Here is a 57,671-nt window from a genome sequence, read left to right on the forward strand (position 1 = left end):
GATCGTGATGGAGTCGATGCTGATGAGGTAACAGAGCCCGCGCGCCAGGAACATGCCCGCCAGCGTGACGATGAAGGGCTGCACCTTGAAGTACTGGATGACGAGCCCCATCACGAGGCCGATGCCCGAGCCCATGGCCAGCACCAGCGGGATGACCACGGCAGGGCTCAAGCCGTGCTTCTCGACGAGCGACGCCGAGACCATCGTTGTCAGCGCGATGACCGAGCCGACCGAGAGGTCGATCCCGCCGGAGAGGATGACGAAGGTCATCCCGATGGCGGTGATCAAGAGGAACGCATTGTCGATGAAGAAGTTGAGGAACACCTGCAGCGAGAAGAACCCGTCGAACAGGTACGACCCGGCCGCGAACATGAGCACGAACAGGCTGCTGGTGACCGCGAGCGGCAGGTGCCTCGGGTCGATCCGGACGGAGCGCCCGGTCGCGGCGGTGGTGCCGCTCCGTCCGGTCGCGGCGATGGTGCCGCTCCGTCCGGTCACGGCGGCGGTGTCGATCATGGTGTGACCACCCTCCTCGTCCGTTGCTTTGCGATGAGATCCCTGACCTTCTGCGATTGCACGATGGTGATCAGGAAGACGACGAGCGCCTTCACCACCAGGTTGACCTCCGGGGGCACGCCGACCGAGTAGATGGTGGTGGTGAGCGTCTGGATGATCAGGGCGCCGATGACGCTCCCCGCCAGCGTGAACTTGCCCCCGGAGAGCGATGTCCCGCCCAGGACCACGGCCAGGATGGCGTCGAGCTCGAAGAGGAGGCCCGCGTTGTTCCCGTCGGCGCTCTTGACGTTCGAGCTCACGATGAGCCCGGCGATGCCGGCGCACAGGCCGCACACGGCGTAACAGGCGAAGGTGATCGTGCGCGCGCGGATCCCGGCCAGCCGCGAGGCGACCGGGTTCACGCCGATCGCCTCGATGAACATGCCGAGCGCGGTCTTGCGGGTCAAGAGCCAGACGACGGCGCTCACGCCCGCCACGATGAACAGCGAGACCGGGATCCCCAGGAGGAAGCCGTTCCCGATGACGTGATACGGGCTGTAGTAGATGGTGATGATCTGGCCGCCCGTGATGAGCTGGGCGATGCCTCGCCCCGTGACGAGCAGGATCAGGGTCGCGATGATCGGCTGCATGCCGAAGATCGACACCAGCGTGCCGTTCCACATGCCGAGCGCCAGCGCCACGCCCAGCGCGCTCCAGACGACGATCGGCAGCGGGACACGCGTCGCGTCCGCCATGCCGGTCCCGCCGCTCGGCGAGAGCTCGCCGCCGATCAGCACCGCCGCGACCGCGCCAGAGATGGCCACGACCGCGCCGACGGAGATGTCGATGCCGCGGGTGGCGATCACCAGGGTGAGCCCCATGGCGATGATCATGAGCGGCGATGCGCGGTTCAGGATGTCGATGACGCTGCCGTAGAGGTGGCCGTCCTTGACCGTGATCGCGAAGAACTGCGGATTGCTGACGAGGTTGAACAGAAGGAGGAAGCCGAGCATCGCCAGCGGCCAGAACGTGCTCCGGCCGGCGAGCCGGCGCAGGGAGGCGGCGGGCGCGCTCACGGCTGACCTCCCGCGATGATCTGGTAGACCGCCTGCTCGTCGGTCTTGTCCGTGGCGAGCTCCGCCACCTTGCGCCGGTCGCGCAGGACGACGACCTGGTCCGAGTAGCGCAGCGCCTCGGCCATCTCCGAGGAGACGAGCACCACCGCCATGCCTCGATCGCAGAGCTCCATGACCTTGCCCATGATCTCGCCCTTGGCCGCCACGTCGATGCCGCGGGTCGGCTCGTCGAGGATGAGCATGCGCGGATCGGTCGCCAGCCAGCGAGCCAGGAGCGCCTTCTGCTGGTTGCCGCCGCTCAGCTTGGAGATGGGCACCTCCGCGTCGGCGGCCACGATGCCGAGCCGCTGGATGTAGCGGCCGGCGATGTCGTCCTGCTCGTCCCGGGACAGGTTGCGGAAGATGCCGCGCTTGGCCTGGAGGGCGACGACGATGTTCTCGCGCAGCGAGAGGTCTCCGAGGATCCCCTCGACCTTCCGGTCCTCGGGGCAGAAGCCGAGGCCGCGCGCGATCGCGTCGAGCGGCGAGCCGATGCGCGCCGGCTCCCCGTCGATCTCGATGGATCCCTGGTCCGCCCCGTCGAGCCCGAACAGGAGCCGCACCGTCTCCGTCTTTCCGGCGCCCAGGAGGCCGGCGAGGCCGAGCGCTTCGCCGCGCTGCACGTCGAGATCGACATCGCTGACCGAGCCCTTCTTGCCGAGCCCTCGCGCCCGCAACAGGGGCGCCTGCCCGCCCGCCGGCATCGTCGCCCGCGCGCGCTCGGCCCGGGCCGGGCCGTCCTCCGCGACCTCGCGCCCGACCATCCGCGTGACGAGCTCCATGCGCGACAGCTCGGCGGCCGGCGTCTCGCTGACCAGCTGACCGTTCCTCAGCACCGTGATCCGGTCGGAGATCTCGAACACCTGGTCGAGGAAGTGCGAGATGAACAGGATCGCCATCCCCTGCGCCTTGAGCCGCTGGATGACCGAGAAGAGCGTCTTCACCTCGTCCTCGGCCAGGCTCGAGGTCGGCTCGTCGAGGACGAGGATCTTCGCCTTGGCGCAGAGCGCGCGGGCGATCGCGACGAGCTGCTGCACGGCGATCGAGAAGGTCGAGAGCGGCGCGGTGACGTCGACGTGGATGTTGAGGTCCGCGAGCAGGGCGCTCGCCTTCCGGCGCATCTCCCCCCACCGGATCGCGAAGACGCCGGCGTCCTCGCGCCCGAGGAAGATGTTCTCGGCCACGGAGAGGTTGGGGCAGAGGTTCACCTCCTGGAACACGGCGCTGATGCCGAGCGCCTGCGCGTCCTGCGGGCTCGAGGGCCTGATCTCCCGGCCCTCGAGCAGGATCTGCCCGTCATCCGGGGGGTGGACGCCGGTCAGGACCTTGACCAGCGTCGATTTGCCCGCGCCGTTCTGCCCCATGAGGGTGTGCACCTCCCCGGGCAGCATGCGAAAATCGACGGAAGAGAGCGCCTGTACGCCAGGAAATCCCTTGGAGATCCGCTTCATCTCGAGCACGGGCACGGCTCCGCTCTGCATCGTTCACGTCCTCCCCGGCGGGCTCCGCGGCGCCACCGTTACGCGCGCTCTCAGTACTTGCGCTTCGGGAACTCCTGGGCGGCCGTCTCCATCGGGAAGACGCCCTCCTCGGTGACGATGCGCTTCGGCAGCTGCTTGCCCGCCATCAGGTCCTTCACGGCGCTCATCAGCTGCGGCCCGAGGAGGGGGCTGCACTCGACCGTCACGTTGAGCTTGCCGGCCATCATCGCCTCGAACGCGCCCTTCACCGCGTCGATCGAGATGATGAGGATGTCCTTGCCGGGTTTGAGCCCCGCCTCCTCGATGGCCTGGATCGCGCCGATCGCCATGTCGTCGTTGTGGGCGTAGAGGACGTTGATGTTCTTGCCCTCCGCCTTGAGGAACGCCTCCATGACCTCCTTGCCCTTGGCGCGCGTGAAGTCGCCCGTCTGCGAGCGGATGATCTTGAACTGGGGCTTGTCCTTGATGATCTCCTCGAACCCCTTCTTGCGATCGATCGCGGGGGCCGAGCCGACGGTGCCCTGCAGCTCGACGATGTTGATCGGGTCCTTCTGGTCCTTCGTCTTCTCGACCAGCCACTTCGCCGCGCGGCGGCCCTCCTCGACGAAGTCCGACCCCATGAAGCTGACCCAGAGGGTGTCGTCCTTCGTGTCCACCGCGCGATCGGTCAGGATGACGGGGATCTTGGCCTCCTTGGCCTCGCGCAGGACGGGCTCCCAGCCGGTCTCGACCACGGGCGAGAACGCGATGACGTCGACCTTCTGGGCGATGAACGACCGGATGGCCTTGATCTGGTTCTCCTGCTTCTGCTGCGCGTCGGAGAGCTTGAGATCGATCCCGGCCGCCTTGGCGGACTCCTCGATCGACTTCGTGTTCGCGGTCCGCCACTCGCTCTCCGCGCCGATCTGGGAGAACCCGAGCGTGATCTGCTTATTTTCCTTCTGACAGCCCTGCCCGACCAGGATCAGCGCCAGCCCTGCCAGCGCCACCATCCCCGTGGTGACAAAGTTTCTCCTCTTCATGGCGCAGCTCGTCTCCTCTCGTCCATCGCCTCGTTCCATGAGGCACCTCGGTCATCCTCGCCGTCGTCCCCCGACGTCCGGCGTCACTTCTGCCCGTAATACGCCCTCTTCCCGTGCTTCCGGTCGAAGTGCTTGCGCACGAGCGCGTCGGGCAGGCGCGCGGCGCCCGGGTGGATCGTGCGGGTGATGAACGCCATCCTCGCGATCTCCTCGAGCACCGCCGCATTGTACACCGCCTTCTCGGCGTCCTCTCCCCACGCGAAGGGGCCGTGTCCCGCCACCAGCACCATGGGTGTGTGAAGCGGGTTACGATCCCTGAAGCACTCGATGATCTGCTTCCCCGTCTCCGTCTCGTAGTCGCCCTCCACGGCGTCCGGCCGCATCACCTCGGTGCAGGGTACGTCCTCGGCCAGGTGATCCGCGTGCGTCGTACCGTAGATCGGGATCGGCGTGCCTGTCTGCGCCCAACCAGTCGCGTAGGTCGAGTGCGTGTGCACCACGCCACCCAACCCGCGGAAGCTCGCGTAGAGAACGATATGCGTCCTGGTGTCCGAGGAGGGGCGGAGGTGTCCCTCCACCACCTTCCCCTCCAGATCGACCACGACCATGTCGTCGGCCGACAGCCGATCGTAAGGGACGCCACTCGGCTTGATCGCCAGGACGCCCCTGTCGCGATCGAACGCCGAGACGTTGCCGAACGTGTAGATCGCGAGCCCCATGCGCGGGATCTCCATGTTCGCCGTGAAGGCGCGCTCGCGCAGCTCTCGATAGGTCGCGCTCACGTCGTGGCCCTCAGTGCGCCAGCCGATAGGCGAGATCGTTCCAGCGGAGCTCGTTCTTGAGCGCGCGGATGTCGGTCCCTTCGCCGATGCGGACCAGCTCGACGCCGGCGATGGAGGCGAAGTCCTCCACGTGCGCCATGGTCACGGCGCGGCTGTGGGCGCAGTGATGGGCGCCTCCAGCCAGGATCCACGCCTCGCAGGCGAGCCTGAAATCGGGCTTCGGGATCCACACAGCGCGCGCCACGGGCAACTTCGGCATCGCCCTGTCGGGCGCCACCGACTCGAGCTCGTTGGCGACGATCCGCATGCGGCCGCCCATGTCGATCATGGCAACGTTCACAGCGGGCCCGACCCCGGCGTCGAAGACGAGCCGGCACGGGTCCCCCTTGCCGCCGATCGAGAGCGGGTGGATCTCCAGCGACGGCCTCCCGGCGGCGATCGACGGACAGATCTCCAGCATGTGGGCGCCGAGGACGCGCTCTCGCCCCGGGACCAGGTGATACGTGTAGTCCTCCATGAAGGAGACGCCCCCGCGCATGCCTGTCGCCATGATCTTCAGGGCGCGGACCAGGCCGCAGGACTTCCAGTCGCCCTCCGCCCCGAAGCCGTAGCCGTCGTCCATGAGCCGCTGCACCGCGAGGCCGGGGAGCTGCTTGAGCCCGTGCAGATCCTCGAAGGTCGTGGTGAAGCCGCCGAAGCCGCCCTCCTTCAGGAAGGAGCGCATCGCCGCCTCCTGCCTCGCCGCGTACCGCAGGTCGCCGTGGCGATCTCCGCCCCTCCTCAGGGCGGGGGCGATGGTGTACGCCTCGTCGTACTCGGCCACCAGGCGATCGACCTCGCGCTCGTCGACCTCGGCGATGCGCCCCACGAGATCGCCCACGCCATAACCGTTCACCGACCAGCCGAACCTGACCTGCGCCTCGACGCGGTCGCCTCCGGTGACGGCCACCTCTCTCATGTTCATGCCGCCGAAGCGCGCGATCTTGAGCCGCCGCCCGTCGAGGATGGCGCAGGCGGCGCGCGCCCAGATGTCGAGCTTGGCGAGGACGTCGCCGTCCGTCCAGTGGCCGACGATGACCCTCCGGTCGATGCGCAGGCGAGCGCCGATGTACCCGAACTCGCGGTCCCCATGGGCCGACTGGTTCAGGTTCATGAAGTCCATATCGATGCTGTCCCAGGGCAGCTCGCGGCCGTACTGCGTGTGCAGGTGCGCGATCGGCTTCTCCAGGCGCTTGAGCCCCGCGATCCACATCTTCGCGGGAGAGAACGTGTGCATCCACGTGATCACGCCGGCGCACCGCGGCGAAGCGTTGGCCTCGCGACAGACGGCGAGGATCGACTCGGAGCTCTTGAGCGTCGGCTTCCAGACGACCCTGACCGGGAGCTTGCCCGAGGCGTCGAGGGACGCGGCAATCTCCCGCGCGTGTTCGGCGACCTGCTTCAGCGCCTCCTCACCGTAGAGGTCCTGACTGCCGGTCAAGAACCACACCTCGAAGCCTTCTCGAAGATCCTGCATGCCGATCCCGCTCATTGCGTCAACTCCCTCTCCACAAACGATCCCAGCGCGACATAATCCCGGTACAGCGCGTCATAGAGCCTGGCGCGCGTGGGATCCGGCAGATACCGGGCCTCGGTTCCAGACGACATCGCGCGCTGCGCGTCCTCGACGGTGGCGTGAAGGCCGGCGGCGGTCGCGGCGAACATCGCCGCGCCCAGCGCGACCGGCTGCTCGCCGGCGCGGACCTCGACCGTCATGTCGAGCACGTCCGAGAGGACCTGCATGGTGAGGGGGCTCTTGCGCGCGACGCCGCCGACACCGATGATGCCGTCGATGCGGAGCCCCTCGGATCGGAAGCGCTCGACGATGGCGCGCGATCCGAAGGCGATCCCCTCCACGAGCGCGCGGTAGATCCGCGGCGCGTCCGTGCCCAGATCGAGGCCGACGATGGCGCCTCTGAGCCGCTGGTCCGCGTCCGGGGTCCTTCGCCCGTTCAGCCAGTCGAGCGCCAGCACGGAGCTCCGCGCCGGCGGGATCTCCGCCGCCGCCCGCTCCAGCTCGGGAATGATCCGCTCGATCGCCGCATCGGCCAGCGTCACGTCGGCCAGCGTCTTCCGGTCCGAGTGGCCGGCGCCGGGCAGGGCAGGGAGGATGGCGAGGAGCGGCCAGCTAAGGAGCTGCTTGAACCAGGCAAAGACGTCACCGAAGGCGGACTGCCCCGCTTCGTAGCCGATTGCGCCCGGGAGGATCGAGCCGTCGACCTGGCCGCAGATCCCGGCGACGAGGACCTCCGGCGCGCCGGTCTTCGGGACGACGAGCATATCGCACGTGCTCGTGCCCATGACCTTGAGCAGGCGGTTCGGCTGGATGTTGCCGCCGACCGCGCCCACGTGCGCGTCGAAGGCGCCGACGGCGACGACGACGTCGTCCGGGACACCGAGCGTCACGGCCCACCCGGGCGAGATCGTCCCGAAGGGCACGTCGGCGGTCCAGGTCTGCGAGCCGAGGGTGGCCTTGAGCGCGGGCAGGCGCGGATGGAGCCTCGCCAGGAACTCATTCGAGGGATAGCCGTCGAACTCCGGGTGCCACATCGCCTTGTGCCCGGCGGCGCAGCGGCTCCGCCTGATCTGCCGGAGGTCGTCGGTGCCGGTCAGGACGGCGGGGATCCAGTCGCAGTGCTCCAGGACGGTGACCGCCGCGCGCGCGACCGCCGGATTGGTCTCGAGGACGTGGAGCACCTTGGCCCAGAACCACTCGGACGAGTACACCCCGCCCTCGTACTTCGTGTAGTCCACGCCGCCCCAGGTCCGGGCGACGCTGTTGATCCGCGCCGCCTCGGCCACCGCGGTGTGGTCCTTCCAGAGGATGAACATCGCGTCCGGGTCCTCCTCGAAGCGTGGGCTGAGCGAGAGAGGCCTGCCCTTCGCGTCGGCCAGGACCGGCGTGGATCCGGTCGTATCGACCGCGATCCCGCGCACGTGCGCGGCGACGTCGCTGCCCGCCTGGTCCAGGGCCGCGCGGATGGACGCCTCCATGGCATGCAGGTAGTCGAGCGGATGCTGGCGGAACCGGTGCGCGCGCGCGTCGCAATAGAGGCCCTGCGCCCAGCGCGGGTAGGGCGCGACCGAGGCCCCCGCGAGCTCGCCGTTCCGCGCGTCCGCGACGACCGCCCGAACGGAGTCGGTGCCGAAATCGATCCCGATGACGAATGTTCCCTTGCGCATGACGACCCGTTGGCCGGGCTAAGCCAGTAAGGATGTGCCCCGAGTTCAATGTGAACGTTCACAATGTGACTGTCAATCACAATCTGCCGGATCGCGACGCTTCTCCCGTCCCGGAGGATGAACCAGGCTGCAACTCTACTCTCGTGCGGTCAGGCCGGGAGGGGGCGATGGTCCGCCGGCTCACGCGACGACCACGACCACGACCACGTGAACGTGAACGTTCACGTTGGTGACCGATGGTGGTGGAGGGGGCTTCGTGCCCTGAGCGTGACCGAACGAGCTTGGCGAACGCCTGTGGGGACGCGGCTCAGCCGCCTTCGAGGCAGATCCTGCGCACGAAGCGCCTCACGGTCGAGGCGCGATGCTCGGCGTAGTAGCCCTCCGCCGCCGCTCTCGACGCCTCGCCCGGCGCGTCGAGGCAGTCCGCGATGATCTCGTAGCCGTCCTGGAGATGGTTCGGGTCGCCGGGGTGCGTGCGACGATATTCGTGCACGAGCTCCCGCATGCGCGCGCCGTTCCGCGCGCTCATCGCGTCGTTGAGCAGCCCGATCAGGCCGTTCTCATGCTGGATCTCGACGTGGCGCTGCGTGATGGGGTGGGGGTGGGCGGGGCCGTCGTGGCGGTCGTCGGGGCTCGGCCCGATGACGGGCAGGTCGTCGATCGCCGCGGCGAGCACGGTGCTCCCGGCCGACGCCGGTGGCTCGTTCGACCGACGGCGCGACGTTGCCTCGCGCGGCGCCTCCTCTCGCGACGTCTCCTGCCGAGAGGAAGGCAGGAGAGGCGCGTCGGGCTCTCGAGAGCGATGCACGAGGTAAAGCGCTGCGCCGAGGAGCAGCAGCGCGGCGACGGACCAGCGCCTGCGCGCCGACCTCATGGAATCGTCACGGTCCACGTCACCGTCTCTTGCGAGCGGGGCCAGTTGTCGCGACCCCAGCAGGGATCGATGTAGCGGGGATTGGTCGAGGGAGGAGGGTCGAGGCACTCGCCGCTGCGGTAGCGCACCAGCTCTTCGCCGGCGTTGTCGTAGGCCTTGGCGACGATGGTGTGGGTGCCCGAAGCGAGGCCCGCCGCGGCGACGTTGTAGACGGGGCCGCCGTCCGTCGCGATCACCTCGCCGTCGAGCATCCAATCCACGCTGATGACGTCGGGATCGATCACCTTGACCGCGAGCGTCGCCGGCTCCGTGACGGCCCCAGCAGGCGGATCGGCCGAGTCGATCGGCTTGATGCGCATCCAGATGTCCATGATCATCTTCTCGCGCGAGACCGGGTTGAAGCTCGTGTTCTTGTTGTCTCCGAACAGGCTGTTCATCATCGAGTTCGAGGACGGGCGGTACTGTCCGCTATCCACGTAGCGGCTGCCGATGAACGTGCCCTGGACGCCCGTGGCGTCGGCGGCGTCGTACTCCAGCCACTTGTCCCATTTGCCCGCCGTCGTCGTGCAGTTGCCCGTGGTGTTCACCTCGACGTACTCCGTGCCGCTGCCGCTGCACGTGTTCGCGCCGCAGGCAGAGCCCGTCGCCTTGGCGCAATACTCGTCGGCGAGCTGATGGAAGCCGTGGCCACCTTCGTGCAGGGCTGCTCCGGCGGCGTCCCCATGCCCGCCGGACCAGAGCATCCAGGCCGAGCCCGTGTTCCACCACCGATCGTTGTTCAACACGATGGCGTGCCAGTCGACCTCGAAGTCCTCGGGGAGGTTCGCCTTGAGCGCCTGATCCGCCGCGCGGGTGTCGCACTCTGCGAGGCGGCTCTCGTCGTCGCCCGTGCAGCCGAGCGCTCCAGGGATGCCGTTCGAGCGGCTGACCAGCTTGACGGCGCAGATGTTGACGAACTTGCGATATCTGCCGTACGGCTCGCCGATCGGGCTGCTGAAGCGCTTGCCCATCGCCTCCTCGATGTGCTCGAGGTACGTGGTGTTCACGGTCGTGGCGTCGTAGCCGTCGCCCACGATGACGTAGTTGATGCGGTTCTCTGGTGGGCCCGCGCTCTCGATGGCCACGCCGTTCGCGCCGCAATCGAGGACGTAAGCGGAGTCGCCTCCTCCTGTGCCGCCGGGCACGAAGCTCCCCCCTGCGCCCGTGCCGGTAGAGCCGCTCTGGGCCGCGCCGCCTGCGCCGCCTGCGCCCGGAGTTCCGCTACCTGTTGCTCCGCTGCTGGCAGAGCCGCCGGACGCGGAGGTGCTGCCCTCCGACGTGCCGCCGCCCTCGGTCGTCGCCGCGGGGCTGTCCGGTGCCTCGCCGCAGGCGCAGAGCGCCATGACGCTCAAGAGGTGCAGGTGGAAGCTCGACTTCATCATGTTCACCTCACGACCTTTCGCAGGCGACGTCCACGCCGAGCTCCACCGTATCCCATCCCCGAGGATCCATAGGCGCCAACCAAGCTCGTTCGGTCACGCAGGGCACGAAACCCGCCCCCTTCACCCACCATCGTTCACCAACGTGAACGTTTACGTTTACGTGGTCGTGGTCGTTTACGTGGTCGTGGTCGTTCACGGCTGACCGTCGACGACCACGACCACGTGAACGTTCACGTAAACGTTCGGATGTGGGAGGACGCGGCGCGAGGCTTGGTTGACGGCTACGGCCGGCCCACGTTCAGCCGAACAGCCCCTCGATCGGCGTGGTGTGCTGGTCGTTGTCCCCCATCACGAGATCCGGGACCCCGAAGGAGCCCGCGATCGCCATCCACAGATCGTTGGTGGAGCGGCCGCCGCGGTTGCCGTTGGTCCACACCTGCCCGCCGCGCAGCGTGGTGCCCTCGCCGCCGAACAGAACCCACGCCATCTTGTCCCAGTTGTGGTGCCGCGTGCCGACCTCCGTGATGTACGGGACCAGCGTGGTGTCGAGCAGCGTCCCGCCAGCCACATCCTTCGTCTCCGCGAGCTCCTTCAGGAAGCCGGCGACGTAGCCGGCGTAGAACTCTTCCACCCGCGTGAGGAACTCGAGCGTGTCCGGCGTATCGGGATCGTGGCTCGTGGTGTGGTGCACCTTGAAGATGGCGGAGTTGGGCGGCCACAGCTCGCCGAAGCTCACGTGGTTCGTGCCAGGGGACCACTGGAACGTGACCACGCGCGTCAGGTCGCAGCGGAACGCGGCCTTGATCACGGCGAAGTGCAGGGCGCCGATGCGCGCGTGCTTCACGTCGTCGCGCTCGTTCACGACGTGCGAGCTGCCATAGGGATCGATGTGCCCGCTCACCTCGATCGTCTCGGGCTCCTGCGGCACACCGCAGGACGCGGGATCCCTCGGGTCGGCGTCGAACTCCTTCTCCACCTCGCGGATGGCGGCGGCGTGCCCCTCCAGCGCCTCTCGCTGCGAGCTCGGCGCGAGGCCCTGAAGGCGCCTCAGGTCCTTGAGCGCGAAGTCGAGCACGCTCTTCTTCTCCAGGCGCGCCCGCGCCAGGGCGTCCAGGTTGCCGTCCGTCGGGCCGCCCGGCATGAGCGTGCCGAACACGCGCCTGTACACCTCGAGCGGCTGGTAGTAGGGCTTCATCGGCGCGCGCGCGCCCGAATAGGACATGTGGCGGGTCGACACCTCGGGCGTGTCGGCGCGGTTGTCGCAGGAGACCTGGAGCGACGCGATGGGCGTGCCCTGGAGCTCGGCCGCCTGCTTCACGAGCAGCTGGTCGATGCTCGGCGCCTCGGCCATCGGATCGTCGCCGCCGTTGCCCGGGTACAGCTGCTTGGTCCGCGTCCCCGTGCACATCAGCACCGTCCCGCGCTCGTGGCCGCCGCCGACAGACCCCTCGTGCGGCAGCTTCAGGTCGCGCATCACGATCATCCGATCCTTCATGGCCTCGAACGGGGTCAGGATGCGGGAGAGCGTGAAGTTGGTCCCGTTCCCTTGCGGCCAGTAGTTCTCGTACACGGTGCCCACGGGGCGCTGCACGATCAACAGGCGCCTCGGGGGCGCCGCGCCCTCGGCGGCCGACTCGAGGGCCTTGAGCACCGTGACGAGACCCGCGGCGGCGCCGATGCCTTGCAGGAAGCGGCGGCGAGACCATCCATAAGAAAGGTTGTAGCCCACGGTCATTCCTCCTTGGCGCGCTCGGTCAGCGCGGGCGACGTCACGATGGCTTTCACGACGTTGGTCAGCGTCCGCTGGCCCTCTGGCAGCGCCTCGATCACGCGCTCGACCTGACAGTCGCGGGCCCCGAGCGTCTCATCGTCCGTGCCGTAGGTCAGCAGGTGCCGCGTGATGCAGGCGGCGAACCCGTCGTTCTGCGCGACGGCCTCGGCGAACTCGACGGCGCTCGCGTAGCTCCCCGCGACCTCGGCGATGTTGCCCACGTTGACGCGCGCGTCGATCGGCTCCCCATCGAGGGTGTCGCGGTACCGGCCGACCGGATCGTAGTTCTCGAGCAGCAGGCCGAACGCGTCGAACTGGGCGTGACATGCGGCGCAGGTGGAGTTCGCGGCGCGCGCGTCGGCGCGCTCGCGCTCGGTCATGTCGGCCTCGAGCAGCTCCTTGATCGCGTCCGAGAGCGACTCCGGGGGCGACGGGATCTTCCCGAGGCAGAGCAGCGCGCCGCGCACGAAGAGCCCTCGCGCCACCACGCTCGTGTTGTCGGTCCGGGCCAGCGCCGCGAGCAGGCCGGGCTGCGTGAGGATCCCGGCGCGCTCGTCGGCCGGCAGCTCGACCTTGGTGAACTCCTCCGGGCTCGATCCCGTGTGCTCCACGCCGTAGACCTTCGCGAGCACGCCGTTCACGAACGTCTCCCGGGTGGTGAGCAGCTCCGACACGTCCGCTCCGCGGTTCCACAGGAGGTCGTCCACGAGCAGCTCGGTCTCGTGGAACATGCTCGCCTGGAGCGCGGGGGTGTACTCGGGGAAGAGCCCTGGATCCTTCACCGTGCCGAAGAGGTTGCTGAGCCCCCACGCCGCGATCAGCGTGGTGTTCAGGCTGCTGCGCGTCTCGGGTTTCTCGAGGAGGCGCTCGGCCTGGCGCGCCAGCTCCTCCGGATCGTTCAGGGCCCCGGAGTCGGCGGCGGCGGCGAGCTCCTCGTCCGGCAGGCTGTCCGTCAAGAAGAACGAGAGCTCGCTCGCGACCTCGTGCGCGGCGAGCTTCACCACGTCGCCGTCCGCGTCGCCGCCGAGCTCGGTGCGGTAGGAGAACGAGGGGGACGCGATGAGCGCCTCGAGCGCGAGCGAGACGCCCCGCTCGTAGCTCGTCTCCTTCCCGAGCGCATAGACCGACCACAGGTTGTCGAGCTCCGCCTGGTCCACGGGCCGGCGGAACGCCCGTTGCGCGAACTTCGTCAGGAACGTCTTGGCGCAGGCGTCGTCTCCGTCGGGGGCGCACCCCGTCACCTGCTCGAAGCGCCCCGAGATGCTCTCGGCCGCGTAGGCAGCCCTCGCGAGCCGCGTATGCACAAGGGAGGTCCCCACGACAAGGCCCTTCTTGGCAAACGGCTTCGTCCGCGCGTCCGGCGCTTGCTCCGCCTCGATGGCCTCGTCCCCCAGGAGACCCCGGATGGCGTTGATGAACTGCAGGTCGGCGAGCAGCACGATCCGTCGTTCGAGCCGCGGGTTGCACACGGCGTCTCCGCCGCCCGAGGAGCTCGTGCCGCCGCCCGTCGGGTTCGCGCCGGCGCCCGAGGAGCCAGAGGAGCTCGAGCTGCCGCCGATATCACCCACGCACCCTGCAACGAGGAGCGAAGTGCACGCGACCGCTCGCAGCAGCCGGGAGGCCGCCCCGCTGTGAGTGGATGTTTCCACCTCCCATCGATCACACGCGGCGTTCGGACCGCTATCGTGAGTGGAAGATTTCATCGCTTCTGCTGCGCGACCCCGGCCATCGAGCCACCTCGGCGCTTTGCGGGGCGCGCGCCGCAAGGCGGCAGCCAATAAAGAAGATAATTTCACACGATCCCTCCTGTGAGTCCGCCCTGCTGTGTGAAAAAGTGCCTTGCTGACGTCCGGGGCTGCGCTAGACGATCTGGCGCCGCACCGCGTAATACCTTCACGAACCGCCGCTGCCGCGCGGGCCGACCCTGGTTGGCCATGGCGTGTGAGGCGAACGCACGGAGCAGCAGGTCAGACCCGCCGCCTCTCCCCGCGCTGACATCAATGACGAATGCCCCGGTGCGTAGACGTACGACGACGACCTAGCCGGCGCAATGCCTAAGGATGTTTCCTGAATTGTGAACGTTCACATGTCTGGTGTCAACTGGAATCGACTGGCGCTCAACGATTTCTGAACCGGTTGAGCAGGAGGGCCGTCGGCGCTCCTCCGGAGCGCCGACCTCAGGGGAGGAGAGGCCGGGCTGCGGACCTGGTCGAGGTGGCCTCGCCCGCTGGCAGACGTCGGCATGCCGTTCGCATAGGCCCGATGTGACAGCCGGCGTGAAATCTGCGGGATCGATCGCGGCCCCACCGGGAATGGCATCTACGACGACGAACGATCAGCGTCGGTGCCGCGCTCGATCCCGAGGGGGACGATCCCCGGCGCGCACCCGCCCAGTGACGCGAAAGCCGAGTGAAATGAAGAACCCCGACCAGTTTGTGAACGCTCACGTTGAAGAACTCCGTTCCAATCGACCGGCCCGCGACTATCCTCCCGCGCCGATGGCTGACAAATCTCTTCCGGAGCGCCGCGTCAAGAGGGGCGGCGGGCGGCGGGCCGCGGTCATGGTCGACGTGGCCAAGCTCGCTGGCGTCTCGTATCAGACGGTCTCGCGGGTCCTGCACGACAGCCCCCACGTGCGTCGCGACACGCGGGAGCGGGTGCTGGATGCGATCCGCCAGCTCGACTACCGGCCCAGCTCGGTGGCGCAGGCGCTCGTCACCGGGCGGTCGCGGACGCTCGGCGTGGTCAGCTTCGACACGACGCTCTACGGTCCGGCGTCGACGCTCCTGGGGCTCGAGGAGGCGGCGCACGACGCGGGTTACGGCGTGAGCATCGCCAGCTTGAAGTCGTTCAGCCGCGCGCCGGTGCTGGAGGCCGTGCAGCGGCTGCGCGACCAGGGGGCCGACGGCATCGTCGTGATCGCCCCGCAGCGGTCGGCGGTGGACGCGCTGCGCCACGTCACCTCCGATGTGCCGGTGGTCGCGGTCGAGGGCGGTCCGGACGACTCGGTGCCGGTGGTCGCGGTCGACCAGCTCGGGGGCGCCGTGTCCGCGACCCGCCACCTGCTCGATCTGGGCCACAAGACCGTGTGGCACATCGCCGGCCCGACCGACTGGCTCGAGGCCGACCAGCGCATCGACGGCTGGCGCTCGGCGCTGCAGGCGGCCGGCGCGGAGATCCCGCCGCTCCTGCGGGGGGACTGGAGCGCGCGCTCCGGCTACGAGCTCGCCCCGCAGCTGACGCGCACGCCGGGCGTCACCGCCGTGTTCGTGGCCAACGACCAGATGGCGCTCGGCCTCCTCCGCTTCCTCTACGAGAACGGGCGCGAGACGCCGCGCGACATCAGCGTCGTCGGCTTCGACGACATCCCGGAGGCGGCCTACTTCACGCCGCCGCTCACCACGGTGCGCCAGGACTTCTCCGAGCTCGGGCGCCGGTGCCTCCACGTCCTGCTCGGGCAGATCGAGAGCGGCCAGCGCTCGTGGTCGCGGGTCGTGGTCGAGACCGAGCTCGTCGTGCGCAAGAGCACGGCCGTCCCCCGGCGCCGGTGAGACCGTGCGCGCTCTACCGTACCGGCTCCGTGATGTGTTCACGGACCGGGCCTTGAGCGGTCAAGCCAGCGGTACCGAGCTGGGCTGCCGCTTGAATCGCAAAGTTGCTTCATGATTGCAACATGCGCTGTCGATGCACGTTTCCTATCAGCTGGGAACTTGAAATGTAGGAGGCTTCGCGCGCGTGTCGTGATCACTTCCAGGTGTGGCGGGAATCATCCGTCGCGAGTTGCACGGCGTGCGCATCGCTGAGTGTGGGCGCCGCCGTTCGTGCCGCTGCCCCTCGGCTTTCTCGCTCCCAGCTTCACCAACGACAATCGTCCGACTTGCGGAAGTCCAACATGAACAAGAAGCGTTCTTCTCGATTGCTGTGCAGCACGGCTTGGATCGCGCTCGGAATGGCGACCCTCTTTGGATGTGGCGATGGGGGCGAGGGGGTTGACGACGGCGTGGGCGGCTCGGGCGGGGCGGGGAGCACCGGCACCAGCGCCAGCACGAGCTCCAGCAACGGCACGAACAGCAGCTCCAGCGCCAGCACGACGACCGGCGTCGGCCCTGCCACCAGCAGCAGCTCGGGCGATCCCGCGACGACCAGCGCCACCTCCGGCGGCGCGACCACGGGGAGCGGCGGCGGGGACGCTTCGACCAGCGCGTCGACCGGAACCGGCGGAACCGAGCCCGAGGGGAAGTTCGTCGGCAACATCACGACGAGCGGCGCCGTGCGCGACGGCTTCGCGAAGTACTGGAACCAGATCACGCCCGAGAACGAGGGCAAGTGGGGCTCCGTCGAGAGCTCCCGCGGGAACAAGAACTGGAGCTCGCTCGACAGGACCTACAAGTACGCGCAGGACAACAAGATCATCTTCAAGCACCACGTCTTCGTGTGGGGCAGCCAGCAACCCTCCTGGGTCGGGAGCCTCTCGCCGGATGAGCAGAAGAAGGCCGTGCGGAGCTGGATGGAGGAGTTCTGCAAGCGCTACCCGGACACGAAGTACATCGACGTCGTCAACGAGCCGCCGCCCCACACCACGCCTTCATACACGGCCGGCCTCGGCGGCAACGGCGCCAGCGGCTGGGACTGGATCGTCAACTCCTTCAAGTGGGCTCGCGAGTTCTGCCCGAACGCCGTTCTGATCCTCAACGACTACAACAACATCGAGTACGAGAACGAGCACAGGCACTTCAAGGACATCGCGAAGAAGGTGATCGAGGCGGGCGCCCCGGTCGACGCCCTCGGCGCGCAGGCGCACGACGCCTTCAAGATCAACACCAACACGGTCAAGGGGTACATCGACTCGCTCGCCGAGCTGGGCAAGCCCGTGTACATCACCGAGTACGACATCGGCGAAGCGAACGACAACAGGCAGAAGCAGATCATGGAGGAGCAGTTCACCATGTTCTGGAATCACCCCAAGATCCCGGGGATCACCCTGTGGGGTTACATCGTCGGCAAGACCTGGAGGAACGGCACCGGCCTCCAGCAGGAGAACGGCACCATGCGGCCGGCGATGCAGTGGCTGATGGACTTCCTGGACCGTGGTGGTTGACGCGGAGCCGACGCGCTGAGCTGGAAGAGCTCCCTCGACCGAGGGAGCTCGGGCGCCGGCATCTCGTAAGGATGCCGGCGCGCTCTCTCCAGGTCTGCGTCAGTCTCTCTGGCCTGAGCCGGGTTCACGACCCGATCTTGGATCGTGAACCCACTCGCTGGCTGCGTATCGGGAGGCGAGCAGCTGGCCGGCGCCTCCTCGCGAAGACCCGTGTCGGTCAGCGAGCGTCGTCGATCACTGGGGCACTTGGATCACGTCCTCGCAGGTGAAGTCGACGCCCAGGGAGACCTCGACGTCGGCCTGGACCACGGCGCACGTATCGTCGCAGAGGATGATCGCCGTCGGGGTCGCAGGGTCGTCGTAGCGCCATGTCCCCGCGGCCGCGCAGGCCTGGTCATACGTGAGGGTCGTCGGCATGTTGGTCGTGGCGCTCGTGTAGGTCACGTTGACCTTTTGCTTGTCGAAGCTCCTCCCGTCGGGCGGCGGCGGGATCGGGATCGTGCACGAGACGGCGGCGCCGCGGATCTTCTCGATCGCGGTCTTGAACGCGGCCGTCGTCTGCGCGGGGTCGCCGGTGTTCAGCATGGACGCCTCTCCCGTGCCGCCCGCAGCGGCGATCTCGTGCAGGTTGGTGAGGCTGGGCGGGGCGCCTTCCCCCTGCGGACTGTCGACCCCGATCACGAAGGTCGAGATGTTGCTGGAGAGCGCGGCCTCGACGCTGCTCACGACGTCCGGGAGCGTGTTGCCTTGCCGGCACCCTTCCGGATAGCCGTCCGTCACGAGCACGATCGCATATTTCCCGGGGTTCTGCTGGCGCTGCGCCTCGATGAAATCGACGATGCCTTGGACCGCGAATGCCGTCGGCGTGCTGGTGCGCCACGAGAGCCTGTCGCTGATCTCCGGCTCGATGACGTCGATCGCCTCGCCGAACGCCGGGGAGGGCAGCGGCGTCATCGGGACATCCGGGGTCGAGTAGCCGGCGGCCTGGCACGCCTGAGTCGTCTGAGCCGCGCCCGGGAAGAACGTGAGCGACGCCCTGAACCCGGCGGACGCGGGATCCACGAAGAACTGCTTCGTCGCGGCGACGACGGGATCCCACTTGAGATCCTTCCTGCGCCACTCCACGTCGCTCGCTGTCATGCTGGCCGATACGTCGAACGCGAACACGAGGTACACCTGCTGAAACCCCGCCTGGGACGACTGGGTGGCGCACGCCTCCCCCGCGCCCGTCGAGCCCCCGCTGCTGCTTCCGGTCGTGCCGGAGCTCCCGCTCGAGCCCTCGCCGCTTCCGTTGCCGAAGGTGTCGTCGTAGCCGGTGCTGGTGCTGGTGACGGAGCCCGAGCCCGAGCCGGCGCCGGCGCCGGCGCCGGAGCCGGTGCTGCTCTGGGAGCCAGCGCTGTCCCCGCCGCCATCGTTGGCCCCGCCGCACGCCGCGCCGATCAAAGCCACCATTGGCAATGCAATGGCTGTCCTAGGCAATCTCATGAGCCGACTCCTACTGGAACGCGTGCCAGCGCGGTCCGCGGGCACGAAGTTAGTTAGCAACGAGAGGTCTCCAGAGGCGGAATTTTCCAGTGCATGCCTCGGCGGAGCCCCGGGATCGATGTCGAGTATAGTCGATGACGCTGATCTTTGCGCGGGATACGGTCCGAAAAGACGCAGCGTCGAGTCGCCGTCGTCATCGCGCAATGCGCCCCCGTTCACGCAACCGGCATGGTCGTCGGCGTGAAATCTCACATCCGGGCGTCGCGGGTGCAGGGCCGCGCCGTCCCTCATGGCGCGGGCTCAGCGGCGCGGGAGCGTTGCGCGCCCGCGTTGCGCAGAGGCCGCCGGGATCCGAGGGGCAAACGCAGCGGTCCTGGACTTGGCAGAGCGGTCCGCGCGGTGGTCCGTGTCGCGCCGCGTGCAAAGGTCGCTCGTCGGGGTGTCAGAATTGTCGCCGGAGCTGCTTGCGGTGGACGTCTTCATCGTGCAGCGACGCTGCACTTGTTGGTCGTCAAGAGCAGCTCGAGTTCACCGGTCGCCTTCTAAAAAATCGACCCCACCCAAAGATTCATCCACGTGTCGAATTGCCCCGGTCGCGCTGCGGCGCGCTGGGAGAGAACTCGAGTGTTTTCCCGAGCGGCGTATCGACGTCCGCGACGCTTCGAGGCAAGATTCCGCCGTGTGCTGGCAAGCGGCTTCCTTGCGGAAGGCACGCAGAATACCGAGGAGGTGCCGATCGGAGAGGGCCTCTGGAAGACCGCTGGACCGGTCAAGCTGCACCGGTACCTCGTCGACACCGAGCAATGTGGAACGATGTCCGAGGTCGTGCTCCCGGAAGACGGGGTGGACGTGATCATGGGGTTGATGCTGAAGGTCGAGTCCGGCGGCATCACGGAGGTCGAGGCCATCATCACCCGGGATGGCGATTGGCTGTTCGACGCCCAGGGGTACCTCGACTCGAAGGACCAGACATGGGACGTCTTGCCTGAAGAGCAGCGCAGCACGCGGGAACAGCTGATCGCCGCGGCCAAGGCGTATTTCGACGTCTTCAAGGACAAGTCGGTGGAGCCGCCGTTCGGCGAGGACTGCGAGCGCCTGGAAGGCGGCCAGGCGACCGCGCCGTGCCCCGTCGGGATCCCGGCGGAACGACCCATCGGGTCGGCTCGACCTGGCCGCCTCGCTCCTGCACGGCGAGGTCGACCAGCGCGGCCATCCTCCTCGCCACGTCCGTGAAGGTGTCCTCGGCCTCGCGATCCTGCGGAAGCCGGTCCGGCAGGGTGGGGCGCGTGCGGTGGATACGATAACGGTCGGACAGGCGCGCGCCGGGGAAGGCGCGGCGCAGCTCCTCCATCCCGCCGATGAGCGCAACGAGCGAGCCCATGGTCGCCGTGCCGTTGTCGGAGTCCCAGCCGGACAGGGTACCGATCTGTACGGTGCGCCGGAAGCTCCCCTCACCGAACAGGAGGGCCAGCGTCGCGGTCGCCAGGTTGATCGCGGATTCCGTGAACCCCCGATAGACGAAGCCATACGCCGAGGCTCGCTCCTGGTAGCGATCCGCAATGGCATCGCGGGCGCGCTCCCAGCCGTCGCGATCCTCGGCGCGATCGCTGGTCGATAGATAGGCGGACAGCACGAAGTCGATGACGTCGGCGGCCTTGGACTCCGCCGGCAGGTAGCTCCTGGCCTCACGGACGATGCGCACGATCTCCTGTCGCCGCGGCTTCTCCAGATCGACGGTCGCCGCGAGCGAGAAGAGGAGGACATGGAACTGCGCGGCGTGCGCGGCGTGATCGCGCGCGGTGGTCCGGATGGGGAGGTCGGCGATCCGCAGCGCCAGCTCCGGCATGCCGGGCGCGAGGGCGCCGAAGATCTCCGTGGTGAGCTGGGCGTCGATCTGGAGCGCGTCCGGATTGAGCGCCGGATCGCTCGTCGCGGGGGGCAGCACGCCGCGCTCGAGCAGATCGCGCGCCCTCCGGTTGGAGACCCAGATGAAGTCGTTGATGTGCGCGCGCCATCCGTCCCGGATTCGCCCCGGGGAGAGGAAGAGCGTCCCCGCCTCGGTCATGAGGTGGAGGTAGACATACTCGATGTCGGTGTCATCGTCGGCAGGGCAGGGGTCGAGGACGACGAAGTCGATCGGCGCCCCGTCGCGCCCCAGGGGCTTTCCCCAGTCAGCGTCGGTGAAGAAGGGGCGCTCGATGCGGACGCCCTCCGTGCGAAGCCCTGTCCAGTTGGCGATGCACGCGCCAATCCACATCGCGCGGAGCCGCTCGGCGTAGGCCGCGCGATCGAGCTGGAGCCGCGGCCTCGGGGACATTCCCGGGGCGTCCCGTTGCTCCATGGGAGCGGCGAGCGCGCGTCGCGTCGCGTCGCCGGCGCCCGCGAGCGGCGATAGAGAGAGGAGCGCGAGCAGGAGGCCTCGCGCGCATGCGCGTGGCCCGACGCTGGGCGAGCCTTCGACAGGGCGTCGATCGCGGCGGGTGCGCATGAATTACCCCCATCGAGTGCGCGATCGGTGCGTCGCGCATGTCCTCGCTTCGCGGCGGTGCAAGCGTGGTGCCTCGCCGAGCCCGCTCCCCTGGCGTCGTTCGCGCCATTAGGTTTCGATCATGAACGCCGGAAGTCTCGACGGGCGCGGCGCACGCGCGCTCCTGGACCGACTTGTCTCGAGCGCGGCCCGCCATCTCCTCGGCGCGTCCCTCGCCATCGCGCCGGGCGCCGCGTCGATCACGCCGGTGCTGGAGGATCTCCTCTCCTTTCATCCCGGGTGGATGACACGGAGCGTGACCACGCATGACCCTGCAGGGGGCAACGATGATGGATATCGCCCGGGGGTCGCGCTCGAGGGGGACCACCGGGTCCTGTTCCATGCCCGCGGGGAGGGGAGAATCGCGCGCATCTGGATGACCGCCCCCCGCGCGGAGCTCGAGAGGCCGGACCAGGAGATCTGGATCGAGATCGACGGACACACAGCGTTCCGCGGGTCGCCCGGCGATTTCTTCGGGGGCAGGGGCCCCTGGAGATCACCTCTCGTGCTCGACGTGGACGCGAGCTCGGGCGCGTATACCAGCTACGTCCCCTTCGCCTGGTCGAGCGAGGCCAAGGTCCTCTTCCGGGGCGTTCCCATCTATTACCAGATCACGTACCGCGAGGGCCCCGGGGCCGCGTCGGGACCGACGCCCGAGGAGCTGTCGCGATTCATGACGGAGGACTGGACAGCCACCCTGCTTGCCCCGCCGCGCCGGGAGAGCCTGAGCGCCAGCGCGCCGCTCGTCCTGGCGACTGGCCCCGCGACCGTATCAGGGGTCGACGTTCACATCCCGGCGGGGAGCTTGAACGACCTGTCGGTGAGGATCGGCGGACAGCCGCCCATACCAGCGTCGTTCTTCTTCGGCCTCGCCAGCTCGGGCACCGACGCTGACGGCGGATGGACCACCTTCAGGAGCGCGCTGCACGCCGCCTGGACGCCCGACGCCGCAGGGGCGGGCAGGCTCGCGACGCGCCTGCCGATCCCGCTGGCCGAAGGCGAGGTGCTCTCGCTCGAGGCCGCGCCCGGGCAGGAGATCGCGGGTGTCGAGGCGGCCGTCGACCTCGCGCCCGCCCGCCGAGGCGTGCGGCTGATCGCGCAATACCGCGATCAGATGGCCCCCGGACGCGAGACGACGATGCCCCTCTTCGAGAGCGATGAGCCGCTCCAGTTCGTCGCGCTTCTCGAGGAGATCAGCGGCGGCCGACCGAACGATCGGACGTACCTCGAGGGCGACGAGATGATCCGGACCGACGGAATGTCGCACCCGCTGCAGATAGGGACCGGCACCGAGGACTATTTCAATGGAGGCTTCTATTTCCTGGGCGCGCACCATAACGCCTTCAGCGGGCTGCTCCGCTTCCTCGTCGTCGATCCCGAGGATGGATGGAAGAACGCCACGTTCGTCCATTCCCTGTACCGCCTTCACGTGGCCGATCCCATCGTGAGCCGCTCCGGTCTGCGCTTCGGCATGGAGGCCGGGCCGACCGGCGCCTACACACCGCTGCGGGTGCGCTCGCTGGGCCTCTCTTACGCATTCCCGGAACATCAGGTGATCGGTGAGCAGAAGGTCCGTGCGTCCGGGCGGCGGCGGCTCGTGCATTCGGCCGTCGACGCCGAGCGGCTGGAGCTCCGGCGGCGATCCTGGTCCAGCGAGGGCCGCGGGATCACCCGGATCGAGGTCGCGTGCCCGTCCGATGCGCGCGGCCTGCTGCTGCTCCGCGCGTACTCCGCGGCGAACGCCCCCCAGACGGCGCGCGTGAGGCTCGATGGGCGGGAGGTCGGCGTGCTCCACGAGATGCAGGCGAACCCCGTCCGGTCGCTCGCCGAGGACGCGCTGTGGATAGACCTCCTCCCCGAACAGTGCGGCGCAGGCGAGCGCCCGGTCCTCGAGATCGACGCGACAGGCTCCCCGGCGCCGTGGAGCGAGCGGGGTTACACGCTGCGGTTCTTCTCCGGACCTCCCGCGCCTCAGCTCACGCAGGGGCCCGCGGTGAAGATCTTCGATACGAAGAGCCTCCTCGGGGGGCCGTTCTATGTGAACGATCACTCGATGATCCAGCTCGCCGACGGTCGCTGGATCCTCACCGGGATCTTTCACCGCGAGCCCTATCGACCGGACACCGAGCGCGAGTTCGTCCTCGCCACCTCGCCAGGACCTGGGCCGGTGAGCTGGATGGAATCCGTCTCACCGAGCCTCACGCTGGCTCCGGAGCGCTTCTCCATTCGCGCCCTCTCCGACGAGCGCTGGATCTGGGCCCCGCACATGGTCCAGGACCGGGACGGCAGCCTGGTCATGATCTTTCACGTGGGCACGCACGACCCCGACCGATCCGGCTTCCGGATCGCGCGCTCGCGCGACGGTTTCACCTGGAGCCGCGAGGGAGGGACGCTCTTCGAGGACATCTGCGTCGCCCGCGATCCGATGCTCGCCCGGCTCGGCGATCTGTGGGTGGTGTACTATACGCGCTGCGCGTCGATCGAGTCGCCCCTGAGCGGCGTCGCCTACCGCACGTCGCTGGATCTCTTCCACTGGAGCCCGCCGGCCATGGCGCTCACGCTCGGGCCGGAGACGGCGATGCGCAACAGCGGTTATACCGAGTCGCCGTTCGTGTTCGAGCGGAAAGGGTGGTTTTACCTGACGCTCACCAGCTATCCTGTCGACTACGACGCCACGTTCGTCTACCGCTCGCGCTCGCCGTTCGCGTTCCCGCCGCACGCCGTCGCCCGGCTACGCGCCCACGCGGCCGAGTGGGTCGCGGAGGGGGGCGATTTCGAGGCGGGGCGCCTGTTCTTCACGCACGCAGGGGCAGGGAAGGGCGGCGTGTTTCTCCAGGAGCTCTTCGGCCTCTGAGGCGAAGGCGGCGCCGCCGAGCTGACTGAGCGGCGCCGTCCGACCCGGGTCGATGCGCGCGCCCGCTCGCCGGTTCGACCCGGGTGAATGACGAGCTGCAGGCGAGCGTCGCGCCGGGATGAGCTCGCCTGCGCCGGACGCAGCCGAGAACTCCCATGGTGCTTGTCGGACGGAACTCCGCCGACGACATGCTCGCCCGCGCGAGCGTGGCCGCGATCCGTCGACTATCCTCTCGCGCCCATGAGCGTCCATGTCGTCGTGTGCGCGTTCGCGATTGCCGTCCTCGCCGCGTGCTCCAAGACGTCGTCATCGGCGACGACGTCGACGGATGCGGGCGCGGGCGCGACGGGCGGCGCGCGCCTCCGCATCGCTGTCGTGCCGAAGGGGACGACACACGAGTTCTGGAAGAGCGTGCACGCAGGCGCGGTGAAGGCCTCGCGCGAGCTCGACGTCGACATCGTGTGGAAAGGGCCGCTCCGGGAGGACGACCTCAAGGCGCAGGTCGATGTCGTCTCGAGCTTCGTCGCGCAGGGCGTGTCCGGCATCGTGCTCGCGCCGCTCGACGCCACGGCGCTGAGGGCGCCGGTGCGGGCGGCGAGGCAGGCGAAGATCCCGGTGGTCGTGTTCGACTCCGATCTCGCCAGCGACGATCACGTGAGCTTCGTCGCGACCGACAACGAGGCGGCCGGGAGGCTCGCCGGTGAGCACCTCGGCAAGGCGATCGGCGGGAACGGCAAGGTCGTCGTGCTCCGTTACCAGGAGGGCTCGGCGAGCACGCAGCACCGCGAGAAGGGGTTCCTCGACGCGGTCCGCGCGATGGCCGGCGTCACGGTCGCGAGCGAGAACCAGTATGGCGGCGCTACCACCGAGTCCGCGTTCCACAAGAGCGAGAGCCTGCTGCTCGCGCAGAGGGCGGCGGAAGGGGCCATCGCCGGGGTCTTCACGCCGAACGAGTCGACGACGTTCGGGATGCTTCAGGCGCTCCGCAAGACGAACGTCGCGAGGAAGGTGAAGTTCGTCGGCTTCGACGCGTCGGAGAAGCTCCTCGGCGCGCTGCGCGAGGGCGACATCGAGGCGCTCGTCGTGCAGAACCCGTTCAACATGGGGTACGTCGCGGTCAAGACGATGGTGGCGCACCTCCACGGAGAGAAGGTCGAGGCGCGCATCGACACGGGCTCGCGCGTCGTCACGAGGCAGGACCTCGACGACCCGGCGGTGCAGGAGATCGTGAGACCCGACCTCGCCAGGTGGCTCGGGGAGTGAGCGGCCCGTGGGTGGAGAGCGCGCGCCCCTCCTCGAGGTGACCGGCCTCGCGAAGGCGTTCGGCCCGAACCCGGTGCTGCGCGACGTCTCGCTGCTCGTCGCGCCCGCGAGCATCCACGCGCTCCTCGGCGAGAACGGCGCGGGCAAGAGCACGCTGGCGCGCGTCCTGCTCGGCATGGAGCGCGCTGACGCGGGCGCGATCCTGCTCGGAGGGGCGCGGTACGCGCCGGCGTCGGCCGAGGAGGCGCGCCGCGCGGGCGTCGTCCTCGTGCCGCAGGAGCGGACGCTCTGCGCCCACCTCACGGTCGTCGACAACGTGATGCTCGGGATCGAGCCGCTCGCGCGCGCGCGGCTCGGGATCCGGGACCGCTCGCGCGCGCGCGCCGTGGCGCGGGCGGCGATCGCGCTCGTCACCGCCGATCCGGGCCGCGTGCCGCTCGACGCGCGGGCCGGGGAGCTCGGCGTCGCCGATCAGCAGCTCGTCGAGATCGCGCGGGCGCTCGCGCAGGGCGGCCTCCGCGAGGACGGGCGGCTCGCGGCGCGGCTCCTCGTCCTCGACGAGCCGACATCGAGCCTGGGCCAGTCGGACGCCGCGCGCCTGTTCGAGCGCGTCGGCGCCCTGCGAGACGCCGGCCTCGCGGTGCTGCTCGTGACCCACTTCCTCTCGGACGTGCGCGCGCACGCCGATCGCTACACGGTGCTCCGCGACGGCCGCGTCGCGGGAGAGGGCGATCCGCGCGAGATCGAGCCGGCGCAGATCGTCCGAGAGATGCTGGGCCGCGCGCTCGATGACACGCGCGCGAACGCCGACTCGCGCGCGAGCGCCGTACCCGAGGCGGCGCGCCCGGACGGCGGCGAGGTGGTGCTCGAGGCCGAGGGCGTCTCCGGCGTGAAGCGGCCGAAGCGCGCGTCGCTGACGCTGCGCCGGGGGGAGATCCTTGGCATCGCCGGCCTCGTGGGCTCGGGGCGGACGGAGCTCCTCCGCATCCTCGCGGGGCTCGATCCCAGGCGCGGCGGGACGGTCGCGCTGCGCGCTCCTCGCGGGATCGGCCTGCTGAGCGAGGATCGCGGCGGGGAAGGGTTGATGCTCGGCCGCTCGCTCGCCGAGAACGTCTGGCTCTCGCCGCGCGCCCCGCGCTTCGCCAGGCCGAGATCGGTCCTCTCGGAGGGCGCGCGCTGGATCGAGGAGCTCGCGATCCGCGCACGTGGGCCGGAGCAGCGCGCCGGCGAGCTCTCGGGCGGCAATCAGCAGAAGGTCCAGATCGCGCGGCTGCTCCGCGAGGACTTCGATGTGCTCCTCGTCGACGAGCCGACGCGCGGCATCGACGTGGCGAGCAAGGCGCAGGTGCTGGCGCTGCTCCGGGATCTGGCGCGCGCCGGCAAGGCGATCGTGCTCGTGTCGAGCCAGCTCGACGAGCTCGTCACGACCTGCGATCGCATCGCGGTCCTCCGCCGGGGGACCCTCGACCCGCCGCGGCCCGCGTCGTCATGGACCGAGGCGTCGCTGCTCCTGGAGGCATCCTCGTGAAGAAGCGTCCGCCGTGGGTGGGGCCGCTCGTCGCGCTGCTGCTCGTCTACGCGCTCTTCGCGGCGCTGACGCCCGACACGTTCCTGCGCAGCCAGAACCTGCTCACGATGGCGCGGCAGACGGTGGTGGTCGCCATCTGCGCCGTCGGCATGACGCTCGTCATCGCGACCGGCGGGATCGACCTCTCCACGGGCTCGCTCGTCGCGTTCACGACGGTCGTCCTCGCGAAGCTCCTGCGCGCGGGGGTGCCGGCGCTCCCGGCGGCGCTCGTCGCTGCGGCGGCGGCGGGCCTCGTGGGCGCCCTCGTAGGGACGCTCGTGGGGCGGGCGCGGATGGTGCCCTTCGTCGTGACGCTGGGCACGATGAGCGCGCTGCGCGGCGCGGCGAAGGGGCTCGCGTCCGAGCAGAAGATCGACGCGGATCCGCGCGGTCTCGACGCGCTGCTGTCGTCCGACCTCACCGCGCCCGGGCTGTGGATGACGGCGGCGCTGGCGATCCTGGTCTTCGCCGTGCTCATGTTCACGCGCTTCGGGCGGCACGTGTTCGCGGTCGGCAGCAACGAGGCCGCGGCGCGCCTGTGCGGCATCGACACGGGGCGCGTGAAGATCGCGGTGTACACGCTGTCGAGCCTCCTCGCCGGCGTCGCGGGGGTGATGGAGTTCTCGACGCTGACGGTGGGCGACCCGACCGACTCGATCGGTTTGGAGCTCGAGGTCATCGCGGCGGTGGTCATCGGCGGCGCGCCGCTCTCGGGCGGCGAGGGGAGCGTCGCGGGGAGCGTGATCGGGGCGCTGCTCATCACGGTCATCCGGACCGGCGGCGTCCACCTCGGGTTGCCGAGCTGGGTGCAGGAGATCGCGACGGGCGCGATCATCGTGATCGCCGTCGCGGTCGATCGGGTGCGGCGCGCGCGCGGGGCGCGCGCCGCCGCGGGTTGACGGTGATTCGACGCGCGCGGCCGGTGTGTCGAGGCGTGTCCGATGCTCACAGATCGCCGCGCAGCGCCGCGCGGATGGCTTGCTCGACGGGTGAGCTCTCGCCGTCTTCGCGATCGAGCCGCAGCGGTTCGGTCGGGAGCAGGGGCGGCTGGGCCAGGAAGCGCGGGCGCGTGCCGCGGTGCGGCTGCGCTGCGTGGACCAGGAACGGGTGGCACAGGTAAACCGTTCCCGCCTCGCCGGTCGCGAGGACCTGCGGACGGTGGGCCGTCTCGGCGAAGCCGTTCGCGGCCAGCTCACGCAACGTCAGCCCCGGCTCGCCTGCCGGCTCGAGCTGCCGCGCGATGTCCAGATGGGACCCCGCCCGGATGCGCGTCGGCGCGTCGGATTCGCCGACATCCGAGAAGAGGAACAGCATGAGCAGCGCGCGGCCGCGCGACGCGACGTTCACGCGCCATGACATGAAGTCGGGGTTCTCGGTGCCGAAGCTCACGTCGACGTGCCAGCCGGCATCCCCTGGATCGTCGGGAGACGGGAAGCGCACGGGGAAGGTGCCCAGCGTGTTCAGCGGTTGCCAGCGCCCGCGACCGACCAGCCGATCGAACGCGGCCCGCAGCACCGGCGTGTTCACCGCCTCGGCGAACGGCCGCTGGCCGTACAGCCCGAGTCGAACGACCGGCTTCGTCCAGGTCTTCGGATCGTGCGGATCCATCCCGGTGTCACGCCACAGGATGGCGCGGCCCTCGTCGGCGAGGACCCGCGGGAACGCGGCGTCGATCCGGACGAATCCATCGGCGATGAAGCGCTCGATCTGTTGATCGTTCAGCTCGAACATGGCGCGCGGACCAGTCTGCATGGCCGCGCCAGAGGGGGCAAGCGGGCCAGGTCGGGCTCGCCTGGCGTCGTGGGCCGCGCACAGGCGGCCTCGGCGCCTGGATCAAGGGCAGGGGCTCGGGCTGCACATCGCTTACCGCGCGGCGGAGCTCCACGGCTTCCGCCTCGGTTTGCGGCCGTCTTCAGGGGATCTGCACAGGGCGCAGTGGCTGATCTCGAGGGACATCCGTGTCGCGGGTGTGCCATGGGCTCTTCGGTCGCCGTGGGATCGATGAGCGGACCGCCGCAGGACGGAGGTACTCTGCGATGATGCTGGCGACTGGCCACGCGAGGAGCGAGCGGCCCGAGAGGTGTCCACGCCGCTGAGCATAACCTTTCGGATCGAGGAGGGCGTGATGCGGCGATCGCTGGGACTGATCTTGTGCTTGTCGATGGCGACCGTGGTTGTGGCCTGCGGGGACGACCAGCGTGGGGGGGGCGCCGGAGCGACGAGCTCCTCGGGAGCCGGCTCGGGCGGCTCGACCCCGGAGCTTCCGGTGCATGAGGGCGATGGCCCCGCGGCAGGCAACCCGGAGGGGAGCTGCGCTGTTCCGGCCGAGGCCCAGGCCGCCGACACGTCGTCACCGACGACGGTGATCGGCGACGGGACGCCGGAGAGCTGCACCTCGGAGGCTGTCGTCAGCGCCGTCGCGGCCGGCGGCATCATCACATTCGACTGCGGCCCGGAGCCGATCACCATCACCCTCGAGGAGACGGCGAAGATCTTCAACGATACTGGCCCCGAGATCGTGATCGACGGCGGCGGGCTCGTGACCTTGAGCGGCGGCGGGCAGCGGCGGATCCTCTACATGAACACCTGCGACGAGGCGCAGGTCTGGACGACGCCGAACTGCGACAACCAGGACCACCCGCGCCTGACGGTCCAGAACCTCACCTTCTTCGGGGGCAACTCGACGAACGATGACGACGAGGGCGGCGGAGCCATCTTCGCGCAAGGCGGGCGCCTGAAGGTCGTCAACTCACGCTTCTTCAACAACACGTGTGATCCGACCGGCCCCGACATCGGCGGCGCCGGGATCCGGGCGTTCATGCAGTACAACGGCCTTCCGCTCCACGTGGTGAACAGCACCTTCGGCGGCGCCGAAGGCTACGGGAACGAGTGCGCGAACGGCGGCGGCATCAGCAGCATCGGCGTCTCCTGGACGGTCATCAACAGCCTGTTCTCCCACAACCGCGCGCTCGGCAACGGCGGCAACCCCGCGATGGCCGGGACGCCGGGCGGCGGCAGCGGCGGGGCCATCTACAACGACGGCACCACGATGACGCTCACGCTCTGCGGGACCCGGATCGAGCGAAACGAGGTGAACGCCCACGGGAGCGCCATTTTCTTCGTGAGCAACGATCACACCGGAAACATCGTCATCGACCGGTCGGTGATCACCAGCAACATCGGCGGGTCGTGGTACCCGACCTATCCGCAGATCTCGAATCACGATGACACGCCGATCATGGTCACGGCGTCGACCATCGAGTGAGGGCGGCCGGTCGCGCCCGGCGGACGCCGCCCGCGTGCCGGCGATGCGCGACGAGCGCCGCGACACACAGGAGGCCGAGAATCAGCTCCACGGCGGTCGCCAGCACGAGCTCCTGCGCCGGCATCCCGTCCACGGCCATGCTGAGCAGGCGTGAGAGGCCGTAGGAGACGTACATCACCGCGCCGAGCACGCTCGCGGTGAACGCCAGCCGTGAGACGAAGGCGCCGAGCAGGATCACCGCGCCGACGCCCAGGAGGGAGCCACCTGCGGCCCGTGCCTCGCTGAGCAGGCTGCTGCTCTCGCCGAGCGAGATCCCGCTGCCCGCATGGAAGGCGACGGGCGCGACGAGCGACGCGCCGCCGATCCCGAGGAGCACCAGGCCGGCGACGAACAGCGTCGCCGTCACGAGCCGCGGGGCCTGCAGGTTCGCTGTTCGCCTCGCGACGGGGCTCGTCGCGACGCCGGGCGCGGTCCGCCGACCGGTCGTACCTGTCGAGCCGATGACGAGGATGGGGCGTGCACGATCGGGCATGGTGCTCCTTGCTGGATGGTGCATCCAACGTGCGGCGTTCTGAAGGGACGATCAATCATCGAATGTCCATCATTACTTGCCGTTCGTCCACGATCGTTGGACGTAGGGTCGAAGCTCGGGCACGCTGTGGCGCGTGGCGAGCCCTCGCAGCGTCGTTCCTGCCCCGGACCCGCTCGGAGAGTCGCTGCACCTGTTGCGGCTGACGGGCACCCTCTACTGTCGCGCCGAGCTCTCCGCGCCGTGGGGCATCGACGTGCCCTCGCTGGAAGGGTTGATGACGCTCCAGGTGATCACCGCGGGGCACTGCTGGCTCGAGGTCGACGGGGCGCCGCCGATGCGCCTCCAGCAGGGAAGCCTCACGCTGATCCCGCACGGTACGCCGCACCGCTTTCGCAGCAGCGCCCGCGCGCGCACGGCGCCGCTGTTCGAGATCCCTGTCGAGCAGATCAGCGAACGATACGAGATCATGCGCCACGGCGGAGGCGGCGAGGTCACGCACGTCACGTACGCCGCGATGCGCTTCGATCACGTCGTCGCCCGGCGCCTCGTCGCGCAGCTCCCCCGGGTCTTGCACATCGACGCGTGGGACGACGAGGACACCGGCTGGATCCACAGCACCCTGCGCCTCATCTCCCGTGAGGCCCTCACCCTCCGCCCGGGCGGGGAGACGATCATGACCCGGCTCGCCGATGTCCTCGTCGTCCAGGCCATCCGGTCGTGGCTCGGCTCGTCGCCCGAAGCGGGCCGCGACTGGCTCGCCGCCATGCGGGACGAGCACGTGGGGCGCGCGCTGTCCGCGATGCACCGCTCGCCGGAGCGCCCGTGGAGCCTCGTGTCGCTCGCCCGCGAGGCGCGCATGTCCCGCTCGGCGTTCGCGGCGCGGTTCACCGAGCTGGTCGGCGAGCCCGCGATGCATTACCTGGCCGAGTCGCGGATGCAGCTCGCCCGCGCGCACCTCCAGCAGACGTCGGAGCCCCTCTCGGACATCGCGCGGCGCGTCGGCTACGGGTCCGAGGCGGCGTTCTACAGGGCGTTCAAACGGGCGTTCGGCGTGCCGCCGGGAAGCGTGCGCCGCGGCGCCGCGACGGCGGAGCACGCGCCGAGGGCGGGCGCCCGGCCGTGACCGCATCCGGTCACACTCTGTCGCCGCCGCGCGATGAAGGGGGATGCCGAACCGCCGCTCGCCCCCCGGACCGCATCCCCTGCTCGCGCTCGCGCTGGCCGCGGCGCTGACCGCGCCCGCTGCCCCCGCGCGCGCCGAGACCTGCGCCGCCACCGAGAGCCAGGCGCTCCCGGACGCGCTGCCGATGCGCGACTTCGCCGCCCGCCTCGGCGAGCGCATCGACGCGTGCGCCGCCGACGCGCGGCGCCCCGACGCCGAGCGCTTCTGCGCGGAGCACGGGCTCGAGTGCGGCGCGGGGCGGGTCCGCGACTACGTGCGCGTCCGGACGCTCTTCGAGATGACGCGCGACGGCGGTCCGTTCCGGCTGCGCTGGAGCATCACCGATCGCAACCCGACCGCCTGGCACATCTGGGCCGCGTGGAGGCAGAGCCCCCCGCTCGCGTCGTCGGCAGGGCCCTCGGCGACGGCGGAGTGCGACGAGCTCTCGGCGCTCTTCGCCGGGCTCGCGCGCCGGCTCGACGTCCGCGGGGTCGGGCTCTTCTGGCCGACGTGGAACCACACGATCGCCGCGTGGGACGTGGCCCCGTCCGTCCGCGTGCTGGTCCCGACGTCGCAGATCTTCCTGTCGTGCGACGCGACGTTCGACCGGACCACGTTCCTGCCGTCGAAGCAGCGTGTCGTCTACGAGCTCCGCCTGACCGACGCTCTCGACAGCGTGCCCGTGCCGCGGCCCCTGGCGACGTTCCTGCTCGATCAGGTGGCGCACTACGCGGGCGCGTCGCTCGACGTGCTCGCGATGATCCGGACGCACCGGGCGCTGCGCTACGGATCGAGCGTGCCGGCGTCCTGCGGTGAGGGCGCCGCCGCGGCGGCGAAGGCGGTCCGCGCGCGGCCGCTCTCGCCGGCAGACCGCCGGGCGCTCGCGCGCTACGGAGCCACGGAGCTGGGGCTCGCCGCGCCGTCGGCCGAGGCGACGCTCGCGCAGATCGCGCGCTGACCGCGCCCCGCGGCGCTCAGTCCTCGCCCTGGACGCGATGGATGATGTACCTCGCGGCGAGCTTCCCGAGCTGGCTCGCCGCGGTCCGCGCGCGCCCTCCGCTCGATGGGTTGGTCAACGAGGCTGGCACCGCGGTGTCGATCAAGAACTCGTCGAACACGCCCCCGGCCGGATCGGTGAGCTGCACCATCGCCTTGAGGCGCGTGTTCTTGTTGAGCACGACCGCGAAGATGCCGGGCTCGTAGAACGTCACGTTCGCGCGGAGGAAGAACGGCGCGTCGGCAGCGCTCCTCGCCCTGACGATGGCGACGCCCTCCGACGCCGCCGTCGCGATCAGCGCCTCCGTGAACTCCTCGTTCATCGCCGCTTTGTCCTCCTGCCAGCTCTGCTGCTGCTCGGCGTCCTTCTCCGCCATCCACTCGGCCTCGGAGCCGTCGCCGACCTGGAGGCCGTAGAAGACGATCGGGACGACCCCGAAGCGCCCCTGGCCGTAAAACGGGTTCGGCACGGCTTCACGCATGGTCTTCCAGGGGTGCCCGCACGCGGCGAGCAGGGGAGCCAGGCAGAGCATCAGGATCCAGAGCGCATGGCGACGGTGCACGGAGGCCTCCTTGGGAAGCGGTCGGCGGTCAGCGGTCAGCGGTCAGCGGTCAGCGGTCAGCGGTCAGCGGTCAGCGGTCAGCGATGGCGGCGCGGCGCGGCGCGGCGCGGCGCGGCGCGGCGCGGCGCGGCGCGGCGCGGCGCGGCGCGGCGCGGCGCGGCGACGCTCAACCGCCGAGGATCGACGAGAGCCCGAGATAGCAGGCCCAGGCCACGACGGCGCTCACCGGGATCGTGAGCACCCACGCCCAGAGGATGCGCGTGGTCACGCCCCAGCGCACCGCGCTCACCCGCTGGCTCGCGCCCGCGCCCATGATGCAGCCGGTGATCACGTGTGTCGTCGACACCGGCATCCCCAGGAACGATGAGGTCAAGATGGTCGCCGCCGCGCTGGTCTCGGCCGCGAAGCCATGAATCGGCTTGAGGTCGATGATCTTGGTGCCCATGGTCTTGATGATCCGCACCCCGCCCGCCGCCGTGCCGAGGGCCATGGCCGTCGCGCAGGCGAAGACCACCCAGAGCGGCACATGGAAGTCGCCGTGGCCCGCGGGGATCGCGCCGTACGCGACCAGCGCCATGGTGATGATGCCCATGGTCTTCTGGGCGTCGTTGCTCCCGTGCGAGAGCGCCATGAAGCCCGCGGAGACCATCTGCAGGATCCGGAAGCGCCGATTGACCACCGCCGGCCGGGTGCGCCGGACGAGCCAGAAGATGGCGATCATCCCGAGGAAGGAGATCGCGAAGCCCACGACGGGGCTGATGATCAGGCTCTTGACCACCTTCAAGAGCCCCGCCCCCTGCACGGCCGCGGTGCCCGCACGCCCGGCGCCCGCGCCCACGAGCCCGCCCACGAGGGCGTGAGACGACGACGATGGGATACCGAAATACCAGGTGAAGAGGTTCCAGAAGATCGCGCCGACGAGGGCGCTGAGCACCACCACCTGGGTCACCGCCGAAGGGACGATGAGCCCTTTCCCGATGGTGCTCGCCACCGCCGTGCCGGTGAGCGCGCCCCCGAAATTGAACAGCGCCGCGAGCAGCACGGCGGTGCGGATGGGGAGGACTCCGGTGCTCACCACCGTGGCGATGGCGTTGGCCGTGTCGTGGAAGCCGTTGATGTAGTCGAAGACGAGCGCGACCACGATCACGAGGGTCAGCGTGACGAGGAGAGTGTTCATGGCGCGCCCCTCAGGCGTTCTTGATCACCAGCGCCTCCAGCGCGTTGGCGACGTCATCGCAGGCGTCGAGCGTGTTCTCGAGCCCCTCGAGGAACTCCTTGTGCTTGATGAGGTGGATGGCGTCCTTCTCGGTGTTGAAGAGCTCGACGATCGCCGAGCGGAATATCTGATCGCCGTCGTGCTCAAGCTTGGCGATGGCCTTGCAATGCCGGTATATCTCCGACACCCGCTTCATCCCACGGAGCAGCTTGACGGCGCTGTTGATCTCGCTACATCCTTCCAGGATCTTGGCGGCGAGCTCCTGGCTCGCCGGCGGGAGATCCTCCATGGCGTGGACCACGACCCGCATCATCGTGGAGTGGACGCGATCCGAGACGTTCTCGAGGTCGGTCGCCAGGGCGTAGATGTCGGAGCGATCGAGCGGCGTGACAAACGTCTTGTTGAGAGCGTCGTAGACGTCGCGGATCACCGCGTCGGCGGCGTGCTCGACGTCGGTGATCCGCGAGACCAGGGCTTGCCTCTCGCTGGCGCTCCGGGCGCTGCAGCACTCCGAGAGGACGTTGGCGCTCTGCAGCGCGCAGTCGGCGCCCCGCTCGAGCAAGTCGAAGAAGTGCTCTTCACGAGGTAAGAGCGATTTGATGACCCGATCGAGCCACATCATGGACCTTTCTTGGCGGGCGGGCGCATCCTAGCACGAGCACGTGACGCTCGATGCGGGCGCTTCGCGCCGGGCAGCCGCCGCGGCGGCTGTGTAAGGTCTTATCGAAGCGTTGTGTAGAGGGGTAGGAAAAATTTACCGTCGTGTCCGTGGTCACGGGCGTCTCGAGGGGAACGTCGGCGGTCGCGGTGGTTCGGGGCCTGCGCCGCCGGGGGTCGCTCGACGCGCCCACGCCGGAGCAACTCAGCGGCGGCGAGACCACGCGCCGGGCGGCACGCCGTTCCAGCGCTTGAACGCGCGGGTGAACGCGGCGACGTCGGTGAACCCGACCGCGAACGCCGCCTCGGTCACGGTCGCGCGGTGCGCCGCGAGGAGCTCCTCGGCCATCGCGCGCCGCGCGTCGTCGACGATCGCCTGGAAGCTCGTCCCGCGCTCGGACAGCCGGCGCTGGAGGCTGCGCGCGCTCTGGCCGACGGCGCGCGCGACGTGGTCGAGCGTGGCCTCGCCCTGCGGGATCGCCGTGCGCAGCTCGCGCCGCACGCGCGCGAGCACGTCCTCCTCGGCGCGCGGCAGCACGCGGTGCTCGCCCGCGGGCAGGCCGAGCGCGCGCTCGAGCTGCTGGGCGAGGAGCGCGTAGAGCATCGGGTCGGTGGTGCTCATCCGCGCGTCGAGGAGCGCCCTCGGGTACTCGACCTCGGCGCGCGGCTCACCGTAGCGGATGGGCGCGCGGAAGACGCTGCGCGCGAGCGCGCCGTCCGCGGGCGGCGGGCGCACGAGGCGGACGACCGTGGGCTCGCGGGGGGGCGTCGCGGCGCGCCGGAAGCGCAGGACGGTGGTCGCCGCGAGGTAGTCCCACACCGCGCTCGGGGCCGTGTGGCCGGGCGCGAGCGCGAAGCGGAACGTCACGTGGGCCGGCCCCTCCTCGAACGTGTGCGCGGCGGCGTCGTGGATGAGCCGCTGGAAGCGCAGGAACGCCCGCACCGCGCCGCGCACGTCGCCCGCGCTCGCGAACGTGTACTCGACGAGCGACTGAGGCGCGGCGTCGACGAGCACCGCGGCGCGCAGGCCGAACGACTCGTCCGCAGCCGAGAACGCGGCCCACGCGCGGCAGAGCTCGTCGTGCGTCACCCGCGCGTCGGGGCGGCCGAGCACCGCGGGGTCGACGCCGACCCGCGCACACACCTCGGCCGGCGCGATGCCGTCGCGCTGCGAGGCGGTCACGACCGCGATGCCGAGCGCCTGCGCGAAGACCGTGGCCGGCTGGGTCGCGGGGCGCGGGGTCACGGAGGAGGAGCCAGGGTTTCTGCGAGGGGCGGCGGCGTCAAGCGGCGTTCCGGGCAGGCTCGCACGGAGAGCGGCCGGCCCAGGGGGGCCGAGCGCCTCCGCGTCCGAACGCCACGGCCGGCCGTAGCTTGCGCTCTGTCCGGCTCGACGCTCGCGTCGATAGCTCCCAGCGCCTGAACCGGCCGGCGGCGACGATCACCCATGAAGGTGAGCGGGCTCGGATTGCTCCCATGGCGGCAGTCAGTGGCGATCCGGTGTTGCGGCATGAGCACTCCGCGAATACCGCTCACCGCCCTTCCGACAGCGCCACGCGAGCGGGTAAGGTGGTCGTCGATGCTGGCCTTTCTCAGGAAGCGGCGGCGCGACGCCGTCCGCCGTGAGCCCTTTCCGCCCGCGTGGCGCGAGATCCTCGACCGGAACGTGCCCTGCTTCGGCCGCCTTCCGGCCGAGGACCAGCAGGAGCTCCTCGGGCATATCCAGGTCTTTCTGGACGAGAAGCCGTTCGAGGGGTGCGGCGGCCTGGAGATCACCGACGAGATCCGGGTCACGGTGGCGGCGCAGGCGTGCCTCCTCCTCTTGCACCGCGAGACGGACTACTACCCTGAGCTCGAGGTCGTCCTCGTTTACCCGAGCACCTACGTGGCCCGCGGCCGGGAGGTGCGGGAGGGCGGCGTCGTCGTCGAGGGCGATCACGCGCGGCTCGGAGAGTCGTGGTCGCGGGGGTCGGTCGTGCTCGCGTGGGACGGCGTGCTCGCGGGCGCGGCGGACATGAGCGACGGTCACAACCTCGTGCTCCACGAGTTCGCGCACCAGCTCGACCAGGAGGAGGGCCCCGCCGACGGCGCGCCCGAGCTGCCCGAGCGCTCGATGTACGCGGCGTGGGCGCGCATCCTCGGCCGCGAGTACGAGCGCCTCCTCCGCGACGAGGCGAGCCTCAAGCGCACGGTCATCGACCCGTACGGCGCGACGAACCCGGCCGAGTTCTTCGCCGTCGTCACCGAGGCCTTCTTCGAGAAGCCACGGAAGCTCAGGGCGAAGCACCCGGAGCTCTACGAGCAGCTGAAGGCGTTCTACTGCCAGGACCCGGCCGGCCGGTAGCGGCGCCGTCGGCGCCGCCGTCGCCGCGCGCGGGCCGATCGCCCGAGCGCCGCCGGTCGTGGTATCTCCCGGCTCCCCGATGGCCCGAAAGCGCAAAGGCAGGTCTCGCAAGGGCGGCGCGTCCTCCGCTCCTCGCCCGGCGTCTCCCGCGTCGCCTGCGGTCGCCGCGCCGCACGCGAGGCGCGTGCGCTCGTTCCGCCTTCGCCTCGACATCACCGCGCTCGAGCTCGCCTCCGGCCATGACGGCCTCCTCCGCGGCGCGCCAGAGCCTGTCCTCCTCCTCGCCGCGTACCTCCTCTTTCCCCATGACCCGAGCGGCCCGGCGGGGCTCACGCCTCCTCGTCCGCTGGGCCGCACCCTGGTCCGCTTCCGCCCGCCGGAGGGCCGCTTCCCCGCCGTCGTCACGCTGCGCGCGCCGCTCTCGTTCAAGGCCCGCGCTCGCGCCCGCGAGGACGACCGCGTCCTGCTTCTCGCCCTCGCCGTCGAGGAGGACGCCGGCAAGGAAGTGGAGCGGCTCTACACCCACCTCACCGACGCAAAGCACCTTCGCCTCTGGGACCTCGACGCGCCCGTCCCCGCACCGCTGGCCCCGGCCGAGCTCATCGCTGCCCCGTACCTGCGGGAGAACGCGGCCCCGGTCCGCGTCGGCGTGCTCGACGACGGCGGCGATCTCCGCGACACCTGCCGCGAGGACGACTTCGTCGGCGCCTGCGCGGCCGTCGTCTCGACCGCTCGCCACGAGGACACGCTCCGCTTCCACTTCGTCTCGGCCGACGGCCGCAACGACTGGACCGCCGTGACCAGCGTCAGCGTCGACTGACGCCCGCTCGCGTCGGCAGGGGCGTCAGGGCCAAGGCTCACCGCGTGTCCTCCGGCCGCCGAGGATGGACCGAGACAGGCGCCGCCGCCGACGCTGATCTGGGCCGGGGCGCGGCCTTCAGGAGCGCCTTATGCCGGGACGCACACGCCAGCTGCGGAGCAGGTGCAGCATTCGCCGCACCCGCCGCTGTTCACGCAGTCGACGCACCTGCCGGCGCCGTCGCACTGATCTTGCAGGGAGTTGCACAAGGTGCCTGCTGGCGCGGGCTGCGCCGCGCAGAGGCCGTCATTGCAGGTGAATCGGTTGCATTCCGTCGAGGTGCCGCACTCGGCGTCCCGCGAGCACTCGGTCGGCACGCAGTTGCCCGCGTCGTCGCAGCGTCCCGTGGGGCAGGACCCTGGCTGCGGCGCGTGCTTGGGCGTCGTCCCCACGCAGGTGTCCGACGTGCACGGGTTGTGATCATCCTCCGGCTCATCGGCGGCGACGGCGACCTGCGCGCCGCGCCCATCGCAGAGGAGGCGCTGGCAGTCGCCCGTCTTCGGCGCGATCTCGGTCCCTTCCGGCAGCGGCGCCGTGCCGCACTTTCCGGCGACGCACGCCGGGACCTGGCAGGGCTCCGGCGGGGCAGGGCAGTCCGATGGCCCCGTGCAGCTGCCGCCGGAACCGGTGCTCGAGGCGGCGTCGCTGGTCGACGTGGCGTCGCTGCTCGTCTCGCCCGCGCCACCCATTCCGCCAGCGCCGCCGCCACCGCCGCGGTCGACGAAGCGGCGCTCCTCGACGCTGCATCCGCCGAGCGCGGCGAGCAGGAGGAGCTGCAGGAGAGCCGGCCACGCGCCGCCGGCGCTCCGACACGGACCCGATGTCGAGGCGGGACACGACCCCATGCGCCGCATCATAGAGCAGGCGCTGCCTGACGGCGAAGCGCGTGACCGTCGATCATCCACCAGGGCAGGGCGCGCCGGCGCGGGCCCATGTCTCCCATGCAGCGACGAACTCGGCGTAGGGCGTCGGGATGGGCGTGCGGCCAGCGCCAGGGTTCCAGCCCCAGGTCACGAGCGGATCCTCGAGGTGGACGCGCAACGCCGCCATGTCCTTGCCGCCATTGCGCTTCGGATCCTTGATCTGCTCGCACAAGGCGCCCGGGGCGACACCGACGAACACCATCGGCATCTCGGGCGGCGGCATGTGCCAGCCCTTCGAGACGCCCGGCGGCACGTGCGTGCCAAAGCTGTTCGGCGGGTTGGTCGGCCCGTGACACGTCGTGCACTCCGCGCCTGGCATGCCGTGGCCCGTGGGTCCGCGGAGCACGAACTGCGTGTGCAGGCGGCCCTCATCGCCCTGGAGCGGCACGTCGCCGGCGGGGTGACAGTTCTGGCAGCGCGGGTGCTGGAGGACGCCGCGCACGGTCTCGAACGCGGCGAGGGCGGTCTCGCGGCTGACCGGCGACGGCGAGGGCGCGGGCGAGACCCCGGGCGTCTGTCCCCCGCACGCGGCGAGGAGAGAGGCGAGGACAAGAGAGGATCGGATCATGGTCAGTTCCTAGGCGAGGCGAAACGGAAGGGAGCGCAGCCGCTGCTTGGTCAGCGCGAACACTGCGTTCGCCACGGCAGGCGCGATCGGCGCGGTGGCGGGCTCCCCGATGCCGCCCATCTTGGCCTTGCTCGGGATGAGATGGACGGCGATGCGCGGCATGTCGAACATCCGGAGCATGGGATAGTCGTGGAAGTTGCTCTCCTGGACCTTCCCCTCGGCGATGTTGATCTTGCCGTAGAGCGCGGCCGTGAGGCCGAAGGCGACGCTGCCCTGGATCTGCGCCTCGATGCCGAGCGGGTTCACCGCCGTACCGCAATCGACGCTGCAGGTGACCGAGTGGACGCGGATGCGCCCCTTCTCGATCGAGACCTCGGCCACCTCGGCGATGATGGATCCGAACGACTCATGCATCGCGAGCCCCCGCGCCCGACCCGGGGCGGGCGCGGTGCCCCAGCCGGCCTTCTCGGCGGCGACCTTCAGCGCGTTCGCGTGCCGCGGCTTGTCCTTGAGCAGCTCGAGGCGGTACGCGAGCGGATCCTGCCCTGCGGCGTGCGCCAGCTCGTCCACCATGCTCTCCACCGCGAAGGCGGTGTGGGTGTTGCCGACCGAGCGCCACCACAGCACGGTGACCGGCGTCCTCGGCGAGTGCAGCGACACGCGGAGCGCGGGCGTCCGCTCGATATAGGGCGACTCGGCGATCCCCTCCACCGAGGTGGAGTCGACGCCGTTCCTCGTGACGAACGACTCGAGCGGCGTGCCGGCGACGATCGACTGGCCCACGACCACGTGATCCCACGCCGACGGCAGGCCGCGCGCGTCGACGCCGACCTGGATCCGGTGGACGTAGGCGGGGCGGTAAAAGCCGCCGCGCATGTCGTCCTCGCGCGTCCACACGACCTTCACCGGCACGCCGGCGGCCTTCGCGACGATCACGGCCTCCCCGACGAAATCCGCCACGGGGCTGGCGCGCCGCCCGAAGCCGCCGCCGAGGAACGTCGTGTGGATCTGGACCTTGTCGGGCGTCGTGCCGAGGATCTTCGCCGCGGCCATCTGGTCGCCGGTCTGGAACTGCGTGCCGGTCCAGATCTCGCAGCGATCGCCGTCGATCTTGACCGTGCAGTTGAGCGGCTCCATCGGCGCGTGCGCCAGGTAAGGCACGTCGTACTCCGCCTCGAGCCGGGATTTGGCGGCGGCGAGCGCCTCTTCCACCTTGCCGACGTTGGCGGCGACGGCGCCGGGCGTCCGCGCCTTCGCGTGGAACTCGGCGAGCAGCTTGGCGCTGTCGGCCCCGCCTCCCTCGGGCTGCGCCCACTCGGCGCGGAGCGCGTCGCGCCCGAGCTTGGCGGCCCAGAAATGCGCGGCGACGACGGCGACGCCGTTGGCGGTGGGGACGACCTTCTCGACGCCGGGCACCTTGAGGGCGTCGGCCGGGTCGAACTTGACGAGCTTGGCGCCGAACGCCGGCGGGCGCAGCACCACGGCGGTGCGGAGCCCGGGGAAGTGCACGTCGAGCCCGAACTGCGCCTTGCCCGTGATTTTTTCCGGCGTGTCGATGCGGCGCACGAGGGTGCCGATCAGCTTCCAGTCCTTGGGGTCCTTCAGCTTCACCTTCGCCGGCGGGGCCAGCTTCATCGCCTCCTCGGCGAGCTGGCCATAGGTCAGCTTGTCCTTGCCGTGGGTGACGACGCCGTTCGCGGCGGTGCACGCCGCGGGCGAGACCTTCCACCGGGCGGCCGCCGCCCGCAGCAGCATGTCCCTCGCCATCGCGCCGACGGTGCGGTACCGCTCGAACTCGCTGTTCGTCGTCGACGACCCCCCGGTCATCTGGAACTGCAACACCGGATGGCCGTAGACCGGCGCGGCCGGCGCGTGCTCCGACCGCACCTTCGACCAGTCGCACTCGAGCTCCTCGGCGATCAGCATCGCGAGCCCGGTCCAGATGCCCTGGCCCATCTCGGAGTGCGCGAGCACCACGGTCACGGACTCGTCGGTCCCGACGCGGACGAACGCGTTCGGCGAGAGCGGCGGCGGCTGCGCCGCCTTCGGCGCGGCGCGGACCCCCTGCGGGACGTAGAAGCTGATCAGGAGCCCGGCCGCCGAGCCCGCGGCCGCTTGCAAGAAGTCACGCCGGGAGACGGTCACTTGCCACCTCGCTTGAGCCTCGACGCGAGAATCACCGCTTCGCGGACACGAACGTACGTCCCGCAGCGACACACGTTGCCGGACAGCGCGGCATCGATGTCGGCGTCGCTCGGATCGGGCTTCTGTTCGAGCAAGGCGACCGCGGTCATGATCTGCCCGGACTGGCAGTAGCCGCACTGGACGACGTCGGCCTGCGCCCACGCCTGCTGCACCGCGTGCGACCCGTCGGGCGACAGGCCCTCGATCGTCGTCACCTTGCGCGTGCCGACGCTCGACACCGGCAGGACGCACGAACGCGCGGGTTTGCCGTCGAGGTGGACCGTGCAGGCGCCGCACTGGGCCATGCCACAGCCGTATTTTGTGCCGGTCAATCCCAGCAGATCACGGAGCACCCAGAGCAGGGGCATCTCCGGACTGGCATCCACGTCACGAACAACGCCGTTGACATCGAGCTTCATGGCCGTTCAGCTCATACTTTTGGGCTGACGCGCCGTCAAGCGACTGCACATGTTCTTATCATTTCTTCAACATCGGTCATCGGCCCGGCGCTCGCCGGCGCTCTGTCACGCTCGCACCCCCGACCGCGACCGACCGAGCGGCGAGGAGGGCGATCGGTAGTCACCAGCGTCACCAGCGTCACCAGCGACGACGAACACCCTGGCGGGCGCGTCACGAAGGGTGAATGATGCCGAGCGCATGAACGAGCTCGAGCGGATCGTGCGCGAAGCGGCGACATTGGTGGCAGAGCGGTCACCGTTTCTCCTCGCGACGGTCGTGCGGGTCTCGGGGTCGTCGTACCGGCGTCCGGGCGCGCGGATGCTGGTCGCCGGCGATCGCTGGGTATCCGGGTGTGTGAGCGGCGGCTGCCTCGAGGGCGACGTGATGCTCCGCGGAGAGCACCGGTGCCGCGATGGCGCCGTGGTGGTCACTTACGACTCGACCACCGAAGACGGAGAGACGTGGGGGGTGGGGCTCGGCTGCAACGGCGTCGTCGATGTCCTGCTCGAGCACGTCGCCGCCGGAGCGACCCACGACGCGCTCGCGTTCGCCGCCGCCTGCTTCGCGGAGGAGACCGCCGGCACGCTGGCCACGGTGATCCGCTCGACGGCCGGCGCGGTCCGGGTCGGCGCGCGCCTCGCGTTCGGTCCGCCGTGCGCGCTCGCGCACCCGGTGACCGATCCGGCCGCGCGCTCCGCGATCGAGGCCGCGGCGCGGGGGCCGGCCGGCGTCGTGGAGCTCGACGGGCTGGGGATCTCCGTGCTCGTCGAGAAGATCGCGCCGTCGCCGCAGCTCTTCGTGCTCGGGGGTGGGCACGACGCGGTGTCCATCGTCACGCTCGCGACGTCGGTCGGGTTCCGGGTCACGGTCGCCGGTCCCACGATCCGCCAGGCGTCGCGGTTCCGCGCCGCGGATCGTGTCGTCTCGACCGGCGGCGCGGCGGAGCGCCTCCGCGCGCTCATCGACGCCGCGGCCGAGCCGTACGTCGTGATCATGCACCATCAGGTCACGCCGGATCGCGACGCGCTCGCCGTCGCCCTCGCGTCGCGCGCTCGCTACATCGGCGTGCTCGGGCCCGCGCGCCGCACGCGCGATCTCCTCGCCGAGATCGGCCACCCCGGCGACGATCCGCGGATCCACGCGCCGACCGGCCTCGATCTCGGCGCCGAGACGCCCGAGCAGATCGCGCTCTCGATCGTGGGCGAGCTCCAGGCCGTCGCGCGCCGGGCGCAGGGGGGGAAGCTCCGCGCCCGCGCCCGGCCTCTGCACGCGCGCGTGGCGCTGGTCGTGCTCGCCGCCGGCGGCTCACGTCGCCTCGGTCGCCCCAAGCAGCTCGTCGAGCTCGACGGCGCGCCGCTCGTCCGGCGCGTGGCGGCCACGTGCGTCGAGGCGCGTTCCGGGCCGGTCGGCGTCGTGCTCGGCGCCCATGCCGGCGCGGTCGCGCGCGCGCTCGGCGATCTGGAGGTCGCGCACATCGCGAACGATGGCTGGGAAGAGGGCATCGCCTCCTCGGTCCGCGCCGCGGTCCGGTGGGCGGAGGCCTCGAAGGCCGACGCGCTCCTGATCGCGCTCGCGGACCAGCCCCTGCTCACGGTCGAGCACCTCACCGCGCTGCGGGACGCCTGGCTCGCGGGCGCGCCGATCGCCGCGTCGCGGTTCAGCGGCGTCGCGGGCGCGCCGGCGGTGTTCGACCGATCTCGCTGGGACGCGCTCTCGCGCCTCCAGGGCGACCAGGGCGCCGGCCGCCTGCTGCGCGTCGAGGACGTCGCGGCGATCGACTGGGCGGGCGGGACGATCGACGTCGATACGGCCGACGACGTGCGCGCGCTCGGCGGCCACGCGCCGGCGAACCCGCCGAGCTGATCACCAGCAGCTGTAGTCGTAAACGGTGTGCAGCGTGTCCCCGAGGCGCTCGACCAGCAGATCGCCGTCGAAGACGTAGGTGAAGGCCGGGATCGATGGGCTGGGCGCGCCGTCGAGCGGGCTCACCCCCTGCTCCCGCCGGAGGAGACGACAACCCTCGTAGACGATCTCCGTCGTGATGGTCGGCAGATCATCCGAAAAGCGGTCGAACGTCAGCTGAGCGGGGCGCCCCTGGTCGTCGCGATCGTATCGAACGAAGTAGTCGTCGTTACCATAGGTGATCGCCCGCGCGTCGTCGTTGTAGTCGATTTCGAGGACACGGGTGTCGGCCGCGCCGGTCCGGGTCATGCGGACCATGCGCTCGCCCTCGTAGTCGAAGGTGTGTGTGTGGGTTTCGCTGCCCAGCGTCTCGACCGCTCCGACGAGACGCTGGCCATCGTACTCGTAAACGAACGATATCTCCTGTCCCGTGTCCGTCTCCGTGTCCGTCTGGGCGCATGGTCCGGGATGCGGTCCATACATCCACGGACCGAGCTCCGGCATGGGGACGCGGCCAACGAGCTCGGGACAGCCCGTCGCGCCGCCGCCCGCGCCTCCCTCACCTGACCCGACCGTGCCGCCCGAGCCTGTCGAGGCCGCCGAGCCTGAAGCGCCGGCGCCCCCGCTCCCCGACGTCGACGCCTCGTCGGAGGCCTCGTCGTCACCGCAAGCCACGAGCGTGAGCAGGCACATCGTGGCCAGGGTTCCGCACGTTCTGAAGACAAATCGATGCATCTCTCTCCTCATTCGTCAACCTGGGTCGCCGGGTCGTCGCGCCCCGGTCGTGGGAATGCCAACCTGGGGCGAATTCCTTAGGCATCCTGGGCAGTGCGCGGAGCGGACCCAGCGGACAACCCAACGTACCTATCCGCGGCTCCGCTGGCAACCGGCGATTCGGCCGGGCGCTGAGCCTCGATGACGGTGCGAGCGGGTCAACGCCTGTTCCACGTGATCGAGGCAGCTCTACCGCCCGCGAGGACAGCGGGTTGACCCGCAGCCAGGATCGAGCGCGCCGGTTGACGTCCCGCGCCGGTTCGCAGTAAGTGGCGTCCCATGCATAGAGCCCTCGGCCTGGCCGCGCTGCCGCTCCTGGTCCTCGCGTGCGCCCCCGCGACGCCCCAGCCCGTTGCGCCGGCGGCGCCAGCGCCGGCGATTGCGGCGGCGGCGCCCGACGCCCGCGAGCAGCGGGAGCTGGGGGAGCAGCTCGTCGCCTCCTTCAACGACGCCTGGAACCGGCACGACATGGATGCGTTCGCCGCGCTTCAAGCGGACGACGCCGATTTCGTGAACATCTTCGGGATGTGGTGGCATGGGCGGGAGGAGATCCGGGCGAATCACGTCGGCATTCACAAGAGCGTCTTTGCAAAGAGCCGCCTCGCCAGCGTGCGTGTCGAGACACGCTTCGTCGCGCCGGAACTTGCGGTCGTCCGCTGGGCATGGGAGCTGACGGGCGTCGTCACCCCGGATGGCCAGCCCGTGCCCGACATGCAGGGCATCCTGGTGCACGTGGCGCGGCGTGATGGGGACCGGCTCCAGATCGTGACGACGCAGAACACGCAGGCCACCGCCGACGCGTTCCGCGCGGTGCGCGGCATGGATGCGCCGGCCCGACCCGCCCAGTAGCCGCCCGCGGGCGCGTCCGCCCTGCGAACGCTCTTACCGCACGAGCGCCGGCGCGCTCAGCGCGGCGGCGTCCGTCATCCCGGCCTGGACGCGCGCGTAGATGCCGCACGCCTCGCCGGCGATAAGGTAGATGCCGTAGTTGATCGACTCGCGCCGCGCGTTCTCCAGGGCGGAGAAGTACCGCTGCGCGATCCACCGCCCCTCCCGGGCCTTGGCCAGGGACGCGCGCCAGACCTCGTCGGGGGTGTGGCGCCCGAGGATCACCTCTTCTCCCTCGGCGCCGTAATCGCTCTTCAGGACCCACTCCTCGCGCTGCGCGAGGAGCAGTTCGGGGTGCACCGTCTCCAGCCGCGACGTCACCGGGACGTGACGCTGGATCACCGACTGCGCGTGCGGCGAGAAGCGATGGAGGTGCTCCCACATGAACGCCATCGAGCGCTTGTTCTGCGGCAGCACGGCGCCGAGCGGGTTCAGGATCGCGGCGCGCCCGTCGGCCGAGGCGGACAGCACGGCGCCGAGCGGGCCGGCGAGCGGCTCGGCGTCGGGGATCTGCTCGTCGGTCCACACGCTCGAGCGCTCTCCCCACCAGTCCGTCTTGTAATGGCGCAAGAGGACCGAGAAGGGGACGTCGAAGAGCGACAGGCCGCGATCGTCGTGGCCGAGGTTGTACGGCGAGCCGAGGAGCACGGAATACCCGCGATCCGTGAGCCAGCGCTGGTAGAGGCGGATGACCGAGAGGTCCTCGGTGAACTCCGTCGGATAAACGAAGCCGAGGCGCCGCGTCGCGGCCTCGCCGAGGAGCGCGCGGGCGACCTCGTCCACCATCGCGCAGAACCGGGCGCCGAGCTCGCCGTTGGGGTCGCGCGCGCCCGGGTGATCCGGCGCAGCGAGCGCGCTCAGCACGACCGCCTCCGCCTCGCCCGTCGGCGTGTCGCAGTTCAGCTCGGCGATCGCCGGGCCCTCGTCCGTCAGGAAGACGTCGGCGCGCGCGATGCCGTGCCACAGCGGCTGTGACGAGAGCCACATCGCCTTCTGACAGGGCGTCAGACAGAAGAAGTCGTCGAGCAGCGACGGCTCGTCCGCGACGATCAGGCAAAGCTCGTTGTAGACCGCCGCGACCTCCTCGGCGGCGCGGTACAGGGCGCGCTGCTCGGCGGCGGTGACGAACACCGGCTCCTCGCGGAAGCGCGGGGCCCCGTCGAACCAGGGGTCGGTGATGATGCCCGTGTCGACGATCTTCGCGGCGAAGGCGTCGTAGGCGCGGTCAGCGGAGGTCATAGGAGGCGCGCGATGGCGATCGAGGTCGCGAGGTAGGTCGTCGCCTCGAGCGCGCCGAGCCCCTCGTTGCGGTCGGCCGCGATGCCCGCGTCGAGGCGGCCGCCGCGCAGCGCGAGCGGCGCGCCGAGCAACACGCTCTGCACGAGGAGCTGCCGCACAGGGTAGAGGGCGAACAGATAGAGCAGCACCCCGCCATAGCCCTTCAGCGAGATGAAGAGACCCTCGAAGTCGCCCTCCAGCGCCCGCGCGATGATGGTCGCCACGGCGATCGAGGCGCCGGCGTAGCTCAGCGCGGCGGCGAGGTTCTCTCCCTGGATCTGCTCGGCGTCATCGTACGTGGTGAGCGCCCGGAAGAGCGAGATGAACACGTGCAGCGTGATCTGCGCGAGGACGAAGAAGCCGAGGGAGATCGCGAGATCGCCGAGATCCTTGCCCGCGATCGCGCGCGAGGTGATGAGCCCGGTCGCCACGTAGTGCGCGCCCGCCGCGAGCCCCGCGGCCGCGTTGCCGCGCTCGATCTCGGCCGGGAGCCGCGCCCTGAGCAGAAGGCGGATCCCGAGCTGGCCGGTCGCGAGCACGAGGAGCAGGCCCACGACGGCGAACGCGCTCACCCAGAGGAGGTCGCGCGCGAAGCCCTCGCCCTCGAGGCAGTTCTTCACGGCGTTCGCGGCGACGAGGAACACCGCGAGGACCTGGCCCACCGTGAGCAGCCGGCGGGCGGCGTTGCTCTCCGTGAGATCGCGGGCGACCGTGTGCGTGGGTGAGAAGACCCTCTGCCCGATGCGCAGCAGGGCGAGCAGAGCGAGCGTGGTGCCCAGCCCGAACCCCATGACGTAGGACAGATCCATGGGACGCACGCTACAGAACGCGCCGCGCCCTCACAAGCCCAAGCCTCGCGTCACGCCGCCGCGAGGCGCAGGCGGGCTTCGGGGTTTGCGGGGCGCCCCGGGCTTTGTGATATGGGTAGGCCTGCCGGGCTGTGACGCCCCGGCTCCGGCGGCGGACCCATGGTCGAACCTCCTTGTGACTCCGGCATCCAGGGCATCTTCGCGCGACCCTATATCGATCTCGAGCCGTACCTCGACCTCGCCCCGCTCGACGAGATCCACGAGGAGATCTGCCTCGGGCTCACGCAGGTGCCGATCGATTACACCGGCGGCAGCCACCGCGCGATGGGCATCATGCCGCCGTCGCGCCTCGGCGAGGCGTTCGCCGACTACGGCGAGGTGATCCGCGGCCTCGACGACGAGGAGTTCGCCACGTTCCAGCGCCTCTCGGACGACCCTTCGTCGATCGAAAGCACCGCGCGCGCCGCGCTCGAGTTCGGCGAGGAGCGCGAGATCCCGCTCTCCCGGCGGCAGATGCTGTGGCTCAAGTTCCGCCATGGGGTGTACTTCCCCTGGAAGGTCTATGTCGAGCTCATCCCGAACCGCTATTGGAGCGACAAGAGCCGGAGTGAAGGCAAGGACTTCACCCGCCTGGCGCGGTCGTTCTTCCCGAGGACGATCGCCTACGTGAAGCGCCTGCCGTTCGCGTCGATAGGGCGCTGCAACATCATGGGTCTCGAGGCCAACGATCACGGCACGGTGCACCACGACGGGGAGGGGAGGGCGCCGGACAGCGAGCCCGACCACTTCATCACGCTCTGTCCCGCGGGCAACAAGCGCCTGTTCCTGTGGGACGAGCGGGCGCGGCGGAAGACGGCGGTCGCCGGCCGGGCCTACTGGTTCAACGATCACGATTACCACGGCGTCGAGGCGGACCCGTACTTCAGGTACTCGGTGCGCATCGACGGCACCTTCACGCCGGAGTTCATCGAGGCGCTCCGGCGCGACCACGCCAGGGCGGCCGGTGTCGCGCCGCCGGCGCAGGCCGAGCGCGCGCCGCAGGGCGCCGGGGAGGCCGCCGCGTGAGCCAGATGGACGAGCCGTTCGAGCGTGACGAGGTGCTCGACAAGCCCGGGATCGTCGGGGCGCGCTGGTGGCACAAGGGCCTGGCCGACGCGCCGAAGGACGCGTCGCGGCGGAACGCGATCCTGGCCGCGCTCGGCGCTGTCGGGCTCGTCGGCGTGGCGGCCGCGATCGCCGTGGCCGCGGACGGGTGCTCGGACGATGAGACCGCGGTGCAGAGGAAGCGGGCGCTCGACATGCAGCGGACGTTCGGCTGGAGCTTCGGCGCCGCGCAGGAGAGCGTGACGTTCGACGGCGAGTCGAAGAAGCCGTTCGACCGGGCCGCGCTCGCGAGGATGTCCACCGACCTCAGGCCGGCGGACGAGGGCGCGCGCGCTTACTACGTGCCCGCGCTGTTCGAGTCGCCGTCGGCGGTGCCCACGCTCGTCGCCGGGGGGGATCCGGCGCCCATCACGCCGCTCGGCGACGTGCTCCGGCCGATCTTCACTGCGGCGATGGACCGCGCCTACCGGAGCGGCAAGGCGCTCGCGTCGCTGCTCCTCGCCGCCCGGACGGACAGCGGCCTCCGCCGCGACATCGCGGTCATCGTGGATCTCGACGGCCCCGAGTCGGTGGCCTTCGCCGCCGGCGCGGCGGAGGCGTTCGACCCGGTGTTCACGTTCGACAACTGGCCGCATCCGCGGGGCGTCGTCAAGGCGCACCTGACGCTCGCCTCGGCGGCGTACTACCAGCCGCTCTTCGCCCGGTCTCATCCCGGCCCCCGCGCGACGATGTTCGTCCTCGATCGACAGCGGCTCTCGCCCTATTCGGACGACGCTACGCAGTTCGACAACCGGCATGTCGCGAGGCTGCCGTCCGCCGATGCGCTCTGGGACCGAGGGGTTCGCCATGTGCTGGTCGTGGTGCCCACGGAGAGGGACACGACCGAGTCCGACGACCTCAACGACGACCTCGTTGCGTTCCGGTCGCGCCGGCTCGATGTCGGGTTGATGGCCGCGAGCGTCTTTGCCGCCGATCCGGCGGAGCCGAAGCCCGCGAACGACACCGAGGACTGGCCTCCCTACTACTATGGCGGCCGCGCCGCGTCGCACGGCTGGTTCTGGATCGACTATCCGTGGGGGCCGCCCCCTCGCCCGGCGCCCGTCGAGCCGAGCGCGCCGAGGCCCGGCAAATTGTACGTGCCGACGCAGCGCGCGACGCCGTTCTCGAGCGGCACCGCGTCGAGCGGGGTGTCGCCGAGCCCGGACGGCTTCGGGACGGTGCCAGTCGTCGTGGCGCTCGGCACCGGCGTGATCCTCGGCGCGGCCCTCAGCCGGAGCGGCTCGTGGAACCGGGCTTCGGGCGGATACGGAGGCTGACCGTGGAGCACTCGATCTTCGCGATGGAGGTGTGTGCGCGCATGGACCCTGGCAGCACGCTGCAGCGCACGCTGCACGAGGCCGTCCAGGTCCAGTTCGAGAAGATGAGCCTGCAATACAAGTGGTACCAGTACCGCCGCGCGCAGATGGCGCTGCTGTCCAATCTGCACGCCCTCGAGAAGGGGTGCTGGGACTACTTCGACGACGACTCCAGGGCGCTCAACGATTACGGCATGTGGTCCCGCGGCATGATCACGGAGGAGGGCGCGCGCAAGGGGCCGTCGGGGACGCCGGACCCGTACCGCGGCCAGCCCCGCTACCTGACCTTCACGATGGCGTTCCTGCTGATCCAGGGCTCACCCACGGATCGGATGCTCCGCACGGTCTGCGACATCCCCAAGGACCGTCTGTGGCGCCGCGACGTGTTTGGCCACATCCTCCAGAACCTCGGCCACGTGAGCTTCGCCAGCGTGAAGTCGGATGTCATCTACCTGATCCCGCGGGACGAGGGCTGGGCGCTGACGGCCGACGATCTGACCGATCCGAAATTCCACTACCTGCGGAAGATCGTGTAACACTGTGTAGCACTGCCTTGAAATGGCGAGCTGGAACCACGGATCGTGCGCCAGCAAACGCCTTGTGCAGGGCCGCCAGGTCGAGGCGGCGGGGCTCACGCGGGGGCTTGTCGAAACGTGCGTGGTGTGGTGACGTGATCGCAGGGGGATCTCTGCCCTGGGGCGCACCAAGCCAGCGAGTCGCCCGTCGTTGTCTGGTGGGTTGAGCGAGGTCGATGCGTGATGGAGGAAACCGAGCTGGACACGATCGCGGCGCTCCGGAGCGAGAACGACCGCTTGCGGCAGCGCGTCGCCGATCTCGAAAGGGAGCGCGGGAGCGTCGATCCGGATCTCTGGTTTCGCCTTCCGTATCGCGAGATATTCGAGCACTTCCCCATCGGCATCGTCGTCCGTCGCGCGGACGGCGCGTCCATCGGCGCCAACCGGCTACATTACGCGGCCACGGGGGTCGAGCCGCCGACGCCCGAGACCAAGCTGCACAACATCCTCCACGACGAGCAGGCCGTCGAGGGGGGATTCGCGGCGGGGTTCCTGCGCGCGGCGCAGGGCGAGGTCGTCGAGCTGGAGCCGAAGCTCGTCGATGTATCCCGGGTGGGCTTGCCGGGCGCCTACGACATCAAGCTGTGGATTGACACACTCTTCTTCCCCGTCACCGACGAGGCCGGCACAAGATACGTCATCGAGACGCACCGCGACGTGACCCGGCAGCAGCTCGAGCTCTTCGAGCGCCAGGCGGCCGAGGAGGAGAACCGGCGGCTGCAGGAGGAGATACAGCGCACGCGGGAGGCCGCGCTGCGCGCCCTCTCCACGCCGCTCATCCCCATCGCCGACGGCGTGCTGGCCATGCCCCTCGTCGGCGACTTTGACAAGGATCGCGCCCGCCAGGTGCTCGAGACCCTCCTCGACGGCGTGGTCCAGCGCGGGGCCCGCACGGCGATCCTCGACGTCACCGGCGTCACCGGCGCCGGGGACGAGGTCGCCCAGGGGCTGGTCCAGATCGCCAAGGCCGTGCGCCTGCTCGGCGCCGAGGTGGTGCTCACCGGCGTCCAGCCGCAGATGGCCCGGGTCATCGCCGCCATCGAGGAGAGCCTTCACGGCGTCGCCGTCGTCCGCAGCACCCTCGAGAGCGGCATCGACCACGCGCTGCGGGCACGCCGGGCGGCCGGGCGCTGAGGGGCCGCCGAGCGCCAGGCGAGCGACCGCTCGTGCCAAGCGGCCGGATCGCCGGGCCGCTCCAGAACCACGTCTCCCAGCGCCCGCTGTCGATCTCGGACGCGGCCTCGCACTGCGACGGCGGGCCGGGGCGGCGCGACCAGGTCCCGCTCGTGGACGCCGAGCCGTCCTTCATCAACGTGGATCCACTCCGCATCCGGCAGGTCATCGTCAACCTCGTGACCAACGCGCGCGAGGCGACCTCTGGAACCTCGGAGGGTGACGAGATCCTCGTGCGCGGAAGGCGGCAGGATGAGGGCTACCGGATCGAGGTCCTGGACCGGGGAGCCGGTATTCCCGAGGAGGCGCGCGAGCGGCTCTTCGAGCCGTTCTTCACGACCCGCCGCGACGGCACCGGCCTCGGCCTCGCGGTCTGCTATGGTCTGGTGACCGCGCACGGCGGGACCATCCGGGCGGAGCCCAGGCCGGGAGGCGGGTCCCAGTTCGTGATCGACTTGCCGGGCGTCCTCATCGAGGAAGCAAGGGAGAGCCAGGTGCGCGCATGAAGCCGACAGTGCTCGTCGTCGACGACAAGGCGAACATGCTGGCGCTGCTCTCCAAGGTGCTCGGCAAGAGCGCCAAGGTCCTGACGGCGCGGGGCGTGCGAACGGCGCTCCAGATCCTTGAAACCGAGCCGGTCACAACCATCGTCTGCGATCTGCGCATGAACGATGGGGACGGGCTGGAGGTGCTCCGGGCAGTGCGCGCGCGCTGGCCCGGAGTGCCCTTCATCCTGATGACCGCGTATGCGTCGGTCCCGACCGCGGTCCAGGCCATGCGCGAGGGCGCCTATGATTACGTGACGAAGCCGTTCGACCCGGACGAGCTGCGCGCGCTGGTCGAGCGGGCCATGGCGCAGGCCGTGGTGCTGAAAGGCGAGCAGGGCGCGCCGGATGCACAGGGCTTCGCGGGCATGACGGGGCGTTCGCCCGCGATGCGGGCGCTCTGCCAGCTCATCGAGCGCGTGGCGCCGACGGACGCGACAGTGCTCATCCTGGGTGAGACAGGCACCGGGAAGGAGCTCGTGGCGCGCGCCATCCATGAGCACTCGTCCCGCGCGTCGCACCGCCCCATCGCCGTCAACTGCGCGGCCATTCCCCGTTCGCTCATCGAGAGCGAGCTGTTCGGTCACGCGCGCGGTTCGTTCACGGGCGCGGCCACGGACCGGGCGGGGCTCTTCGAGGAGGCGCACGGGAGCACGCTGTTCCTCGACGAGATCGGCGAGCTCAGGCCGACGGTCCAGGCGAAGCTCACGCGCGTGCTCGAGGAGCGGGCGGTGCGGCGCATCGGCGAGTCGCGCGAGCGCAAGGTGGACGTGCGGCTCATCAGCGCAACGCACCGCGACCTCCGGGCCATGGTCAAGACGGGCGCCTTCCGCGAGGACCTGTGGTTCCGGCTCAACGTCTGCGTCGTCGAGCTGCCCCCGCTGCGCGAGCGCGCGGAGGACATCCCGTCCCTGGCGCAGCGGTTTCTCGCCGAGCGAGCGCCGCAGTCGCGCTCGTCCGCGACCGGGTTCGCGGCGGCGGCGATGAGCGCGCTCCAGATGTACCGGTGGCCTGGCAACGTGCGCGAGCTCAAGAGCGCCGTCGAGCGGGCGCTGGTCATCGAGACGACGAGCGAGATCCGCCTCGAGTCGCTGCCATCCGAGGTGCAGGGGGCGAGCCCGCTCCGGCTCACGAGCTCGAGCGACGTGGACCTCGCTCAGCTCTCGTACCGCGAGGCGGTCGACGCGTCGCGCGAGGAGATGAACCGGCGCTACCTGGAGGCCGTGATGCGCCGCTTTCGCGGCGACGTGCTGAAGGCCGCCGCCCACGCGGGCGTCGAGCGGGAAAGCTTCTACCGGCTCCTCCGCCGCTGCGGCCTCTCCGCCGACGACTTCCGCGAAGAGCGCCGGGGCACGGACGGATCGAAAAACTGAGCGGACATTCACCGCGAAACATGGGCGAGCTGGCGCCTCGAGCGCCGGAGACCGATTGACCTGCTCGCCAGCCATCGCCGGCGTCATTCGGCACCGTCCTGTGCGGGAGCGCCGGGCAGCCGCGCGAAGCGACGAGCGGCGCCCGCGGGGGGCCTGGGATGTAAGAAGTCCGAACCGCGATCGTCGGCGGGGGAGGGAGACGACATGAACCACCGGCATCACCACGACCATGGCCACCCTCACGAGCACGGCCGCCCTGCGCACGCGCCCGTCCAGGCGAGGGCCGAAGGATCACCCACGCTGGGCCAGGGAATCCACACGTGCCCGATGCACCCCGAAGTCCGACAGGCCGGACCGGGAACATGCCCCTCCTGCGGCATGGCCCTGGAGCCGCTCGAGCCGGCCCAGGCGACGCGCGTCGAGTACGTCTGCCCGATGCACCCCGAGGTCGTCCGCACGGAGCCGGGCTCCTGCCCGATCTGCGGGATGGCCCTCGAGCCGCGCGCGGTGACGCTCGAGGACGCGCCGAACCCGGAGCTCGCGGACATGTCCCGGCGCTTCTGGCTCAGCGTCCCACCGAGCCTCGTTGTCCTCGTGCTGGGGATGTCCGAGATGATCCCGGGCCAGCCGGTGCAGCAGCTCCTCGGCCGATGGCTCGTCTGGATCGAGCTCGCCTTCGCCACGCCCGTGGTGCTCTGGTGTGGCGCTCCGTTCTTCGAGCGCGGGTGGGCCTCGATCAAGAGCCGGCACCTCAACATGTTCACCCTGATCGCCATCGGCACAGGGGCCGCCTACGCGTACAGCGTCGTGGCCACGCTGGCGCCGGGGATCTTCCCCCACGCGCTGCGCCACGGCGGAGCGGTCCCGGTCTATTTCGAGGCCGCCAGCGTCATCGTCTCGCTCGTGCTGCTCGGCCAGGTCCTCGAGCTCCGCGCCCGCAGCCGGACGAGCAGCGCGCTCAAGGCGCTCCTCGGCCTCGCCCCCAAGACCGCCAGGCGTATCGGCGCGGACGGCCGCGAAGAGGACGTCTCTCTCGAGCTCGTGCAGCCAGGCGACCGGCTGCGCGTGCGGCCGGGGGAGAAGGTGCCGGTCGACGGCGAGGTCATCGAGGGGAGCAGCGCGGTCGACGAGTCGATGGTCACGGGCGAGCCCATCCCGGTCGAGAAGACGCCCGGCGCCCGCGTGGTCGGCGGCACCGTCAACGGCACGGGCGGCTTCGTGATGCGGGCCGATCGCGTCGGGCGCGACACCCTGCTCGCCCGGATCGTCCAGAGGGTGGGCGAGGCCCAGCGCAGCCGCGCCCCCATCCAGCGCCTCGCGGACGCCGTCGCCGCGTACTTCGTGCCCGCCGTGATCGCGATCGCGGCGCTGACCTTCGTGGTCTGGCTGCTCGTCGGGCCGGAGCCCAGGCTCTCCCACGCGCTCGTCAACGCGGTGGCCGTGCTCATCATCGCGTGTCCGTGCGCGCTCGGCCTCGCCACGCCCATCTCGATCATGGTCGGGACGGGGCGCGGCGCGACGGCCGGTATCCTGATCAAGAACGCCGAGGCGCTCGAGACCTTCGAGAAGGTCGACACCCTCGTCGTCGACAAGACAGGCACCCTCACCGAGGGCAAGCCGAAGCTCGCCTCCGTGGCGACGCTGGGCGACCTCCCGACGAACGAGATCCTCAGGCTCGCGGCGAGCCTGGAGCGCGGGAGCGAGCACCCGCTCGCGAGCGCGATCGTCGCCGGGGCCCTCGAGCAGGAGCTCGAGCTCCTGCCGGCAGAAGGGTTCCGGTCGATCACGGGCAAGGGCGTGGTGGGCACGGTGGCCGGGCGCTCGGTCGCGCTCGGTAACCTCAAGCTCTTCGAGGAGCTCGGTATCCCGCCGGATGATCTCCCGCGTCGCGCCGAGGAGCGCCGGCAAGAAGGCCAGACGGCGATGCTCGTGGCGGTGGATGGCAAGGCGGCCGGCATCGTCGGGGTGGCCGACCCGGTGCGCGCCTCGACCAGCGAGGCCGTCCGTCTCCTCCGCGAGGAGGGCATCCGCCTGATCATGCTCACCGGCGACAGCCGCACGACGGCGGAGGCGGTCGCCCGGAAGCTCGGCATCGAGCACGTCGAGGCCGAGGTGTTGCCCGATCAGAAGGCCGCGGTCGTGAAGCGCCTCCAGGCCGAAGGCCGCGTCGTGGCGATGACGGGCGACGGTATCAACGACGCGCCCGCGCTCGCGCAGGCGCACGTCGGCGTCGCCATGGGCACCGGGACCGACGTCGCCATCGAGAGCGCCGGGATCACGCTCGTGCGCGGCGACCTCCGCGGGCTGCTGCGCGCGCGGAAGCTCAGCCGGGCGACGATGCGCAACATCCGACAGAACCTGTTCTTTGCGTTCGTCTACAACGCGCTCGGCGTGCCGGTCGCGGCGGGCGTTCTCTACCCGGTCCTCGGGGTGCTGCTCAGCCCGATGCTCGCCAGCGCAGCGATGAGCCTGAGCTCGGTGTCGGTCATCGGCAACGCCCTCCGGCTGCGCCGGGTCGAGCTCTGATGGAAGGCGCGAACAGGTCAGCGTCGGAACGGCAGGGCCAGCACCTGCCAGAACTGCTGCGACGGCGGATAGCCCGCGGAGCGGTCGACGCCCAAGCGGCGCGGGGCCGCGTCCGGCCGGTACCGGAATGTCCCGAAGACCAGATCCCACAGCGGAAGTACGGTCCCGAAGTTCCGGGCCTCGTCGATGTCGGCGCTGTGATGATAGCGGTGCAGCTCGGTGCCGATGAACACGTAATTCAGGAATCCGGCGCGGATATCGACGTTGAAGTGGGAAATCATCGTCTGCAGATCGATGAGCAACATCACCGCGAAGACGGCCTGCGGCGACAGCCCCAAGATCAGCAGGGTCGACTGGATCAACACCGCCGAGATGAGCGCGTTGAGGGGGTGAAACACGCCGTGCATCACCACGTACACGCGATCCGGAAGGTGATGGGCCAGGTGGACCTTCCACAAGAAGCGCCCCAGGGCACCGTTGCCTTCGTGGCTGAGGCGATGGAACCAGTACTGCAGCAGCTCGAAGACCACGAGAAAGACCCCCACGCTGAGGAGCACGGAGGCACTGGCGAGGGGGCCCTGATGCCGCTCGCTGAGCCACAGAGCCAGGGTGCCGAAGCCGGTCCGCACCACCGCGATGGTGGCGCCCGAGGCCAGCAGGTACT

At 70.2% G+C, this 57,671-nt stretch carries 47 protein-coding genes (2 of these 47 running past the window's edge); 20 read left to right on the forward strand and 27 right to left on the reverse strand.

What is annotated here, in order from left to right; all coding sequences use genetic code 11:
• From yjfF to WME82_RS18420, 11 genes are all read right to left on the reverse strand, one after another.
• Positions 1-516, reverse strand: the 5' portion of a protein-coding gene (yjfF, locus tag WME82_RS18370) for a galactofuranose ABC transporter, permease protein YjfF (RefSeq protein ID WP_437872667.1). 534 nt of this gene lie to the left of the window's left edge; 516 of the gene's 1,050 nt are visible here — the first part of the coding sequence; its start codon is at positions 514-516; its stop codon lies beyond the left edge, outside the window.
• A complete protein-coding gene (locus WME82_RS18375) occupies positions 513-1,571 on the reverse strand; it encodes an ABC transporter permease (RefSeq protein WP_438043888.1) in 1,059 nt (352 codons plus the stop codon). Before WME82_RS18375 ends, yjfF begins: the two co-directional genes overlap by 4 nt.
• On the reverse strand, positions 1,568-3,091 hold the full coding sequence (locus WME82_RS18380; RefSeq protein WP_438043889.1) for a sugar ABC transporter ATP-binding protein: 1,524 nt from the start codon (positions 3,089-3,091) through the stop codon (positions 1,568-1,570). The genes WME82_RS18375 and WME82_RS18380 overlap by 4 nt, the downstream gene beginning before the upstream one ends.
• 50 nt (positions 3,092-3,141) lie before the next feature.
• A complete protein-coding gene (locus tag WME82_RS18385) occupies positions 3,142-4,113 on the reverse strand; it encodes an ABC transporter substrate-binding protein (RefSeq protein WP_438043890.1) in 972 nt (323 codons plus the stop codon).
• Between the two features lie 83 nt (positions 4,114-4,196).
• Positions 4,197-4,895 carry an L-ribulose-5-phosphate 4-epimerase gene (locus WME82_RS18390; RefSeq protein WP_437872670.1) on the reverse strand — a complete coding sequence of 233 codons (699 nt, stop codon included), beginning with the start codon at positions 4,893-4,895 and terminating at the stop codon, positions 4,197-4,199.
• Positions 4,896-4,905: 10 nt separating this feature from the next.
• Positions 4,906-6,411 carry an L-arabinose isomerase gene (araA, locus tag WME82_RS18395; RefSeq protein WP_438043891.1) on the reverse strand — a complete coding sequence of 502 codons (1,506 nt, stop codon included), beginning with the start codon at positions 6,409-6,411 and terminating at the stop codon, positions 4,906-4,908.
• An 11-nt stretch (positions 6,412-6,422) separates the two neighbouring features.
• Entirely contained in the window at positions 6,423-8,117 is a 1,695-nt protein-coding gene (locus WME82_RS18400) for a ribulokinase (protein WP_438043892.1), read from the reverse strand.
• Positions 8,118-8,424: 307 nt separating this feature from the next.
• Entirely contained in the window at positions 8,425-8,991 is a 567-nt protein-coding gene (locus WME82_RS18405) for a hypothetical protein (RefSeq protein WP_438043893.1), read from the reverse strand.
• Entirely contained in the window at positions 8,988-10,412 is a 1,425-nt protein-coding gene (locus WME82_RS18410) for a M64 family metallopeptidase (protein ID WP_438043894.1), read from the reverse strand. Before WME82_RS18410 ends, WME82_RS18405 begins: the two co-directional genes overlap by 4 nt.
• A 298-nt stretch (positions 10,413-10,710) precedes the next feature.
• Positions 10,711-12,147: a DUF1552 domain-containing protein gene (locus tag WME82_RS18415; RefSeq protein ID WP_438043895.1), complete on the reverse strand. Its 1,437-nt coding sequence runs from the start codon at positions 12,145-12,147 to the stop codon at positions 10,711-10,713.
• Positions 12,144-13,751: a DUF1592 domain-containing protein gene (locus WME82_RS18420; protein ID WP_438043896.1), complete on the reverse strand. Its 1,608-nt coding sequence runs from the start codon at positions 13,749-13,751 to the stop codon at positions 12,144-12,146. The genes WME82_RS18415 and WME82_RS18420 overlap by 4 nt, the downstream gene beginning before the upstream one ends.
• Before the next feature lie 930 nt (positions 13,752-14,681).
• Between WME82_RS18420 and WME82_RS18425 the strand changes: the two genes are divergently transcribed.
• Both WME82_RS18425 and WME82_RS18430 read left to right on the forward strand, forming a co-directional pair.
• Positions 14,682-15,734: a LacI family DNA-binding transcriptional regulator gene (locus WME82_RS18425; protein WP_437746786.1), complete on the forward strand. Its 1,053-nt coding sequence runs from the start codon at positions 14,682-14,684 to the stop codon at positions 15,732-15,734.
• Between the two features lie 341 nt (positions 15,735-16,075).
• On the forward strand, positions 16,076-17,281 hold the full coding sequence (locus tag WME82_RS18430) for an endo-1,4-beta-xylanase (RefSeq protein WP_438043897.1): 1,206 nt from the start codon (positions 16,076-16,078) through the stop codon (positions 17,279-17,281).
• A gap of 234 nt (positions 17,282-17,515) precedes the next feature.
• Here the strand turns inward: WME82_RS18430 and WME82_RS18435 are convergent, their stop codons facing one another.
• Positions 17,516-18,733, reverse strand: a complete 1,218-nt coding sequence (locus WME82_RS18435; RefSeq protein ID WP_438043898.1) for a vWA domain-containing protein — start codon at positions 18,731-18,733, stop codon at positions 17,516-17,518.
• Between the two features lie 1,081 nt (positions 18,734-19,814).
• Positions 19,815-21,083: an ADP-ribosylglycohydrolase family protein gene (locus WME82_RS18440; RefSeq protein ID WP_438043899.1), complete on the reverse strand. Its 1,269-nt coding sequence runs from the start codon at positions 21,081-21,083 to the stop codon at positions 19,815-19,817.
• 292 nt (positions 21,084-21,375) lie between these two features.
• On the opposite strand from WME82_RS18440, the gene WME82_RS18445 reads away from it, so the two are divergent.
• The 4 genes from WME82_RS18445 (at position 21,376) to WME82_RS18460 (ending at position 27,876) form a co-directional block, all read left to right on the forward strand.
• Positions 21,376-24,147, forward strand: coding sequence for a DUF2961 domain-containing protein (locus tag WME82_RS18445; protein WP_438043900.1), 2,772 nt, complete (start codon positions 21,376-21,378; stop codon positions 24,145-24,147).
• A 240-nt stretch (positions 24,148-24,387) separates the two neighbouring features.
• Positions 24,388-25,410 (forward strand): ABC transporter substrate-binding protein, encoded by a 1,023-nt coding sequence (locus WME82_RS18450; RefSeq protein WP_438043901.1) that lies wholly within the window; start codon positions 24,388-24,390, stop codon positions 25,408-25,410.
• A gap of 7 nt (positions 25,411-25,417) precedes the next feature.
• Positions 25,418-26,938 (forward strand): sugar ABC transporter ATP-binding protein, encoded by a 1,521-nt coding sequence (locus tag WME82_RS18455; protein ID WP_438043902.1) that lies wholly within the window; start codon positions 25,418-25,420, stop codon positions 26,936-26,938.
• Positions 26,935-27,876: an ABC transporter permease gene (locus tag WME82_RS18460; RefSeq protein WP_438043903.1), complete on the forward strand. Its 942-nt coding sequence runs from the start codon at positions 26,935-26,937 to the stop codon at positions 27,874-27,876. The genes WME82_RS18455 and WME82_RS18460 overlap by 4 nt, the downstream gene beginning before the upstream one ends.
• A gap of 46 nt (positions 27,877-27,922) precedes the next feature.
• On the opposite strand, the gene WME82_RS18465 is transcribed toward WME82_RS18460, so the two are convergent.
• The gene (locus WME82_RS18465) at positions 27,923-28,729 is read right to left on the reverse strand and encodes a phytanoyl-CoA dioxygenase family protein (RefSeq protein ID WP_438043904.1); all 807 of its coding nucleotides are present in this window, start codon (positions 28,727-28,729) and stop codon (positions 27,923-27,925) included.
• A 409-nt stretch (positions 28,730-29,138) separates the two neighbouring features.
• Between WME82_RS18465 and WME82_RS18470 the strand changes: the two genes are divergently transcribed.
• The gene (locus WME82_RS18470; protein WP_438043905.1) at positions 29,139-30,242 is read left to right on the forward strand and encodes a hypothetical protein; all 1,104 of its coding nucleotides are present in this window, start codon (positions 29,139-29,141) and stop codon (positions 30,240-30,242) included.
• Here WME82_RS18470 and WME82_RS18475 read toward each other — a convergent pair.
• Positions 30,220-30,774: a DUF4345 domain-containing protein gene (locus tag WME82_RS18475; protein WP_438043906.1), complete on the reverse strand. Its 555-nt coding sequence runs from the start codon at positions 30,772-30,774 to the stop codon at positions 30,220-30,222. The two genes, WME82_RS18470 and WME82_RS18475, sit on opposite strands and share 23 nt — an antisense overlap.
• A 133-nt stretch (positions 30,775-30,907) precedes the next feature.
• On the opposite strand from WME82_RS18475, the gene WME82_RS18480 reads away from it, so the two are divergent.
• A complete protein-coding gene (locus tag WME82_RS18480; protein WP_438043907.1) occupies positions 30,908-31,897 on the forward strand; it encodes a cupin domain-containing protein in 990 nt (329 codons plus the stop codon).
• 43 nt (positions 31,898-31,940) lie between these two features.
• The gene (locus WME82_RS18485) at positions 31,941-32,894 is read left to right on the forward strand and encodes a hypothetical protein (RefSeq protein ID WP_438043908.1); all 954 of its coding nucleotides are present in this window, start codon (positions 31,941-31,943) and stop codon (positions 32,892-32,894) included.
• A gap of 16 nt (positions 32,895-32,910) precedes the next feature.
• On the opposite strand, the gene WME82_RS18490 is transcribed toward WME82_RS18485, so the two are convergent.
• The 4 genes from WME82_RS18490 to WME82_RS18505 form a co-directional block, all read right to left on the reverse strand.
• Positions 32,911-33,495 (reverse strand): hypothetical protein, encoded by a 585-nt coding sequence (locus WME82_RS18490; protein ID WP_437872692.1) that lies wholly within the window; start codon positions 33,493-33,495, stop codon positions 32,911-32,913.
• Between the two features lie 166 nt (positions 33,496-33,661).
• On the reverse strand, positions 33,662-34,672 hold the full coding sequence (locus WME82_RS18495) for an anion permease (RefSeq protein ID WP_438043909.1): 1,011 nt from the start codon (positions 34,670-34,672) through the stop codon (positions 33,662-33,664).
• Between the two features lie 10 nt (positions 34,673-34,682).
• Complete coding sequence (locus WME82_RS18500) at positions 34,683-35,333, reverse strand: DUF47 domain-containing protein (protein WP_437746802.1); 651 nt, start codon at positions 35,331-35,333, stop codon at positions 34,683-34,685.
• 240 nt (positions 35,334-35,573) lie between these two features.
• The gene (locus tag WME82_RS18505) at positions 35,574-36,614 is read right to left on the reverse strand and encodes an AraC family transcriptional regulator (RefSeq protein WP_437872694.1); all 1,041 of its coding nucleotides are present in this window, start codon (positions 36,612-36,614) and stop codon (positions 35,574-35,576) included.
• Between the two features lie 333 nt (positions 36,615-36,947).
• Here WME82_RS18505 and WME82_RS18510 point away from each other — a divergent pair, with 333 nt between their 5' ends.
• Entirely contained in the window at positions 36,948-37,712 is a 765-nt protein-coding gene (locus WME82_RS18510) for a zinc-dependent peptidase (protein WP_437553398.1), read from the forward strand.
• A 184-nt stretch (positions 37,713-37,896) separates the two neighbouring features.
• The gene (locus tag WME82_RS18515) at positions 37,897-38,532 is read left to right on the forward strand and encodes a hypothetical protein (RefSeq protein WP_438043910.1); all 636 of its coding nucleotides are present in this window, start codon (positions 37,897-37,899) and stop codon (positions 38,530-38,532) included.
• A 128-nt stretch (positions 38,533-38,660) separates the two neighbouring features.
• Here WME82_RS18515 and WME82_RS18520 read toward each other — a convergent pair whose 3' ends face one another.
• The 4 genes from WME82_RS18520 to WME82_RS18535 are packed head-to-tail and all read right to left on the reverse strand — an operon-like array spanning position 38,661 to position 42,665.
• Positions 38,661-39,416 carry a hypothetical protein gene (locus WME82_RS18520; protein WP_438043911.1) on the reverse strand — a complete coding sequence of 252 codons (756 nt, stop codon included), beginning with the start codon at positions 39,414-39,416 and terminating at the stop codon, positions 38,661-38,663.
• A gap of 52 nt (positions 39,417-39,468) precedes the next feature.
• Entirely contained in the window at positions 39,469-40,062 is a 594-nt protein-coding gene (locus WME82_RS18525) for a hypothetical protein (RefSeq protein WP_437872698.1), read from the reverse strand.
• A 9-nt stretch (positions 40,063-40,071) separates the two neighbouring features.
• Positions 40,072-42,207 carry a molybdopterin cofactor-binding domain-containing protein gene (locus tag WME82_RS18530; protein WP_438043912.1) on the reverse strand — a complete coding sequence of 712 codons (2,136 nt, stop codon included), beginning with the start codon at positions 42,205-42,207 and terminating at the stop codon, positions 40,072-40,074.
• Positions 42,204-42,665: a (2Fe-2S)-binding protein gene (locus WME82_RS18535; protein ID WP_437993937.1), complete on the reverse strand. Its 462-nt coding sequence runs from the start codon at positions 42,663-42,665 to the stop codon at positions 42,204-42,206. The genes WME82_RS18530 and WME82_RS18535 overlap by 4 nt, the downstream gene beginning before the upstream one ends.
• A gap of 238 nt (positions 42,666-42,903) precedes the next feature.
• Here WME82_RS18535 and WME82_RS18540 point away from each other — a divergent pair, with 238 nt between their 5' ends.
• Positions 42,904-44,568 carry an NTP transferase domain-containing protein gene (locus WME82_RS18540; RefSeq protein ID WP_438043913.1) on the forward strand — a complete coding sequence of 555 codons (1,665 nt, stop codon included), beginning with the start codon at positions 42,904-42,906 and terminating at the stop codon, positions 44,566-44,568.
• Here WME82_RS18540 and WME82_RS18545 read toward each other — a convergent pair whose 3' ends face one another.
• A complete protein-coding gene (locus tag WME82_RS18545; RefSeq protein ID WP_438043914.1) occupies positions 44,569-45,342 on the reverse strand; it encodes a hypothetical protein in 774 nt (257 codons plus the stop codon).
• 318 nt (positions 45,343-45,660) lie between these two features.
• On the opposite strand from WME82_RS18545, the gene WME82_RS18550 reads away from it, so the two are divergent.
• Complete coding sequence (locus tag WME82_RS18550) at positions 45,661-46,230, forward strand: SgcJ/EcaC family oxidoreductase (protein WP_438043915.1); 570 nt, start codon at positions 45,661-45,663, stop codon at positions 46,228-46,230.
• Positions 46,231-46,263: 33 nt separating this feature from the next.
• Here the strand turns inward: WME82_RS18550 and WME82_RS18555 are convergent, their stop codons facing one another.
• Positions 46,264-47,508 carry a glutathionylspermidine synthase family protein gene (locus WME82_RS18555; protein ID WP_438043916.1) on the reverse strand — a complete coding sequence of 415 codons (1,245 nt, stop codon included), beginning with the start codon at positions 47,506-47,508 and terminating at the stop codon, positions 46,264-46,266.
• The gene (locus tag WME82_RS18560; RefSeq protein WP_438043917.1) at positions 47,505-48,356 is read right to left on the reverse strand and encodes a DUF350 domain-containing protein; all 852 of its coding nucleotides are present in this window, start codon (positions 48,354-48,356) and stop codon (positions 47,505-47,507) included. Before WME82_RS18560 ends, WME82_RS18555 begins: the two co-directional genes overlap by 4 nt.
• Positions 48,357-48,515: 159 nt before the next feature.
• Between WME82_RS18560 and WME82_RS18565 the strand changes: the two genes are divergently transcribed.
• The 7 genes from WME82_RS18565 to WME82_RS18595 all read left to right on the forward strand — a co-directional run bounded on the left by WME82_RS18565 (position 48,516) and on the right by WME82_RS18595 (position 57,007).
• Entirely contained in the window at positions 48,516-49,421 is a 906-nt protein-coding gene (locus tag WME82_RS18565) for a hypothetical protein (RefSeq protein WP_438043918.1), read from the forward strand.
• A 5-nt stretch (positions 49,422-49,426) separates the two neighbouring features.
• A complete protein-coding gene (locus WME82_RS18570; protein ID WP_438044904.1) occupies positions 49,427-50,776 on the forward strand; it encodes a hypothetical protein in 1,350 nt (449 codons plus the stop codon).
• 2 nt (positions 50,777-50,778) lie between these two features.
• Positions 50,779-51,351: a hypothetical protein gene (locus WME82_RS18575; protein WP_437746816.1), complete on the forward strand. Its 573-nt coding sequence runs from the start codon at positions 50,779-50,781 to the stop codon at positions 51,349-51,351.
• A 222-nt stretch (positions 51,352-51,573) separates the two neighbouring features.
• Complete coding sequence (locus WME82_RS18580) at positions 51,574-52,524, forward strand: STAS domain-containing protein (protein ID WP_438043919.1); 951 nt, start codon at positions 51,574-51,576, stop codon at positions 52,522-52,524.
• 32 nt (positions 52,525-52,556) lie between these two features.
• Positions 52,557-53,069: a sensor histidine kinase gene (locus tag WME82_RS18585; protein WP_438043920.1), complete on the forward strand. Its 513-nt coding sequence runs from the start codon at positions 52,557-52,559 to the stop codon at positions 53,067-53,069.
• Positions 53,066-54,481: a sigma-54-dependent transcriptional regulator gene (locus WME82_RS18590; protein ID WP_438043921.1), complete on the forward strand. Its 1,416-nt coding sequence runs from the start codon at positions 53,066-53,068 to the stop codon at positions 54,479-54,481. Before WME82_RS18585 ends, WME82_RS18590 begins: the two co-directional genes overlap by 4 nt.
• A 204-nt stretch (positions 54,482-54,685) precedes the next feature.
• Complete coding sequence (locus tag WME82_RS18595) at positions 54,686-57,007, forward strand: copper-transporting P-type ATPase (RefSeq protein ID WP_438043922.1); 2,322 nt, start codon at positions 54,686-54,688, stop codon at positions 57,005-57,007.
• Between the two features lie 17 nt (positions 57,008-57,024).
• Here the strand turns inward: WME82_RS18595 and WME82_RS18600 are convergent, their stop codons facing one another.
• A protein-coding gene (locus tag WME82_RS18600; protein WP_438043923.1) for a sterol desaturase family protein crosses the window boundary here: on the reverse strand, positions 57,025-57,671 show its 3' portion. The gene runs 223 nt beyond the window's last position; only the last 647 of its 870 coding nucleotides appear in the window; its start codon lies off the right edge, out of view; its stop codon occupies positions 57,025-57,027.

The sequence above is a fragment of the Sorangium sp. So ce128 genome, assembly GCF_051525245.1.
Classification (GTDB): domain Bacteria; phylum Myxococcota_A; class Polyangia; order Polyangiales; family Polyangiaceae; genus Sorangium; species Sorangium cellulosum_B.

Bases quoted from the DNA above. Each gene is read 5' to 3' on its own strand.
- WME82_RS18590 (WP_438043921.1), top strand. From the start codon at position 53,066: ATGAAGCCGACAGTGCTCGTCGTCGACGACAAGGCGAACATGCTGGCG.
- WME82_RS18595 (WP_438043922.1), top strand. From the start codon at position 54,686: ATGAACCACCGGCATCACCACGACCATGGCCACCCTCACGAGCACGGC.
- WME82_RS18450 (WP_438043901.1), top strand. From the start codon at position 24,388: ATGAGCGTCCATGTCGTCGTGTGCGCGTTCGCGATTGCCGTCCTCGCC.
- WME82_RS18470 (WP_438043905.1), top strand. From the start codon at position 29,139: ATGGCGACCGTGGTTGTGGCCTGCGGGGACGACCAGCGTGGGGGGGGC.
- WME82_RS18520 (WP_438043911.1), bottom strand. From the start codon at position 39,416: ATGGGGTCGTGTCCCGCCTCGACATCGGGTCCGTGTCGGAGCGCCGGC.
- WME82_RS18545 (WP_438043914.1), bottom strand. From the start codon at position 45,342: ATGCATCGATTTGTCTTCAGAACGTGCGGAACCCTGGCCACGATGTGC.
- WME82_RS18415 (WP_438043895.1), bottom strand. From the start codon at position 12,147: ATGACCGTGGGCTACAACCTTTCTTATGGATGGTCTCGCCGCCGCTTC.
- WME82_RS18435 (WP_438043898.1), bottom strand. From the start codon at position 18,733: ATGGTGGCTTTGATCGGCGCGGCGTGCGGCGGGGCCAACGATGGCGGC.
- WME82_RS18425 (WP_437746786.1), top strand. From the start codon at position 14,682: ATGGCTGACAAATCTCTTCCGGAGCGCCGCGTCAAGAGGGGCGGCGGG.
- WME82_RS18495 (WP_438043909.1), bottom strand. From the start codon at position 34,672: ATGAACACTCTCCTCGTCACGCTGACCCTCGTGATCGTGGTCGCGCTC.
- WME82_RS18380 (WP_438043889.1), bottom strand. From the start codon at position 3,091: ATGCAGAGCGGAGCCGTGCCCGTGCTCGAGATGAAGCGGATCTCCAAG.
- WME82_RS18385 (WP_438043890.1), bottom strand. From the start codon at position 4,113: ATGAAGAGGAGAAACTTTGTCACCACGGGGATGGTGGCGCTGGCAGGG.
- WME82_RS18580 (WP_438043919.1), top strand. From the start codon at position 51,574: ATGGAGGAAACCGAGCTGGACACGATCGCGGCGCTCCGGAGCGAGAAC.
- WME82_RS18430 (WP_438043897.1), top strand. From the start codon at position 16,076: ATGAACAAGAAGCGTTCTTCTCGATTGCTGTGCAGCACGGCTTGGATC.
- WME82_RS18540 (WP_438043913.1), top strand. From the start codon at position 42,904: ATGAACGAGCTCGAGCGGATCGTGCGCGAAGCGGCGACATTGGTGGCA.
- WME82_RS18400 (WP_438043892.1), bottom strand. From the start codon at position 8,117: ATGCGCAAGGGAACATTCGTCATCGGGATCGATTTCGGCACCGACTCC.
- WME82_RS18570 (WP_438044904.1), top strand. From the start codon at position 49,427: ATGGACGAGCCGTTCGAGCGTGACGAGGTGCTCGACAAGCCCGGGATC.
- WME82_RS18445 (WP_438043900.1), top strand. From the start codon at position 21,376: ATGAACGCCGGAAGTCTCGACGGGCGCGGCGCACGCGCGCTCCTGGAC.
- WME82_RS18410 (WP_438043894.1), bottom strand. From the start codon at position 10,412: ATGATGAAGTCGAGCTTCCACCTGCACCTCTTGAGCGTCATGGCGCTC.
- WME82_RS18440 (WP_438043899.1), bottom strand. From the start codon at position 21,083: ATGTCCCCGAGGCCGCGGCTCCAGCTCGATCGCGCGGCCTACGCCGAG.
- WME82_RS18485 (WP_438043908.1), top strand. From the start codon at position 31,941: ATGCCGAACCGCCGCTCGCCCCCCGGACCGCATCCCCTGCTCGCGCTC.
- WME82_RS18560 (WP_438043917.1), bottom strand. From the start codon at position 48,356: ATGGATCTGTCCTACGTCATGGGGTTCGGGCTGGGCACCACGCTCGCT.
- WME82_RS18525 (WP_437872698.1), bottom strand. From the start codon at position 40,062: ATGATCCGATCCTCTCTTGTCCTCGCCTCTCTCCTCGCCGCGTGCGGG.
- araA (WP_438043891.1), bottom strand. From the start codon at position 6,411: ATGCAGGATCTTCGAGAAGGCTTCGAGGTGTGGTTCTTGACCGGCAGT.
- WME82_RS18500 (WP_437746802.1), bottom strand. From the start codon at position 35,333: ATGATGTGGCTCGATCGGGTCATCAAATCGCTCTTACCTCGTGAAGAG.
- WME82_RS18535 (WP_437993937.1), bottom strand. From the start codon at position 42,665: ATGAAGCTCGATGTCAACGGCGTTGTTCGTGACGTGGATGCCAGTCCG.
- WME82_RS18555 (WP_438043916.1), bottom strand. From the start codon at position 47,508: ATGACCTCCGCTGACCGCGCCTACGACGCCTTCGCCGCGAAGATCGTC.
- WME82_RS18475 (WP_438043906.1), bottom strand. From the start codon at position 30,774: ATGCCCGATCGTGCACGCCCCATCCTCGTCATCGGCTCGACAGGTACG.
- WME82_RS18510 (WP_437553398.1), top strand. From the start codon at position 36,948: ATGCTGGCCTTTCTCAGGAAGCGGCGGCGCGACGCCGTCCGCCGTGAG.
- WME82_RS18405 (WP_438043893.1), bottom strand. From the start codon at position 8,991: ATGAGGTCGGCGCGCAGGCGCTGGTCCGTCGCCGCGCTGCTGCTCCTC.
- WME82_RS18550 (WP_438043915.1), top strand. From the start codon at position 45,661: ATGCATAGAGCCCTCGGCCTGGCCGCGCTGCCGCTCCTGGTCCTCGCG.
- WME82_RS18565 (WP_438043918.1), top strand. From the start codon at position 48,516: ATGGTCGAACCTCCTTGTGACTCCGGCATCCAGGGCATCTTCGCGCGA.
- WME82_RS18465 (WP_438043904.1), bottom strand. From the start codon at position 28,729: ATGCAGACTGGTCCGCGCGCCATGTTCGAGCTGAACGATCAACAGATC.